Annotated in this window: 52 protein-coding genes and 1 pseudogene (2 of these 53 only partly in view); 41 read left to right on the top strand and 12 right to left on the bottom strand. The window is 42.6% G+C overall.

What is annotated here, in order from left to right; translation table 11 throughout:
• The 3 genes from MKZ09_RS22595 to MKZ09_RS22585 form a co-directional block, all read left to right on the top strand.
• Positions 1 to 688: the 3' portion of a HAMP domain-containing sensor histidine kinase gene (locus MKZ09_RS22595; RefSeq protein ID WP_076201408.1), read on the top strand. The gene continues 587 nt to the left of window position 1, outside the view; the window shows 688 of its 1,275 coding nt (coding positions 588–1,275); the start codon falls outside the window, past its left edge; it ends in the stop codon at positions 686 to 688.
• A 158-nt stretch (positions 689 to 846) separates the two neighbouring features.
• The gene (locus tag MKZ09_RS22590; protein WP_076134289.1) at positions 847 to 1,620 is read left to right on the top strand and encodes an ABC transporter ATP-binding protein; all 774 of its coding nucleotides are present in this window, start codon (positions 847 to 849) and stop codon (positions 1,618 to 1,620) included.
• A 2-nt stretch (positions 1,621 to 1,622) separates the two neighbouring features.
• Entirely contained in the window at positions 1,623 to 3,965 is a 2,343-nt protein-coding gene (locus tag MKZ09_RS22585) for an ABC transporter permease (protein WP_076201410.1), read from the top strand.
• Positions 3,966 to 4,026: 61 nt separating this feature from the next.
• Here the strand turns inward: MKZ09_RS22585 and MKZ09_RS22580 are convergent, their stop codons facing one another.
• A complete protein-coding gene (locus tag MKZ09_RS22580; protein WP_076201412.1) occupies positions 4,027 to 4,455 on the bottom strand; it encodes a VOC family protein in 429 nt (142 codons plus the stop codon).
• 407 nt (positions 4,456 to 4,862) lie between these two features.
• On the opposite strand from MKZ09_RS22580, the gene MKZ09_RS22575 reads away from it, so the two are divergent.
• Positions 4,863 to 7,556 (top strand): glycoside hydrolase family 6 protein, encoded by a 2,694-nt coding sequence (locus MKZ09_RS22575; RefSeq protein WP_076134292.1) that lies wholly within the window; start codon positions 4,863 to 4,865, stop codon positions 7,554 to 7,556.
• A 58-nt stretch (positions 7,557 to 7,614) separates the two neighbouring features.
• Here the strand turns inward: MKZ09_RS22575 and MKZ09_RS22570 are convergent, their stop codons facing one another.
• On the bottom strand, positions 7,615 to 8,010 hold the full coding sequence (locus MKZ09_RS22570) for a DUF2871 domain-containing protein (RefSeq protein WP_076129897.1): 396 nt from the start codon (positions 8,008 to 8,010) through the stop codon (positions 7,615 to 7,617).
• Positions 8,011 to 8,196: 186 nt separating this feature from the next.
• Between MKZ09_RS22570 and MKZ09_RS22565 the strand changes: the two genes are divergently transcribed.
• The 13 genes from MKZ09_RS22565 (at position 8,197) to MKZ09_RS22505 (ending at position 22,433) form a co-directional block, all read left to right on the top strand.
• Positions 8,197 to 8,751 carry a GNAT family N-acetyltransferase gene (locus MKZ09_RS22565; protein WP_076134293.1) on the top strand — a complete coding sequence of 185 codons (555 nt, stop codon included), beginning with the start codon at positions 8,197 to 8,199 and terminating at the stop codon, positions 8,749 to 8,751.
• 146 nt (positions 8,752 to 8,897) lie between these two features.
• Positions 8,898 to 9,560, top strand: coding sequence for an MgtC/SapB family protein (locus MKZ09_RS22560; RefSeq protein WP_094903188.1), 663 nt, complete (start codon positions 8,898 to 8,900; stop codon positions 9,558 to 9,560).
• Positions 9,561 to 10,026: 466 nt separating this feature from the next.
• Entirely contained in the window at positions 10,027 to 11,184 is a 1,158-nt protein-coding gene (locus MKZ09_RS22555) for an ROK family transcriptional regulator (RefSeq protein WP_076201414.1), read from the top strand.
• Between the two features lie 28 nt (positions 11,185 to 11,212).
• Entirely contained in the window at positions 11,213 to 12,217 is a 1,005-nt protein-coding gene (locus MKZ09_RS22550; protein ID WP_036689028.1) for an asparaginase, read from the top strand.
• Positions 12,218 to 12,306: 89 nt separating this feature from the next.
• On the top strand, positions 12,307 to 13,911 hold the full coding sequence (locus tag MKZ09_RS22545; RefSeq protein WP_036689025.1) for a glutathione ABC transporter substrate-binding protein: 1,605 nt from the start codon (positions 12,307 to 12,309) through the stop codon (positions 13,909 to 13,911).
• Between the two features lie 112 nt (positions 13,912 to 14,023).
• Positions 14,024 to 14,947 (top strand): ABC transporter permease subunit, encoded by a 924-nt coding sequence (locus MKZ09_RS22540; RefSeq protein WP_036689023.1) that lies wholly within the window; start codon positions 14,024 to 14,026, stop codon positions 14,945 to 14,947.
• 147 nt (positions 14,948 to 15,094) lie between these two features.
• A complete protein-coding gene (locus tag MKZ09_RS22535) occupies positions 15,095 to 15,925 on the top strand; it encodes an ABC transporter permease (RefSeq protein ID WP_370510566.1) in 831 nt (276 codons plus the stop codon).
• 13 nt (positions 15,926 to 15,938) lie between these two features.
• Positions 15,939 to 16,940 (top strand): ABC transporter ATP-binding protein, encoded by a 1,002-nt coding sequence (locus MKZ09_RS22530; RefSeq protein WP_076129893.1) that lies wholly within the window; start codon positions 15,939 to 15,941, stop codon positions 16,938 to 16,940.
• Positions 16,937 to 17,929 (top strand): ABC transporter ATP-binding protein, encoded by a 993-nt coding sequence (locus tag MKZ09_RS22525; protein ID WP_111504797.1) that lies wholly within the window; start codon positions 16,937 to 16,939, stop codon positions 17,927 to 17,929. Before MKZ09_RS22530 ends, MKZ09_RS22525 begins: the two co-directional genes overlap by 4 nt.
• Before the next feature lie 41 nt (positions 17,930 to 17,970).
• Positions 17,971 to 19,410 (top strand): leucyl aminopeptidase family protein, encoded by a 1,440-nt coding sequence (locus MKZ09_RS22520; RefSeq protein WP_076134299.1) that lies wholly within the window; start codon positions 17,971 to 17,973, stop codon positions 19,408 to 19,410.
• Between the two features lie 24 nt (positions 19,411 to 19,434).
• Positions 19,435 to 20,127 carry a copper homeostasis protein CutC gene (locus MKZ09_RS22515; RefSeq protein WP_076134300.1) on the top strand — a complete coding sequence of 231 codons (693 nt, stop codon included), beginning with the start codon at positions 19,435 to 19,437 and terminating at the stop codon, positions 20,125 to 20,127.
• A gap of 28 nt (positions 20,128 to 20,155) precedes the next feature.
• A complete protein-coding gene (locus tag MKZ09_RS22510; RefSeq protein WP_076201416.1) occupies positions 20,156 to 21,106 on the top strand; it encodes an ROK family protein in 951 nt (316 codons plus the stop codon).
• 49 nt (positions 21,107 to 21,155) lie between these two features.
• Complete coding sequence (locus MKZ09_RS22505; RefSeq protein WP_076201823.1) at positions 21,156 to 22,433, top strand: alpha-L-fucosidase; 1,278 nt, start codon at positions 21,156 to 21,158, stop codon at positions 22,431 to 22,433.
• A 392-nt stretch (positions 22,434 to 22,825) separates the two neighbouring features.
• Here the strand turns inward: MKZ09_RS22505 and MKZ09_RS22500 are convergent, their stop codons facing one another.
• Together MKZ09_RS22500 and MKZ09_RS22495 are read right to left on the bottom strand one after the other, a co-directional pair.
• Complete coding sequence (locus MKZ09_RS22500) at positions 22,826 to 23,821, bottom strand: HAAS signaling domain-containing protein (RefSeq protein ID WP_076201418.1); 996 nt, start codon at positions 23,819 to 23,821, stop codon at positions 22,826 to 22,828.
• Positions 23,808 to 24,155, bottom strand: coding sequence for a PadR family transcriptional regulator (locus MKZ09_RS22495; RefSeq protein WP_076201420.1), 348 nt, complete (start codon positions 24,153 to 24,155; stop codon positions 23,808 to 23,810). Before MKZ09_RS22495 ends, MKZ09_RS22500 begins: the two co-directional genes overlap by 14 nt.
• 336 nt (positions 24,156 to 24,491) lie before the next feature.
• Between MKZ09_RS22495 and MKZ09_RS22490 the strand changes: the two are divergent.
• From MKZ09_RS22490 to MKZ09_RS22455, 8 genes and pseudogenes are all read left to right on the top strand, one after another.
• Positions 24,492 to 24,629: pseudogene (locus MKZ09_RS22490) on the top strand (phosphotransferase family protein); the annotation flags it as partial.
• A 75-nt stretch (positions 24,630 to 24,704) separates the two neighbouring features.
• A complete protein-coding gene (locus MKZ09_RS22485) occupies positions 24,705 to 25,400 on the top strand; it encodes a response regulator transcription factor (RefSeq protein WP_076134303.1) in 696 nt (231 codons plus the stop codon).
• Between the two features lies 1 nt (position 25,401).
• Positions 25,402 to 26,742 carry a sensor histidine kinase gene (locus MKZ09_RS22480; RefSeq protein ID WP_076134304.1) on the top strand — a complete coding sequence of 447 codons (1,341 nt, stop codon included), beginning with the start codon at positions 25,402 to 25,404 and terminating at the stop codon, positions 26,740 to 26,742.
• Between the two features lie 98 nt (positions 26,743 to 26,840).
• Positions 26,841 to 27,554 (top strand): CPBP family intramembrane glutamic endopeptidase, encoded by a 714-nt coding sequence (locus MKZ09_RS22475; RefSeq protein ID WP_076134305.1) that lies wholly within the window; start codon positions 26,841 to 26,843, stop codon positions 27,552 to 27,554.
• Between the two features lie 80 nt (positions 27,555 to 27,634).
• Positions 27,635 to 28,102: a MarR family winged helix-turn-helix transcriptional regulator gene (locus tag MKZ09_RS22470; RefSeq protein WP_076134306.1), complete on the top strand. Its 468-nt coding sequence runs from the start codon at positions 27,635 to 27,637 to the stop codon at positions 28,100 to 28,102.
• Positions 28,103 to 28,190: 88 nt separating this feature from the next.
• Positions 28,191 to 29,162, top strand: coding sequence for a ring-cleaving dioxygenase (locus MKZ09_RS22465; protein ID WP_076134307.1), 972 nt, complete (start codon positions 28,191 to 28,193; stop codon positions 29,160 to 29,162).
• A gap of 26 nt (positions 29,163 to 29,188) precedes the next feature.
• Positions 29,189 to 30,250, top strand: coding sequence for an LLM class flavin-dependent oxidoreductase (locus MKZ09_RS22460; RefSeq protein WP_217696585.1), 1,062 nt, complete (start codon positions 29,189 to 29,191; stop codon positions 30,248 to 30,250).
• A gap of 90 nt (positions 30,251 to 30,340) precedes the next feature.
• Positions 30,341 to 31,435: a winged helix DNA-binding domain-containing protein gene (locus MKZ09_RS22455; protein ID WP_076201422.1), complete on the top strand. Its 1,095-nt coding sequence runs from the start codon at positions 30,341 to 30,343 to the stop codon at positions 31,433 to 31,435.
• A 432-nt stretch (positions 31,436 to 31,867) separates the two neighbouring features.
• On the opposite strand, the gene baiCD is transcribed toward MKZ09_RS22455, so the two are convergent.
• Complete coding sequence (gene baiCD, locus MKZ09_RS22450; RefSeq protein WP_076201424.1) at positions 31,868 to 33,793, bottom strand: bile acid Fe-S flavoenzyme BaiCD; 1,926 nt, start codon at positions 33,791 to 33,793, stop codon at positions 31,868 to 31,870.
• A gap of 181 nt (positions 33,794 to 33,974) precedes the next feature.
• Between baiCD and MKZ09_RS22445 the strand changes: the two genes are divergently transcribed.
• Both MKZ09_RS22445 and MKZ09_RS22440 read left to right on the top strand, forming a co-directional pair.
• Complete coding sequence (locus MKZ09_RS22445; RefSeq protein WP_036688994.1) at positions 33,975 to 34,496, top strand: PadR family transcriptional regulator; 522 nt, start codon at positions 33,975 to 33,977, stop codon at positions 34,494 to 34,496.
• 84 nt (positions 34,497 to 34,580) lie between these two features.
• A complete protein-coding gene (locus MKZ09_RS22440) occupies positions 34,581 to 34,997 on the top strand; it encodes a hypothetical protein (protein WP_076201426.1) in 417 nt (138 codons plus the stop codon).
• A 109-nt stretch (positions 34,998 to 35,106) separates the two neighbouring features.
• Here MKZ09_RS22440 and MKZ09_RS22435 read toward each other — a convergent pair whose 3' ends face one another.
• Together MKZ09_RS22435 and MKZ09_RS22430 are read right to left on the bottom strand one after the other, a co-directional pair.
• Entirely contained in the window at positions 35,107 to 36,375 is a 1,269-nt protein-coding gene (locus MKZ09_RS22435; protein WP_076201428.1) for an alkaline phosphatase, read from the bottom strand.
• Between the two features lie 128 nt (positions 36,376 to 36,503).
• Positions 36,504 to 37,112, bottom strand: coding sequence for a methyltransferase family protein (locus tag MKZ09_RS22430; protein ID WP_076201430.1), 609 nt, complete (start codon positions 37,110 to 37,112; stop codon positions 36,504 to 36,506).
• Between the two features lie 107 nt (positions 37,113 to 37,219).
• On the opposite strand from MKZ09_RS22430, the gene MKZ09_RS22425 reads away from it, so the two are divergent.
• On the top strand, positions 37,220 to 37,750 hold the full coding sequence (locus MKZ09_RS22425; protein ID WP_076201432.1) for a hypothetical protein: 531 nt from the start codon (positions 37,220 to 37,222) through the stop codon (positions 37,748 to 37,750).
• 53 nt (positions 37,751 to 37,803) lie between these two features.
• Here MKZ09_RS22425 and MKZ09_RS22420 read toward each other — a convergent pair whose 3' ends face one another.
• Complete coding sequence (locus MKZ09_RS22420) at positions 37,804 to 38,268, bottom strand: MepB family protein (protein ID WP_081394153.1); 465 nt, start codon at positions 38,266 to 38,268, stop codon at positions 37,804 to 37,806.
• A gap of 283 nt (positions 38,269 to 38,551) precedes the next feature.
• Between MKZ09_RS22420 and MKZ09_RS22415 the strand changes: the two genes are divergently transcribed.
• The 9 genes from MKZ09_RS22415 (at position 38,552) to MKZ09_RS22375 (ending at position 49,092) form a co-directional block, all read left to right on the top strand.
• On the top strand, positions 38,552 to 38,743 hold the full coding sequence (locus MKZ09_RS22415) for a cysteine-rich CWC family protein (RefSeq protein ID WP_076134462.1): 192 nt from the start codon (positions 38,552 to 38,554) through the stop codon (positions 38,741 to 38,743).
• 85 nt (positions 38,744 to 38,828) lie between these two features.
• Entirely contained in the window at positions 38,829 to 39,398 is a 570-nt protein-coding gene (locus MKZ09_RS22410) for a 5' nucleotidase, NT5C type (protein ID WP_076201434.1), read from the top strand.
• Between the two features lie 218 nt (positions 39,399 to 39,616).
• Positions 39,617 to 41,317: a molecular chaperone HscC gene (locus MKZ09_RS22405; RefSeq protein ID WP_076201437.1), complete on the top strand. Its 1,701-nt coding sequence runs from the start codon at positions 39,617 to 39,619 to the stop codon at positions 41,315 to 41,317.
• Positions 41,314 to 42,798, top strand: coding sequence for a J domain-containing protein (locus MKZ09_RS22400; protein ID WP_076201438.1), 1,485 nt, complete (start codon positions 41,314 to 41,316; stop codon positions 42,796 to 42,798). The genes MKZ09_RS22405 and MKZ09_RS22400 overlap by 4 nt, the downstream gene beginning before the upstream one ends.
• 16 nt (positions 42,799 to 42,814) lie before the next feature.
• The gene (locus MKZ09_RS22395) at positions 42,815 to 43,492 is read left to right on the top strand and encodes a DUF1266 domain-containing protein (RefSeq protein ID WP_076201439.1); all 678 of its coding nucleotides are present in this window, start codon (positions 42,815 to 42,817) and stop codon (positions 43,490 to 43,492) included.
• 533 nt (positions 43,493 to 44,025) lie between these two features.
• Positions 44,026 to 44,649, top strand: coding sequence for a TetR/AcrR family transcriptional regulator (locus MKZ09_RS22390; RefSeq protein ID WP_076201440.1), 624 nt, complete (start codon positions 44,026 to 44,028; stop codon positions 44,647 to 44,649).
• 42 nt (positions 44,650 to 44,691) lie between these two features.
• Positions 44,692 to 45,939 (top strand): MFS transporter, encoded by a 1,248-nt coding sequence (locus MKZ09_RS22385; protein ID WP_179089503.1) that lies wholly within the window; start codon positions 44,692 to 44,694, stop codon positions 45,937 to 45,939.
• A 34-nt stretch (positions 45,940 to 45,973) separates the two neighbouring features.
• Positions 45,974 to 48,313 (top strand): ABC transporter permease, encoded by a 2,340-nt coding sequence (locus MKZ09_RS22380; protein WP_076201442.1) that lies wholly within the window; start codon positions 45,974 to 45,976, stop codon positions 48,311 to 48,313.
• A gap of 14 nt (positions 48,314 to 48,327) precedes the next feature.
• Positions 48,328 to 49,092, top strand: coding sequence for an ABC transporter ATP-binding protein (locus tag MKZ09_RS22375; protein ID WP_076134333.1), 765 nt, complete (start codon positions 48,328 to 48,330; stop codon positions 49,090 to 49,092).
• A gap of 237 nt (positions 49,093 to 49,329) precedes the next feature.
• Here MKZ09_RS22375 and MKZ09_RS22370 read toward each other — a convergent pair whose 3' ends face one another.
• Positions 49,330 to 51,192, bottom strand: a complete 1,863-nt coding sequence (locus MKZ09_RS22370; RefSeq protein WP_179089504.1) for a rhamnogalacturonan lyase — start codon at positions 51,190 to 51,192, stop codon at positions 49,330 to 49,332.
• Positions 51,193 to 51,348: 156 nt separating this feature from the next.
• On the opposite strand from MKZ09_RS22370, the gene MKZ09_RS22365 reads away from it, so the two are divergent.
• On the top strand, positions 51,349 to 52,392 hold the full coding sequence (locus MKZ09_RS22365) for a phosphotransferase (protein WP_076201443.1): 1,044 nt from the start codon (positions 51,349 to 51,351) through the stop codon (positions 52,390 to 52,392).
• Positions 52,393 to 52,533: 141 nt separating this feature from the next.
• A complete protein-coding gene (locus MKZ09_RS22360; RefSeq protein WP_076201444.1) occupies positions 52,534 to 53,283 on the top strand; it encodes a hypothetical protein in 750 nt (249 codons plus the stop codon).
• Between the two features lie 19 nt (positions 53,284 to 53,302).
• Here the strand turns inward: MKZ09_RS22360 and MKZ09_RS22355 are convergent, their stop codons facing one another.
• Positions 53,303 to 54,568 (bottom strand): MFS transporter, encoded by a 1,266-nt coding sequence (locus MKZ09_RS22355; protein WP_076134336.1) that lies wholly within the window; start codon positions 54,566 to 54,568, stop codon positions 53,303 to 53,305.
• A 48-nt stretch (positions 54,569 to 54,616) separates the two neighbouring features.
• Positions 54,617 to 55,528 (bottom strand): LacI family DNA-binding transcriptional regulator, encoded by a 912-nt coding sequence (locus tag MKZ09_RS22350; protein WP_076201445.1) that lies wholly within the window; start codon positions 55,526 to 55,528, stop codon positions 54,617 to 54,619.
• Between the two features lie 374 nt (positions 55,529 to 55,902).
• Here MKZ09_RS22350 and MKZ09_RS22345 point away from each other — a divergent pair, with 374 nt between their 5' ends.
• Both MKZ09_RS22345 and MKZ09_RS22340 read left to right on the top strand, forming a co-directional pair.
• Entirely contained in the window at positions 55,903 to 56,454 is a 552-nt protein-coding gene (locus MKZ09_RS22345; protein WP_076201447.1) for a polymer-forming cytoskeletal protein, read from the top strand.
• Between the two features lie 615 nt (positions 56,455 to 57,069).
• The gene (locus MKZ09_RS22340; RefSeq protein ID WP_036688955.1) at positions 57,070 to 57,315 is read left to right on the top strand and encodes a hypothetical protein; all 246 of its coding nucleotides are present in this window, start codon (positions 57,070 to 57,072) and stop codon (positions 57,313 to 57,315) included.
• A 62-nt stretch (positions 57,316 to 57,377) separates the two neighbouring features.
• Here MKZ09_RS22340 and MKZ09_RS22335 read toward each other — a convergent pair whose 3' ends face one another.
• Positions 57,378 to 57,671 carry the final stretch of a histidine phosphatase family protein gene (locus MKZ09_RS22335; RefSeq protein ID WP_076201449.1) on the bottom strand. The gene runs 330 nt beyond the window's last position, so only the last 294 of its 624 coding nucleotides appear in the window; its start codon lies beyond the right edge, outside the window; the stop codon is at positions 57,378 to 57,380.

Below are 57,671 nucleotides of genomic sequence, written 5' to 3'. Positions count from 1 at the left end.
TGCAGCGGCTAGACACAGCGAATATTTGGCGAATAGAAGTAAAAAGGAACTGGTTGCTAGTCTCAGTCATGACATTAAAACACCAGTTGCTTCTTTAAAGGCGATCACGGAACTGATGTTATTAAGCGCAAGGGATGAGAAGACTAGCAGACAGCTTAACACTTTGTACTCCAAAGCAGATCAGATTGATCGTCTGGTGACCGATATGTTCCATTCGACCTTGGAGGAACTAAATGAACTTAAAGTCAGCTTAACGGAGGAGCAAAGCCACCTGCTGATCCAAATTATAAATAATGTAAATTTCTATGAACGGATTTCAGCAGCCTCTGTGCCTGACTGTATCATTACGGTGGATCCCTTGCGGCTGCAGCAGGTGATCGATAATGTTGTGAATAATTCCTACAAATATGCCTACACAGACACACCCATAGATATTAAGTTCGAGATCACGGATCATTATCTGGAGGTAGATATTCTGGACTATGGCCCCGGGGTTCCTGAAGAGGAGCTGCCTTTAGTATTCAATAAATTTTTTCGGGGCGGTCTGGCCGTGAGCCAGAATGGTGCGGGTCTAGGCCTGTACATTTCCCGTTATATGATGCAAAAAATGCAAGGCGACATTCTGTGCTCCAATCGGGAGGACGGATTTACAGTCAAACTGCTAATTCCTTTAGCAGGACAGAATTAAGAATTAGCTAAGGATTGCACAAAGACATGTTAAGAACATTTAACGTACGATAAGGTTGCAATTACGAATGAGCTTGTGATTGCAGCCATTATATTTTGCGTGGAGCTATGATTTTTTTAGCGCAATTAATGAGCATGAATGTAAATGGAGTGTTCAACATGAGCGAAGTGAATAATAAAGTGCTGATGCAGACTAATAAGCTTGGAAAAACCTTCTCCCATGGAGGAACTCAGCAGCATGTTTTGAAAAATCTGGATCTGACCTTATATCATGGTGATTTTACGATTATCATGGGCAGCTCTGGTTCTGGTAAATCAACACTGCTGTATGCCATTTCGGGTATGGATAAGCCAACGCTTGGAGAGGTTCTATTTGAAGGTCAGGATATCACAGCCATGAGTAATGATCAGCTTGCGATATTCCGGCGGAAGAATTGTGGGTTTGTGTTTCAGCAGATTCATCTGCTGGATACGATGAGTGTCCTCGACAATGTATTATCAAGTGCTTTTCTTGTACAAAAGGATAGAGCAGGGGCTGTAAAAAAAGCCAAAAAGCTACTCTCAGATGTAGGTCTGGATGACTCTGTCTGGGGCAAGTTTCCGGCGCAAATCTCAGGTGGCGAAGCTCAGCGGGCGGGTATTATCCGGGCATTGATCAACAGTCCAAAAGCGGTTTTCGCCGATGAGCCGACGGGTGCGTTAAATAGTTCAGCAGGAATAGGTGTACTGCGCGTCCTTACTGAGGTGAATAGGCAAGGGCAAAGTATAATTATGGTTACTCATGATCTTAAAACCGCGTTGCGTGGAAATCGGATATTGTATTTGCAGGATGGAGTCATCGTGGGAGATTTGCGTCTTACCCCTTATAGCGAAGATAACGGACCTGAACGGCAGCAGCAATTACAGTCCTTTCTAACCGAATTGGGGTGGTAGGGATGAGTAGCTTAATAGGAAAATTAGCTTGGTCTAATATTCGTAAAAGAAAAAGTGCCACGGTTACGCTCTTCATTCTTATCATGATAGCTGTGCTGCTGCTGAACATTGGCCTTACGGTCAGTTTGAAGCTCAATTCCTTCCAGCAAGAAAAAATGACTGAATTAAGGACTCCAGAATTAAGTGCATTTTTCCCGAAAGATGATTATCTAGAAGGATATGAGGAGCTTGTGGATAGTTATTCATATACAGATTCCTGGGAGAATGAAGCAGCAATTCTGTTAGCAGACGCTAAAATGAAGTACGGACAAACGGACACTACGGTAGCTTTTATAATTCTTAACATGGATACACCACGGACCAAGGGACTGTTCAAGACAACGACTCCGCTAGGATCTAAGGATGCGAATATGATCTATCTGCCTTATTTGTTCCATGTTGGATCGGGGTATAACCTGTGGGATACTTTTACTTTTGTATACGATAATAACTCATTTTCTTATACCATAGGTGGCTTTATTGAGGAGCCATTGTTAGGGACGTTAACTAATGGAGCTTTAAAAGTTTTTTTGACTGATGAAGGTTATAAACAGTTGGAGGAACGTCTTGGAACTGAAGCTCAATACAGCTTTCTATCAGCAGATTTAACCGATCCTTCAAAGGGTGTAAAGCTGGAACAAATGCTTAGTGAGCGGATTTTTGCCTCAGGAAGTACGGATCAATTTCAAGTCATGCGGGCAGAGGTTGGTCTCGAAGGGAACCGTGTTTTTGTTAATCTTTTAGCAGCCATTCTAATTGTGTTTGCACTGATTATGGTTCTAATCTCGCTGATTGTCATCAGGTTTCAAATATTGGGGCATATTGAAGACAATTTAACGAACATCGGTATTTTAAAAGCTAACGGTTATACTTCATGGCAGATTAAAAATGCGCTTCTGCTACAGTTCACCTCAGTTTCCATCATTGCAGCTATACCGGGAGGCGGGTTATCTGGGCTGGTTATGCCGTTGGTAGGGAATATGATTTCGTCTTCAATCGGACTTCTGTGGCCAATATCCTTTGAAGGGGTCAGTGCAGTGCTTAGTTTGGTTATTGTCTCTGGACTAGTGCTACTTGTTACCTATCTGTCGAGCCGGCGAATTCGGAACATTACTCCGATTACAGCTCTGCAGAGCGGAATCCTCACTCACAATTTCAAGCGGAACCCAATTCCACTCGAAACATCCCGAATGAATCTGCAATTCAGCTTAAGCCTTAAAGCTCTAGCAAGGCAGGCGAAACAAAATATGATGATCGTATTGATCGTTGCCGGATTAACCTTTTCTAGTATTTTTTGCTCTATATTGAATTTTAACTTTAAGGGAGATACCTCCGCCGTTATAGAACTGTTAGGTATAGAACATAGCGATTTTATGTTGTTACCTAAGAGCGGAGATCTCCAGCAGGGGATGTTTGCAGACTTAGAAGCCATGCCAGAGGTCAAAAAATTGACCGTATTGGATAGTATGGTCGCTTCGATTAAAGATACCAGCTTTATGCTCAGGGTATCTGACGATTATACCAAGCTGGAGACACAAACCATATACAAAGGGCGAGAGCCTATTTATGATAATGAAATTGCCATTTCCGGTGTTATTGCAAAATTGGAAAATACAGAAATAGGCGACGAGGTCCCGATTACGTTTAATGGTGTGACGGAGAATTATTTGGTCACTGGTTTAAGCCAGCAGATTAGCCAACTTGGAATGGTGGCAAGCATGACCGGCGATGGAATGAGAAGACTTCAACCGGAGTACACCGCTCAATCCATAAATGTGTATCTGAAAGAGGGAGAAAGTTCCAATTCCTTTACGAAGGATCTGGAAACACGCTTCCCTAAGCAATGGAACATTACTAATGTTCGAGAAACGTTTGATAATACGCTCAGTACATTCACTGCCGCAGTATCTTCTATGACTGCAGTCATTACTGTGGTGACGATTATAGTAGTCAGTCTGATTTTGTATTTAGTGATTAAGACTTTGATTCTGAAGCGGAAGCGTGAGTTCGGCATTCTTAAAGGAATGGGTTATACCACTTTTAATCTGATGACGCAGATTACCTTTAGTCTTTTTCCGGTGATTGTGGTGGGAGTAGCTTTGGGGAGCATAGGGGGGTATTTTTTCTCAGACTCAGCTTTTGTACTATTGCTCTCGAGTTTAGGGATTTATAATGTCCAACTGGCGGTTAGTTTGCCTCAAGTATTGCTATTGTGTGCAGCCATTCTAGTAGTCGCTTATGCGGTGTCTATGCTTGTTGCCCGGCGAATTCGGAAGGTTAGTGTGTACGATCTGATTATGGACTAATTTAAGCGGAAAACAAAAAAACAACGAGCAGGAGGTTAGTTACTCCATGCCCGTTGTTTTTTTACATATTCATTCGTCCGTCATCATAATTGAATTGCCAGTCGATGCCGAATTTATCTTTTAGACTACCATAACAAGAGCTCCAGAAGGTTTCTTGCAGTTCCATAACTATTTTACCGCCCTCTTGAAGCTTATCGAAATATTTCTTTATGTTATCTAAATCCTTACTAACTACGGAAAGACTAATATTGTTTCCTTCGATAAAAGGCATGCCTGGAAAAACATCAGAAAACATTACATTACTGCCTTCAATATTCAAACGGGTGTGCATAACCAAATCTTTAGCTTCCTCAGGAAGAGTGAAATTGGGATCGGGTGGTGTTTCACCAAAGGTCATGATTTGTGGACGTTCAGTGCCAAACACCTCTGCGTAAAACTCTGCTGCGTCACGACAATTCCCATTAAAATTAAGATAAACATCGATAGACATTTTTTTCACTCCTTAAAGGTTTGTTAGCATTACCTCGAAAATACTTAAAATTCAAAATACCTTGTTACTTCCACATTGTATCATTTACCAGTTTATAAACAAATATTCTTATAGTCTCATTATTAAACTTTTATTTCTTCTACTATCTTCTAATTAAAAATAGGATATGGTAGTATTCAAGAAAAGGGATAATTTTCTATAAATTAAATAAAATTATATTTATGTTAAATAATTAGGATATTTAGGCTCTTGTTAGATCTTTAACACGGAGAGGAGGTGATGGTGAGTGCGGGTAAGGCATAGAGGAGGTGACCATTCTTTAAAGGAGTGAATACTGCAATTGTAGCATCGCGTGGCTCTTAATAAATTATTTACGAATTTATTTAATTGTCGAAAGGAGAATAATAATGACAAAAGCACTAAGGAAGCAAATCTTGTTATTGCTTACGATCATGGCTTTAGTTATCACCGGATATGCTCCTTCTACCACGTATGCCAGTGAGGCACATGTTGACAATCCGTTTGTAGGAGCTACAGCATATGTTAATCCTGATTATGCCGCACTGATTGATACCTCTATTGCTCAGGTTACCGATAGTACTTTAGTTTCTAAGATGGAGACGATTAAAAAATATCCGACAGCCGTATGGCTGGATCGAATTGCTGCAATTTATGGCGGGACAGAAAACGGAGGCAGAAAAAGTCTTGAGGAAACATTAGATTCCGTTCTCGCGCAAAAGCAACCAAACACGCCGATTACAGCCACATTCGTAATTTATGATATGCCTGGGCGGGATTGCCACGCTTTGGCCTCCAATGGCGAGCTGCCACTGACAGCAGCGGGTTTGACCACCTACAAATCAGATTATGTTGACGTAATCGCCAGTATTTTTGCAAAGCCCAAATATAGTGACATTCGAATAGTGACTATCGTAGAGCCGGATTCGCTTCCTAATCTAGTTACCAATCTCAGCACACCACAGTGTGCTCAAGCTAACTCCACGAATATTTACCGTGATGCTACACGTTACACTTTAAATGCTCTCCATGCCATTCCAAATGTGTATACTTACATGGATATTGGTCACTCCGGCTGGCTCGGATGGGATACTAACCGTGGCCCCGCTATCGACCTCTTTACTTCGGTTGTGTCAGGCACTACAGCTGGACTTGCTAGTGTCGATGGATTCATTACGAATACAGCCAATACCACTCCACTAGTAGAACCTAATCTTCCAGATCCGAATCTTACGATAGGCAGCCAGCAGCTTCGTTCTGCAAGTTATTATGAATGGAATCCGTATTTTGATGAAGCTGATTTCACAGCAGCTTTGTATTCAGGTTTTGTAGCAAAAGGTTGGCCGTCCACGATCGGCTTCCTTATTGATACTTCCCGTAACGGGTGGGGAGGACCTAATCGTCCGACTAGTGCAAGCGGAACAACCGTTAACGCTTATGCGGATTCCGGTCGGATTGATAAACGTCTCCATCGCGGCAATTGGTGTAATGCCAGCGGTGCCGGAATTGGAGAAGTTCCACAAGCAGCACCCGCAGGTTATGCAGCCTCACATTTGGATGCATTCGTCTGGGTGAAACCACCGGGAGAATCTGACGGCTCCAGCAGTGCTATTCCAAATAATGAAGGCAAGGGCTTTGACAGAATGTGTGATCCTACTTATACCAGCTCAAGCGGCACACTGACCGGTGCATTACCTAATGCGCCTGTATCAGGCCACTGGTTCCATGATCAATTTGTTCAGCTGGTACAAAATGCTTACCCTGTAATTCCTCTGAGTAACGGAGGGGGCACTGTAGTTCCAGCGGCACCTACTAACTTGGTAGCAACAGCGGGAGATGCAAAAGTAAGCCTGAGCTGGACGGCATCCAGCAGTGCGACTAGTTACACTGTGAAACGAGCGACGACAAGCGGAGGGCCGTACACCACTGTAGCAACCGGGCTAACGGCAACAAGCTACACCAACACCGCCCTAACGAACGGAACAACCTATCATTATGTTGTAAGCGCAACCAATAGTGCGGGAGAGAGTATGAATTCGGGACAAGCGAGTGCGACCCCAGCGGCGGTGGCGACAGTTCCAGTGGCACCAACCAACTTGGTAGCGACTGCAGGAGATGCGAAAGTAAGCCTGAGCTGGAGCGCATCCAGTGGTGCGACTAGCTACACTGTGAAAAGTGCAACCACAAGCGGAGGGCCGTACACCACTGTAGCGACAGGGCTAACGGCAACGAGCTACACCAACACGGGCTTAACGAACGGAACAGCCTATTACTATGTTGTAAGCGCAACCAATAGTGTAGGAGAGAGTGTGAATTCGGGACAAGCAAGTGCGACCCCAGCAGCGGTGGCAACTGTTCCGGTGGCACCAACTAACTTGGTAGCGACAGCAGGAGATGCGAAAGTAAGCCTGAGCTGGAGCGCATCCAGTGGTGCGACTAGTTACACTGTGAAAAGTGCAACCACAAGCGGAGGGCCGTATACCACTGTAGCGACAGGGCTAACGGCAACGAGCTACACCAACACAGGCTTAACGAACGGAACAGCCTATTACTACGTTGTAAGCGCAACCAACAGTGTAGGAGAAAGTGTGAATTCGGCACAAGCAAGTGCTATTCCACAAGCTCCAGCAGCAACTAGTCTGACGTTGCAGTATCGGGCGGGAGATACTAATGCGACAGACAATCAGATCAAACCTTATTTTAATATTAAAAATAACGGCACAACCGCAGTGAACTTAAGCGATCTTAAAATCCGTTATTATTTCACTAAAGATAGTAATCAGACGTTAAACAGCGCAATTGACTGGGCACAAGTTGGCAACAATAATATTCAAGTAGCCTTTGCAGACTACACAGGCACGAATGCAGACACTTACGTTGAGCTTTCGTTTACTTCTGCAGCTGGTGCTATTCCAGCTGGAGGCCAGTCCGGAGATATTCAGCTCAGAATATATAAATCCGATTGGACTAATTTTAACGAAGCCAATGACTACTCCTTTGATGCTACTAAAACTGCTTATACTAACTGGGATAAAGTGACGCTTTATCAAAGTGATGCTCTCGTATGGGGGATTGCTCCGTAACGGAGAGCAGGGGATATTTAAAAGAGCCGCTGGAGTGATCCTGGCGGCTCTTTCTGTATTATTTAATTCGTTTACCGAGTAGCACAAGCAGCCAGATGATTCCAGCCCCAACAATGGCGTGACCAAGACCCGCAATATGGGGCAGGAAGCTAATATCACTGCCGTTAATTTGCAGCATTCCACGTGTAGCCATTGCACCAATCGTGATTAAAAGACCAATGTTATAGACAATGTACCATGCACCAAAGGATTTAGCTTCATGGATATTAAATAACTTGTCTAAGATCATAGCAATAATAAAGAAAAAGAATCCTAAGACTAGAATGTGAGTGTGAAGTGCAACTAATATAGTATCTCCTGTGAAATCATTCATTTTAGTAATCTCGCGATAGGCCACTCCGGCTATCAAACCAAGAATTGCATAGAAAAAAGACGTGTAATACAATTTTTTCATCAGAATATCTCCTTTGTAGTTATCGTTATGATTGAAGTGTATCAAGCGATTAAGAACGCAATATGAACAAATGATTACAAGGTGAAAAAAATCACTAGTTTATAAAATACATTATATCCTAAAGGAAGTTTCACTTTCCACGACGAACTGTACTACTAGAGAAATGAGAGGAGACTTAAGTAAAATATGAACGATAACGTTGAAGAATTTCCTGTGCTCGAAACAGACCGCTTTATTTTGAGAAGAATTACAATGGATGATGCTAAAGAAATATATGATTATTTTTCAAAAGATGAAGTGACCCAGTATTATGATCTGGATAGCTTTACCGATATACAGCAAGCGATCAACCTTATCGAAAGATGGGATGAACGTTTCAAAGGCAAACAAAGCATTCGCTGGGGAATAGCCAGGCGTGAGGATAATATAATGATTGGTTCATGTGGATATCATAACTGGGCGCACAGAAATTTCAAAGCAGAGATTGGGTATGAATTATCTCCACTTTATTGGCGGCAGGGTGTGATGACGGAAGTTCTGACAGCTATTCTTGCGTATGGTTTTGAGCATATGAAGCTCCATCGAATTGAGGCGTTTTATGATCCGGCTAATATTGCCTCCAAGAAGTCGCTTTTGAAAGCGGGCTTTAAGTATGAGGGGTTGTTACGCGAATCTTTTTTTGAAAAAGGTAGATTTGTAGATGCGGAGATTTGCTCTTTGTTAGCTTCCGATACGAACTAAGAAGTGTAAAATTAATAAAAGCAAGTTAACCATAATGCGAGAGGACGTATTATGGTTTTTTGTTTGTGATACAATAAATAGATTATCGAATTTATCCTACGTGGTACTAATCCAACATACATATCATGATGAAAGAAGGTGAAGGTATGGAGTTTGAGTATTTGCTTCGTGTAATTGGCGCGGGAATTTGTGGCGTATTAGTTGGATATGAACGCAAAAGCCGGATGAAAGAAGCTGGAGTTAGAACACATTTTGTTGTAGCCTTAGGTGCCGCACTCATGATGGTCATCTCCAAATATGGGTTTCAGGACCAAGCGGATTGGCCAAATCTTTCTCTTGATCCCGCTCGGATAGCTGCTCAGGTAGTAAGCGGAGTAGGTTTTTTGGGAGCAGGAATGATTTTCATGCAAAGACACACAGTCAAAGGGCTCACTACTGCTGCAGGGATTTGGGCAACAGCCGGAGTGGGCATGGCTATAGGGTCTGGTCTTTATATTCTTGGTGTAGGAGCAACGATAATCATTTTACTTGGGCAAAAGATCTTACACAGTCGTAATAGCTGGCTGGCCGCACCAAAAACCCAACAGCTCGTTATAAGTCTAGCTAACACAGAAGGCGCTATGGGCCGAATTCAAGAGTTGCTTAAAGAACACAAAATCGCAGTTCTAAGTTTTCATGCTGAAAATAACAGTGTAGAATCCGAATTAAACGTAGAAATCGTTGTAAGATTGCCTGAATCATTTAATCCAGTGCAATTGCTATCGATGATCCAAGAGGACGCAGCGGTTAAGACCGTTGAGTTTCAATGATTTTTTAACACCCTCGTTGTAACGAACTCACTTCGCATCAAAAGTTACCTCCTTTTTGAGAGCGTCCTTTTGATGCGAGTGTTACCTTCAATTTACCATCGATTCACACACCTCACATTAATCCAAACAAAATACTTCTTTCAGTCTTTCTATCCCCATTAATAGGTTCAAGATTCAAATTAAATGCTAATTCATGAGTCTGTGTGTTATGTCTGTGTTACATATTTAGTGGTTTTTGTGTCGGTTATCTTTCGTTAACCGCTTACATTTATTTTTAAATAAAAAATATGTCATTTATATTGACACATAATCCATGAGCCTTTATTATTAATCCCATCACTGGAGAAACTAAATTAAAATTTAAATCAAAGAATACATTATCAGCGCTTTATTTGCAAATATTTTCTTGTTTTTGTGGTTTATTAATCCAATTAATGCACTGGAGAAAATAATTAGGAGAATGCCCGTGAAAAAGCACGATCAGGATTTTATGAAGCGACAAAATCGTTTAACGGTTTTCGAAATTATAAAAAATCAACAACCGATTTCTCGCGCTTCTATTGCTAAACAGACTGGTATGAGTCCTACGACTGTAAGTCGAATTGTCGGAGAGTTGACGGAGGAAGGATATTTACTCGATTCAGAGCAGGTATCATCAGGATTAGGTCGGAAATCAACGTTAATAGGTATGATGGACGCTTCTGTATTATCGGTTGGCGTAGAACTGGATCGCAGTCTTATGTCTATTGGAATTGTGGACTTACAAGGACAGCTTATCTGCAGTAGTCAATTTCCCCGTACACCAGACGAAAGCCCGGATCGAACGCTGGAACGGATTTATGAAGCCATTGAACAATTGTTCCAGCAGCATGTGATTGACAGAACACGCATCGTGGGTATTGGCGTTGGACTTCCCGGCATTGTGAATAACGAAGAAGGAATTGTTGTCTTCTCTGTTCAGCTAGGATGGAAAAATGTTCCGTTAGCCAAACGCTTGAAAGAGCTGACGGGTTTTGAAATCGCTGTGGACAATGAGCTGAAAGTAAGGGCTCTTGCTGAACATCTTAAAGGAGCCGCAGTCGGCTCCAGCCGTACGGCATTATTGGGTTTCGGGCAAGGCGTGGGTTCTGCGATGATTCTCGAGGGAGAGATTTATCGAGGAGTGATGAACAGTGCGGGTGAAATTGGGCATACGACAGTGGATCCTAACGGAATGATGTGTGAGTGCGGCAAAGCGGGCTGTTTACAGACCTATATAAATATCAGTTCTTTATTATCTGAGGCTAATCGGATTCGCCCGATCCGTACGATTGAGGAGTTATTCGCAGCAAAACATGCAGGAGAACAATGGGCGATTCACTTGATCGACCGTGCACTCATGTATATGGCGATCACCATTAATAATGTCGTATGCATGTATAACCCCGACAGCGTGATTTTAAGTGGAGAACTCGTGGACAAATTCCCGGATATATACGAAGAAGTTGAGCAGTTGTATCTCTCGCGCTTTACATGGGAGCCGCTTCGGGGTTCCTTTACGATTCATCGCTCGTTGCTGAATGAGAAGGGTGTAATTATCGGATCGGGACTTTTATCGCAGAATCGATTTTTCGCCTTAGATTAAATTAACTACTGCTGGGGAGGTTGTACAGATGGGATTTACAACATTGGTAGAAGAATATCGTGGAGGCCTGCTGGAGAATGTGCATTATGGTGCAGTAAGTGTAGTTGATGAGAAGGGCAGCATTTTGTACAAAGCAGGTGATCCGGAGCATATGACTTATCTTCGCTCTGCTGCTAAGCCATTCCAAGCTTTGCCGGTAATGAAACGCCGGATCGATGAAGTATATGGTTTGACAAGTAAAGAAGCCTCGCTGTTTACCGCTTCACACCGGGGTGAAGCCTTCCATATTGAAGCGCTTGAAGCTCTTTTTCAGAAAATGGGATTAAAAGAAGAGTCACTTCATTGCTGCTCTACATACCCGCTGAATGAAGAAGCCAAAGCAGAACGTCACCGGGCAAATGAGCCAACTCGTAAAATCTTTCATAACTGCTCAGGCAAACATGCAGGTTTAATGGGCCTTAGCAAATATATGGGTTGGGATATAGACACTTATTACGATCCTAACCATCCTGTACAACAGGAGATTCTTGAGATGATGGCTTATATCGCTGAAGTTCCCAAAGCGTCCATCCCGCAAGGTATTGATGGCTGTGGACTTCCTATCTTCGCACTTCCGCTTCATAAAATCGCTTATTCCTATCTAAAGCTAGCGTGTCCCGATTTGATTGAGGATACGGATATACGTAAGGCAGCCGCTGCCATTGCAAAACTTATGAACGATAACCCAGTTATGATTGCTGACACGAAATTTGTATGCTCAGAGCTCCTGAAGGATGATAATCTGACGGCTAAAGGTGGAGCAAAAGGGGTATACGGTATCGGACTCCGTAAGGAACGAATGGGCATATCACTGAAAGTATCCGACGGATCAGAACAAGTCTGGCCATGTATTATCGCATCGATTCTAGAACGTATTGGTTACAGCAATCAAGACACAATTGATCGCCTATATGCACTCGTGCCCAACACGATTGTTAATGACGGCGGTACTGTGGTCGGCGAACGCCGTGCTGTATTTCAATGGGAGATCTAGAGCATAAGGTCAAGAATAATCTTCAAGTTTGGTGATTAATCGGACTAGAAGCTTTTCTAATACATCGTTTGAATAGGGGAGTGTAAAAAATGAAAGCAAAAGGAAAAGTATGGTCAATGTTCATGCTGCTGCTTATTACAGTAGTAGTGACTGCAGGGTGCGGCAACAAAGCGAGCAACGAGGGACAAAAAGGCAATACTGCTGGTGGAACTGAAACTAGCACCCCAACTACAAAGAATGATAAAGACATTGTAATTGCCATCAATTCTAACTTTATTACGCTGGACCCTCATAACGCAAGCGATACGCATTCAATCAGCGCTGCCAGAACGATGTACGAAGGTCTGATGGGTTTTGATGAGAATATGAACGTGGTTCCTGTTCTTGCCGCAAGCCATTCCATAAGTGAAGACGGGTTGGTCTACACGTTCACGCTGCAAGAGAATGTTAAATTCCAAGACGGTACTGACTTTAATGCTGAAGCGGTTAAAGTAAACATCGCCCGTATTCAAGATGAGAAGAACAATCTGAGACTGCGCAAAAGCTTCGCAAAGGTAGCGAAAGTGGAGACTCCTGATGCTAAAACTGTGGTTATTACACTCAGCGAGCCGTACAACGCATTTTTAAATAAAGTAGCTATGGCACCTATTATTAGTCCGAAAGCTTTAGAAGAAAATGGCGCCGATATTTCGAAAAATCCTGTAGGAACGGGACCATTTAAGTTCAAAGAATGGGTGCAAGGCGACCGCTTGGTTGTCGTTAAGAACCCTGATTACTGGCAAGCGGGGTTGCCAAAAGTGGATAGTGTGACCTTTAGACCTGTACCAGAGAATGGATCACGGATAGCCATGCTAAAAACCGGCGAGGCGGATTTCATTTATCCGATGCCAACGGAGCAAGTATCTGAGGTTGAAGGTCTTGAAGGAATTACTGTAGATACCATCGATTCGACAATCGTCCGTTATGTAACGTTGAATACGATGAAAAAACCTTTCGATGATGTGAAGGTTCGTCAAGCCATTAACTATGCTATCAATAAAGAAGCTTATATCAAAGTTGTGAAATCGGGTCTTGGTGCTAAGCTTGATTCCACGATGTCTTCCAAAACACAATACTATTCCCCGCAAACAGGTTATGACTATGACATTGAAAAAGCTAAACAATTGCTTGCTGAAGCAGGATATCCTGATGGATTCGAAACCGAAATTTGGGGTGAAAATGAATCCGAAACTATGAAGGGTATGCAATTTATTCAGCAACAGCTAGCACTTGTAGGGATTAAGGTAGACGTGAAATCCATGGAAGGCGGCACATTGTCCGACCAAATTAACTCTGCTAAGACGCCAGAAGAAGCAAAAATTCAAATGTGGTATGTCAGCTGGTCTCCGTCTTCAGGTGATGCAGATGGTGCAACCAGAGGGTTGTTCAGTAGTGAAATGTTCCCGCCTGCTGGCTCAAATACAGCCTATTACAAAAATGAAAATGTAGACAAATGGATCGCTGAGGCGAATAAATCAGTTGATCCAGAAGCGGCTAAATCCATCTATGGCAATATTCAAAAAACAATTTGGGAAGATGCTCCATGGGCATTCATGGGCGTCGACCAAATCATCTCAGGCAAAAGATCGTATCTGGAAGGAGTTAAGGTCTTCCCGGACGGTTCCATTAACGTCCTGAATGCAGAAGTGAAATAATGCCAAATAAACGTTAGATTTAATATCCCAAGAAATGAACGAGGCCGCTTCTGTAATATGGTAGGAAGCGGCCTCACTAAATCATTTGTCGATACTGAAGGGGGCTTATGAGTTGGGTAGATATGCTTTACAAAGACTCCTCGGGGTTATTCCGCTGTTGTTCATTGTATCGGTGCTTGTCTTTTTGTTTATTCACTTAATCCCAGGCGATCCAGCCCGACTTATTGCCGGTAAAGATGCCACGCTTGAAGAGATTCGTGGAATTCAGGAGCAGCTGGGTCTCAATCTGCCTTTGTGGAAGCAATATATAAACTACATGGGTGATCTGCTAAGTGGGAATCTGGGCAATTCGATCCGTTCAGGGATCCCGGTTACTGACATGCTGGAAAGCAGAGTAATGCCTACGTTGTGGCTGACTTTTCTTAGTATGGCCTGGGCTCTAATTATTGGTCTTCTAATTGGCGTGGTTTCAGCCGTTTATCGCAATCGGTGGCCGGATCATTTAGGGACGTTGACAGCCATTTCAGGGATGTCTATTCCTGGATTTTGGTTAGGCTTGGTACTCATTCAAATTTTCTCGGTAGAGCTTGGTTGGTTTCCAACGGGTGGTGTTGATTCCTGGAAGTCCTATATTCTTCCTTCCATTACACTCGGGATGGGGATTATGTCTATGTTGGCCCGTTATTCTAGGTCATCTATGCTGGAGACCCTTCGGGAGGATTATATCCGTACAGGACGTGCAAAAGGCTTACGCGAGTATGTTGTTATCGGCAGGCATGCGCTGCGCAACTCTTTGATTCAGGTGGTTACCGTAGCTGGACTTCAGTTTGGGTTCCTGCTCGGCGGCTCTGTAATGGTTGAGACGGTATTCAGTATTCCGGGTCTTGGCAGGCTGCTAGTAGACTCCATTTTGTTCCGGGATTATACAGTCATTCAAGCCTTACTGCTTCTATTTGCTACACAATTTATTCTTATCAATCTATTGGTAGATTTATTGTATGGCGTACTTAATCCGAAAATAAGGTTTTCTCAGTAGCTAATGCGACTAAGAAGCAGAATTTCAATAGATTTATAGGGTGAATTTAGGATCAGGAGGGATATCATGAGTGACAATTCGGCGGTGATGGGAGCAAAATCTCCATTACCCGGAGAGGTACTGGCCCCGGAGAAAACAAAAGGCCGTATGGGTGTTTTTTTACGTAAGTTCAGTAAACAAAAGATGCCCCTTGTGGCCGCATTTTTTATTATATTGCTATTCCTAATTGCAATTTTCGGGCCATTTCTGACCCCGTATAATCCTGATGAACCAAACTACGATGCTCTTATGGCAGGTCCTTCTGCTGCACATTGGGCCGGGACAGACGAATATGGCCGTGATATTCTAAGCCGTTTGATTGATGGTACTCGCTTAACCTTAGCGGTCAGTCTCAGTTCTGTCTTCATCGCAGGCGTACTGGGAACTATCCTAGGTCTGTTAAGTGGATATTATGGCGGTTGGCTAGATCGGATTATTATGCGTGGCAGTGATGTACTATTTTCATTTCCTGACTTGCTGCTTGCCATTGGAATCGTCGCCATCCTCGGTCCGGGTCTATCCAACGTTGTTATCGCAGTTGCAGTCTTTGGGACTCCGTCGTTCGCCCGGATTATTCGGAGCGTAACGCTGTCTGCGAAAGAAACATTGTTTGTGGAAGCGGCTCGTTCCATGGGAGCGAAGCATCGCCGGATTATTTGGCGTCATATTTTTCCTGAGACCGTGCCCAGTATTATCGTTAATCTATCCATGAAGATTGGCGGAGCGATCTTGGCCGCTGCATCACTAAGCTTTCTTGGAATGGGTGCAAAAACAACGGAGCCCGATTGGGGCGCAATGTTAAGTATGGGACGTGATTATTTAAGCATTGCTCCACATATCGTGTATTTTCCGGGGATAGCCATCTTTTTAACAGTACTTGCATTTAACCTGGTCGGGGACGGACTGCGTGATGCTCTTGATCCCAAAATGAAAAACTAAGGAGGGACAAGACATGACTCAACATTTGCTGGATGTACAAGGGCTGAAAACGGAGTTTAAACGCGGCGATGGAAGTATTACTGCGGTTGCGGGGGTAGACTTTGCTATTAAAAAAGGTGAAGTGCTAGGCCTGGTTGGTGAATCTGGTTGTGGTAAAAGTGTAACCTCATTATCGATCATGCGGTTGCTTAAAGATACGCCGGGCAGAATTTCTGAAGGTTCTGTGCGTTTTGAAGGAAAGGATTTGACGAAGATTTCTGAGAAGGAGATGCGCCAAATCCGGGGAAATGATCTGGCAATGATTTTTCAGGAGCCGATGACCTCTCTTAATCCAGTGCTGCGGATTGGGCTGCAATTAACAGAGCCGATTAGACTGCATTTGGGTTATGGACGCAAGAAGGCTCGTGAGCATGCGATTCATATGTTGCGGCTTGTAGGTATCCCTCGCGCAGAGGAATTAATCGATGAATATCCGCATCAACTATCCGGCGGGATGAGACAGCGGGTTATGATTGCAATGGCCATGTCTTGTCATCCAAAGCTGTTGATTGCCGATGAACCCACGACCGCACTCGATGTAACGATTCAAGCGCAAATTCTTGATCTGATGAAGCAGTTGAAAGATGAACAGGATATGGGAATGCTGCTCATTACCCATGATCTTGGAGTAGTTGCCGAATTATGTGACCGGGTAGTTGTTATGTATGCAGGTCGTGTGGTGGAAGAAGCCTCTGTTCAAGAGCTGTTTGCCAGACCGCAACATCCGTATACCAAGGGATTGATTCAATCGGTACCTAAGCTGCGCCAGAATGTACATCGCTTGGAGTCTATAAAGGGGAATGTGCCAGACCTTTCACAAATGCCTGCCGGCTGTAAGTTTGCGCCACGCTGCGAATTTGCCATGGAGCGTTGTCTGTCGCAAGAACCTGAGCTACTTCCGATTGAGGGGCTAGAGCGCAAAAGCCGTTGTTGGCTTACACAGCAGGAGGACACGGAAGGAGCGGGATGTTTATGAAAGAGACTCCATTAATTGAGGTTAAGGGTTTGAAGAAGTTGTTTTCTGTGAAGAAGGGCTTCTTCGGAACGACTAAATATTTACACGCCGTTGATGGGATTTCATTCGCCATTCGTAAGGGAGAAACGTTCAGCCTTGTAGGTGAAAGTGGCTGTGGGAAATCGACTACGGGCAGGCTAGTGACTCGCTTACTGGAACCCAATCATGGAGAAGTGTGGTTTAAGGGACAAGATATTAGCCATATCTCAGACAACCAAATGCGGCCTCTGCGCAAAGATATGCAGATGGTGTTTCAAGACCCTTATGCTTCACTTAACCCCCGCATGAAGGTGAAGGATCTTGTCGCCGAACCCCTGCTTATTCATACAAAGCTGTCCTCTAAAGAACGGGATAAGCTAGCTTGCGAACTGCTAGAGACCGTTGGATTGAACAGTTTCCACGCCGAGCGATTCGCGTTTGAGTTCAGCGGTGGACAGCGGCAACGGATTGGGATTGCCCGGGCTCTGTCAGTTCGCCCAAGTCTAATTGTGGCGGATGAACCCGTGTCAGCGCTGGATGTATCGATTCAGTCCCAAGTGTTGAATCTGTTACAGGACTTGCAGGAGGAATATGGCCTGACGTATTTATTCATCTCTCATGATCTCAGTGTGGTCGAGCATATTAGTGATCGAATTGGGGTTATGTATCTGGGTTCTCTTGTGGAGACGGCTGATAAGGATACATTGTATGACCGTCCCTTGCATCCTTACACTCAAGCGCTGCTATCTTCAGTTCCCGTACCCGATCCAAGCTTGAAGAAGGAACGCATTATTCTAAAAGGTGATCTTCCAAGTCCCGTTGATCCGCCGACAGGCTGTCGTTTTCATACAAGATGCCCTTCCTGTATGGAAATCTGTAAGCAGCATGTGCCTGTATTCCGGGAAGTTGAACCAGGTCATGAGCTCGCTTGTCATTTGTTTGATGAAGAAATGTTGAAACTAGAACGATAATTTAAAATGTGAGTACACTTTACGGAAAAGAAGGGACAGCTATGAATATCTTGTTCGATTCCGCTAATGGGGCGGATACGCTTATCTACTTAGCCTATGAAGAGGAGCCTTTTCCTCTTCGGCTGGGAGAAGCTCACAAACAGAGTGGCAGTGTGACATGGTTATATGCTCGCTCTGAAGAAGAGTCCGATGTGATAGCTATTGGAATGGGAAAACGCCGGGCTCTTACGCTTGAGAAAGTTCGCCGAGCAGCGGGATCTGCCGCCCGTACAGCCCTAAGAGAAGGACGAAATTCAGCTTCATTTGTGCGTAGGACAGCAGAAAGTAATATTTCCGCTGCGGATGAGCTGCAAGCCTGGATTGAAGGCTGGCTTCTCGGATTATATCGTTTTCAAACCTATCGTGGCGTTACTAAAATAGACATTTCAGTTGATTTGCTGCTCCATACAGCCGATTGGCCTGAACTGACTAAGCTTGAACTGGAAGTTGTACTAAGTACTGGCCGCATGCGCGCTGAAGGAGCAGTGGTTGCTCGCGATCTGGTGAATGAAGTGCCCGGGACTCTAAATCCGGATCGGTTCACAGAATGGATGGTCGAATATTTCGAGCGTGATAACGCAGCAGTGAAAGTTCATGTCTACCGGGGGCAGGAGCTGGTTGACCTACAGATGAATGGGTTGCTGGCGGTTGGAGCAGGCAGTAAACACTCCCCAGCCCTCGTTGAAATTCGCTATGAGAGTAACCCTGAATTGCCAATGCTGGCATTGGTGGGTAAAGGTGTTACCTTCGATTTGGGTGGGATGAATGTTAAGACTGCAAGTGATATCAGCGATGCACGTATGGACATGGGTGGCGCAGCAGCTGTTATTGGGGCGCTGGATATTTTAGTACGGAATCAAGCTCATGTAAATGTTACCGCGTTGATCCCAGTTGTTGATAACGTACCAGATGCTGAGGCAATGCTGCCATCGTCTGTTATACGCTATCCTAATGGGCTGACGGTTCAGGTTGCAAATACGGATGGCGAGGGGCGGCTTATTATCGCGGATGCTCTTATTCATGCAGCAAATATCGGGGCAACCAAGGTCATTGATATTGCAACACTTACTGGAAATGTTGGCGCAGCGTTAGGATTAGGTATCGCCGGCATATGGGGTGATGGAGAGATGACGCAGAGCCTCGTCGAAATCGGTGAGCGCAATGGAGAAAGACTGTGGCCCATGCCACTTATGGATGAATACGAAGTCGATCTTCGAAGCCATTACGCTGATCTACGCAACGTTAGTACTTCACCTTTTGCCGGTGCGATTACAGCAGCGCTTTTTATACGGCGGTTTGTAGCGGAATCGCTGAGCTGGGTTCATATTGATATGGCTGGGACGGTTCAGTACAAACAGGATGTGGGGTATGCAGAAGCTGGAGCAACGGGTTATGGTGCTCGACTGCTCGCTGATTATGTCATGAAACAGGCACAACAATAACAACCGGAAGAGTGGAGGAAAGATATGAGATTGGAAGTCATCGCTACTTGTATGGACGATGCTCTTACAGCCGAAGCGAATGGGGCTGACCGCCTGGAGCTCATTACTGCGATTACGGAAGGCGGATTAACACCAGGGATAGGGTTGGTGCAACAAGTTGTCAAGTCGGTTAACATTCCTGCGTTTGTTATGGTTCGCCCGCACAGCCGTTCTTTTTGCTATTCAAAGTATGACATTTTGACCATGGCAGCAGAGATAAAGCAAATTGCAGCCAGCGGGGCGGCGGGGATTGTGCTTGGTACATTAACCCCGGAAGGGGCTATCGACGAGCGAGCACTTGAAACATTATTGCCGTTGACCGAGGGATTGCAAGTAACCTTCCACCGTGCTTTTGATGAGTTGAAGGATCAAATAGAAGGTTATCGAACGCTTTGTAAGTATCCGCAAATTACGCGCGTACTCACTTCTGCCGGGCCAGGTCCGGCTCCTGAAGCTATTCCTGCTATGCGTAAGCTAGTCGAGGAATCAAGAGGTAAATCGGTAAGAATACTGGCTGGAAGCGGTCTGAAGCTGGAAAGTATTACTTCATTTATACATCAGACCGGAGTAACAGAAGTGCATTTTGGGTCGGCTGTTCGTTATGATAAAGACGCTTTGTCGCCAATCGATCCAGCAGCCTTACGGGCGTTAGCGGACAGTATTCATTCTAACGGCTAATAATAGATAGTGAAAAGGTGAATGGGTTATGCAGAAGGTTGAGGGCTACGTAGTTGGAATCGATTTAGGAGGCACAAAAATTGCCGCAGCATTGTTCGATTCAAAGGGGACCGTGTTGAAACGGGAATTGATGGAAACGGCTGGAGCACGTACCGCTAAAGAAGTAGTGCAGCGAATGATCGATATGATCCGCTCCGTATCCGAAGGGCGACCACTCACAGGAGTGGGTCTGGCTTCTCCCGGAGCTGTAAATAGCCAGGACGGAATCGTTATTCACGGCACCAATCTTCCGGAGTGGGATAATGTTCCACTGAAGCACTGGATGGAGTTGGAGCTAGGTGTTGAAGTAAAGGTAGTGAATGATGCGAACGCTGCCGCTTGGGGCGAGTATGTCCGAGGTGCTGGCAAAGGTGCGGACAACATGGTTTATGTTACCTTTAGCACTGGAATTGGAGCAGGTATCGTCATTGACGGCAAGCTGCTTCTTGGCAAAAATTCATTTGCTGGTGAACTAGGTCATAATATTATTGACCCGAACGGAACGGAATGCAGCTGTGGAAGATTCGGCTGCTGGGAAGTTTTCGCTTCGGGCACAGCGATTCGGGATATGGCGCTGCGAAGTATGGAGAGCAGACCGTCGATGATTACGGAATTGGCTAATATAAATGGAGAAAAAATTACTTCGCGGCACGTATTTGAAGCCATGGCACTTAACGATCCCGTGGCCATCGAGGTTATTGACCGGAGCATTCATTATATGGCACTAGGCCTAGCCAATGCAGTGCATACGTTCAATCCTGATCGGATCGTGATCGGTGGAGGCGTGAGTAAGGCTGGAGATTTGTTATTCCCTGCACTGGTGGAGAAGACGGAGCTATTTGTCATGGATCCTTATAAGGGCACTTTTACAATTGAACCTGCCGCTCTCAAAGACGATGTAGGCCTGATTGGAGCAGCAGCATTATTTCATACCGCTTAGGTGGAGTGAAAGATTGATCACAGCTTTCATTAACGGAGGAGTTGGAGAGATGGGTACAAGAGAAGAAAGAACGAAATGGTTCTTACAGGATAGGTTCGGGATGTTTATCCATTGGGGATTATATTCAATTCCTGCTAGAGGGGAATGGATTCGCGGTAACGAGCGGATGAGTAGAGAGCATTACATGACGTATTTCGATGAATTTGACGCCTCTCGATATGACCCGAAGAAATGGGCAAGTGCAGCAAAAGCTGCGGGTCAGAAATATGCTGTGCTTACGACCAAACATCATGACGGGTTCTGTCTGTTCGATAGTAAGCTGACTGATTTCAAAGCGATTAATACGCCTGCTGGGCGTGATCTTGTGCGGGAATATGTAGACGCTTTCCGGGCTGAAGGTATTGCAGTAGGTCTATATTACTCTATCATAGACTGGCACCATGAGGATTATCCCGGATATGGAGATAAGGCACATCCTGATCGGGATAACGAAGCGGCCAAAGATAAGCCGATTGATTTCGATAGATACTTGAAGTATATGCATGGGCAAGTAAAGGAACTGCTCACCAATTACGGTAAAATCGACATTATGTGGTTTGACTTCTCCTACGATAATATGACAGGGGAGAAGTGGAAGGCAACGGAACTTATCCGGATGATTCGTTCCATACAACCTGATATTATTATCGATAATCGATTAGGTGGCAATATTCGTGCGGCAGAACCTGAGGAGTATGCTGGTGATTTCTTCTCCCCCGAGCAGATCATTCCGCCTGGCGGCATTGTTGACGTAAACGGCCAATCCATCCCTTGGGAAGCCTGCATTACCCTGAATGACAACTGGGGTTATCATTCCGAGGATAAGAATTATAAATCGACCAAGCAAGTCATCCGTACGATGGTCGAATGTATCAGTAAGAATGGTAACCTGCTCCTCAATGTTGGACCCGATGCTAAAGGCGAAATGACACGGGAATCACTGGTTATCCTTGACGAAGTTGGGGAGTGGATGCGCCTTAATGGAGATAGTATTTATGGATGCGGGAAGTCTTCGCTGCCTAAACCAGAGTGGGGACGGTATACGCAAAAGGGCAATAAATTGTATGCGCATGTCTACGACCGTGGAATTGGCCCGATCTATTTCCAAGGCTTGAAAGGGAAGATTAAAAAGGCTAGATTACTACGTGATGGTACCGAGCTAAAGGTGGAGGCACCGTGGATGGCTGAGGAATATTCAGATGTTGACGGTGGAGCGTTTATTACATTAAAAGGCGCGATATTACCTGATGAGATGGATACAGTTATCGAGCTTGAACTATTTAATTAAATCAGAAGGAGTTGTCCCATATGCCCTGAATGGCTGCTGAGACAACTCCTTTTTTACATATGCTTGCTAATATTTGCACATACGAAACACCTATCGGACACAGATGACTCTAAACCCAGAAATATCGCACTTTTGGGTTGCCAACGGACCTCATAGCCACTATTGCCTTGAAACACCCCCGATATGGAGCTGATTCTAGGGAATAACGTCATTGGAGTCCGAAGCCCTGCCTCAAGGGGAGAGAATGTGCAAATAACGTCATCTGGGTCCGTAACTCTTAGAGGGTGACAATACTGTTGAAGCTGTTGAAGCTGTTGAAGCATTTGAAGCAGGCATTCAACGAGTCAGGCGGCAATTCTCCAAATAACAGGAGAATTGCCGCTCTGCGAATACTAGAGGCGAGCCTTGCGGAAGCCTTCATATATATTGAGGACCGCAACTAAAATCAAGATTGCTATTCCTCCACCTACTAGTCCCGTTTCAAATTGGTTAGCTGTAGTGGTTAATAAATTAGACATGTAGTTAATGAATTCTTGGTTAAATACATTCGGATTTATAAGGATAACAGCGAATACAATAAGTACAATGAGCTCGAGGACCGTATTACATAATGCTAATTCTCTAGTCCATTGTCTCTTGATTAATTTATATATAGTTAATGCGACTTCTAATCCGATCACAATAAGAATAATAGGCCAATAATCAAGTAACACATGCTGATTAAAAGCTGGGGCTACGAAGTTAAGTGCGCCTTCACCGCCTCTATAGACTCTGATCAGGTGTTCAGCATTAAAATAAACAGTAGCCCAAATGGCAGTCCACAGTAAACTTCCGAACACTTCGAAGCTTGTAATTGCTTTTTTCTTATGGACAAGCGCGATATCCTTCAAATCATCAGGGGTCCATTTCCTTAATTTTGTAGTAAGCGGATGCCCTTCCTTTCCTTTATCCGCCCGTTCGATAATAGCGAACACAACAGTTATCCAAAAAAAGACTTGGATTCCTACTTCAAGGAAGGTGCCAATTCCTGTACTTATAACTGCAGTAACCATATCCGCAACTGTTTTATCGCCGCTATAGCCAATCAAGTAATCAGCAACCAGAGCGATTAAAGAAACAACTACAGCGATGGGTATAATCATTTTTAATAACGTAACATATAAATCGAAATAGCGTGGGCCGATGAGATACATGGGCTGATCGCGGTACTCACTAGCTAAAATAGCTGGATTGCCCAATTTTGTAAGGACTGCTTTTACCTCTTTTTCGTCATAATCATCCGGTAACATATCCTCGATGGTTGATCGTAATTCGAGAGCGATATCCTCCCGATTTTGTTCCGGTAACCTCCGAGTCACTTCATGAATGTAAATCTCAATTAGATTCATGGTCATCCTCCCCTTGTAATAGGCCGTAGAGTTCTTTCGAATTCTTAAGCCATTCTTCCTTTAGCTGTAAAAAAATTTCTACGCCATAGTCACTTAGAACATAATACTTACGGGGTCTGCTCTCGGATGTGTCCCAGCTGCTAGTCACTAATTCCTGTTTCTCTAATCGGCGAAGTAATGGATATAGGGTGCTTTGATCGATGGTGATGCTGGATTCCTCCAACAATTGAACAAGCGAATATCCATACTGGGGTGTTCGTAATTGACTTAAAACGGCTAGCGTTAACGTACCTCTTCTAAGCTCTGTGATTAAAGAATTTAATAAAGTACTCATTCACCCACCTCATTATTTAAAATATAAGGATTTATAATCTCTTATAAATTGTTCTTATATTTTTGGTTTAAACGCTTGCTGCCCTTAAGAGGACGTTGAAGCCGCTTATGCTTACTATGTGTCATACAGTATTCGATCTATACTATGCATCATACACTATTGTTGTTCCAACATCAATTGAATAAAATAATCTTCTGAGAAATAAATAAGAAAATTTTTCTATTTTGTGAAGCAGTTTGATTAAAAGGAGGTTGTGAAATGATTCCATTTTTTAGTGACATCCCGAATGCTTCTACATGGGAGGTAGTTGAACCGGTACATAAAGGCTGGTCAAAGGATAGATTTGATTATGGTGATCCTTGGGAGGAATTTAATCGCATTTCTTGGTGAGCATTAACGAGTCCAGAGTTCGCATCGGGCCGAATCCATGGGTATTTTAATTATGATGTTCCAGATCTTTTCTTTAGGCTTTTATACCGAAGTGGTATTTGGCAAGTTATACTGAGTGAAAAGACTCAGCTATTTGAGATTAGTTAGGGGGATTGAGCGATGAATATACTAATTGCTGAAGATGAAACTGATATAAGAAAACTCGTGAAAATACATTTAGAAGATCGATCCTTTCGAGTATTCGAAGCCAAGGATGGCATTGAGGCTTTAGAGGTTGTTAATCATCATGAAATAAATCTTGCCATTCTGGATATTGTAATGCCCAAGCTTGATGGACTTAATCTGTTGCGACAGATAAGAGAGAAAAGCCATATTCCGGTTATCTTGTTAACTGCCCGCGGTGAAGAAATTGATAAGGTTGTTGGTTTAGGTCTTGGAGCGGACGATTATATGGTGAAGCCATTTAGTGCTTCGGAGCTTATGGCTAGGGTTGAGGCGCAGCTGAGACGAAGAAATGTATACGATCTTAGCCAATCGATAACTGAAGAAACGATCCAACATAGAGAATTGAAGCTGAATTTAAAGGAATGTATGTTGTACATAAATGAAAGTCCGGTACTTCTAAATGCCAAGGAATATAAGGTGTTACAATGTCTGATGCAGAGTCCTAATCAAATTTTTACGCCCAAAAAGTTATATGCAGCAGCGTGGGAAGAAGATTTCTATAGTGATAATAATACGATAATGGTTACCATCAGCCGTCTAAGGAATAAGATCGAACGGGACCCACACCATCCCGAATATATCGTCACAGTGCGTGGACTAGGTTACAAATTCTACAACCCAGGTAAATAAGATGAGAAAACAAAATATATCCTATCAATTGTTAAAAAACTATATCGCGATCTTTCTTATAACAACGGTTATAACGATATTGGTGATTATTGCTTTGTTTTGCATGAACAGGCTGGGATCTAAGGACATTATTTATAATCAGTTAACGGCTGCTAAGCTTATGCAAAATGACTATCAAAGAATTGACACTAGTGTTATTAATGATGTCGGGGGCAGTTTACAGGTTGTGAATTCCAATTACGAAGTCATACACTCCATTGGCAACAATCCATTTACGTCCCAGCAGATTAGTGTCAAAGAATTTACGGATTTTCTAATGAATACTGCCGCTAACAAAGATATGATCACTGTTGAATATAATGAGCAGGAACATTTTTGGCTGATCGTATCTTTACCTATACAAGTGAAGATGACAGGCAGTTTCCATTGGAATTCAGATTCACCTATGCAGGATCATACCCTTCAAATGCTTGGGTTTATTGGGTTAGGTTATTTGTTGATTCTGATTCTAAGCACGATGATTTATGCGAAAATTACGGCGTTTAGTTTCATTAAACCCTTAGACCAGTTGTCCGCTGCTGTTGAAAAAGTTAAGAATGGGGACTATTCAGCTAGAGTGCAGGTAGGCGGGAATCGGGAGTTTAGTCAACTGGAGCAGGCTTTTAATCATATGGCAGAAGTGATTCAGATCCAGACCTCGTTAAAAGAACAGAGTGAAAACAATCGTAAAAATCTAATATTGGATATATCCCATGATTTAAAAAATCCATTAACAAGTATTATGGGTTACGCAGAGCTTGAACTAAAAGAACAGATGAGCGGTCGGATAGAACATTTGGAATTTGCCAAAATAATATACGAAAATAGTATCCGTGCCAATGTGTTGATTCAGGATTTGTTTGAATTATCCAGAATGGAAAGTCCGGAATTCCGCTTGCATGTTACAACGGATGATTTCTCAGAATACTTGAGAGAAGAAATGATACATATGTTGCCCGAGCTTGAGGCTGCGGGTCTGATCCCTGATTTTGTAATCGAGCCAGAAGAAATAATTCTACAGTTTGATAAAAAAAGAATGAATCGAGTATTCTCAAACCTGCTTTATAATGCCATCGCTTATCAGGAGCAAGGTTCTACGTTTCAAGTTGTGCTGGAAAAGGTGAATGATGGAGCCAAGCTTACTTTTATTAATTACGGCCAATCATCAGCCTTAAACCCGGCAGGTTCTGGATTAGGGCTACTCATTGTTCAAAAAATAATAGCTGCTCATGGAGGGACTGTTCAGCTGAATACGCAAGATAACCGGTTTGAAATTATGATTGGGCTGAACCGGCAAATTTAAGGTCTATGTAAGATTACATTAAGTCTTATGAAATTTCCCAATGCTAAAATGGTTGATATTCAGTCTATTAACAATTTTACATGGGGGATTAGATTATAATGATTGATGAAAAATTAAGTAAAAGGCAATTGATCTTCGGCGTTATATTAGCAGTAATGTACTTTTTAGGATTGTTCTCCATTCTCTTGATCAGGCCGGTTATGGAGATTCTTAACCATGTTTTTATTTGGCGGCCAGAACAACAAAATCGAATGGCCTTACTGTTGAATGGTCTGATCTACATAGGAGTGATTATAGGTTTTAGGGGGTTCTATAAACAAGCTATCCATGATTTCAGACAATACTGGGTCCGTAATATGTTATGGATGGTTTGGGGACTTTGTTTGATTATTATCATCGGAAGTATGTTGATTCCTACACTAATTTCCATCTTTCATCCTATTGCAAAGTCTGTGAATGAGGTGAATTTACGGACTATGTTGTCCTCGTATCCATTTATTTTTACAGTGAATGTGGTCTGGATTGGCCCCTTGATTGAAGAATTAGTATATCGGGTTACCATCTATAGCACGATCCGCAGGAAGAGTCGTCTTCTGGCTTATCTGATATCTTCCTTTTTATTTGGCTTCCAGCATGTCTATAGAGCTGTGGTTTTTCAGGGGAACTATAACGAAATCTGGAATATCTTCTCCTATATGACTGCTGGATTAATCTTTGCCTACCTATATGAGAAAAGAAAAAATATATTAGTGCCAATAGGTGCACACATGTTTAGTAATGGTTTGTCTGTGCTTCTCTATTTCTTAAGTTAATACGAAACTTGACTCCACATCAGATTACTAGTAAACTGATAATCAAATAGATCCAATTCCAAAACAATGGATGTGGCATAATGCGAAACAATGGATTCACTGAAGACAACAAATTAAGCTTATTGATCTGGTTGCGGCTGGTAAGAGTTTATGACAATAGTAACGATCTTTCCAATGAGTTCTTGAAGAAGTTTGATTTAACGGTTAGCCAGTTTGATGCGTTAGTACAGATACTATTACATCAGCCTGTGACACAGATGGAAATTGCCGAGCATTTAACCATTACTAAAGGCGGAGTATCACATATGCTTGGCAGATTAGAAAAGGAAGGATGGATTGAACGCAAGCAGGATTGGAAGGTGAAGTATATTTCTTTAACTGAAAAGGGCCAAGCGCTTATCGAGAAGGTTCTTCCTTTGCAATCGGATTTCCAAGCTTCGTTATTCGATCCACTGACGGACGACGAGAAGAAAGTATTTTACAGCATGCTTAAGAAGATTCACCGCCATAGCCAGAATGAGAATCGAATTCCCCGAGGAGTTCAGTAGTATTGTAAAAGCTTTATTGTGAATAAAGCTTCCTTTTTTCAACATCAGTTTACTAGTAAACCATAATCATATTAGGAGGAAATTTAAAATGAGCCAACCACAAATAACCGGACAACATCATGTATCAATGATTACTAAAGACGCTAAACAAAACCTATGGTTTTATACAGAAGTACTGGGACTAAGACTTGTCAAAAAAACCGTAAATCAGGACGATCCAACCATGTACCATTTATTCTATGGCAACCCTAATGGCGCTCCAGGCACCGAGGTATCTTTTTTTGAAATGCCAAATGCAGGGCAGACCCGGAAAGGAACGAACAGTATTTCTGCAATCTCTCTTCTTGTTCCTAGTGATGAGGCTTTAGCATATTGGGCTAGTAGATTAGATACGTTTGAAGTCGCTCACGAAGCTATCGTAAGTATAGAGGAGCGCAATTCGCTTACTTTTCAGGATAGTGATGAATTAACGGTTCATCTGGTGTCCGCAGAAAAAGATAATGTGACTCAGCTGGTAGAACCTTGGATTACTGATGATATTCCACCACAATATGCCATTGTTGGATTAGGTCCCGTTGAATTGACTGTCCGTGAAACTAGCCGTACAAAGGCTGTTTTGGAGGATATTTTAGGCTATACACAAGTTCGTAGAGTGCCATCCATGAGTGACCCGAAGGTTATGGTGGATATTTATGAAACAGCTAAAGGCGGCTTGTACACTGAACTTCACCTCAAAGAAGTTAATGATCAAGACCGGGAAAGACCGGGAAGAGGGAGTATCCATCATGTGGCTATAAGAGTGAAGGATCTGGAAGAATTAACCGCATGGGCTGCTAAAATCACAGCTGCAGGGTTCAAGAACACAGGGGTCATTGATCGTTATTACTTCCATTCCTTGTATTTCCGTGATCCGAACCATATTCTTTTCGAGCTTGCTACAGATGGTCCAGGGTTTGAGATTGATGAATCTTTTGACACATTGGGCGAGAATTTGACCTTGCCTTCTTTTCTGGAAGAACGCCGGGAAGAGATTGCATCGAAACTTCATCCTATCCAATAATACAGCGAAGAAAGTAGGACATCATCATGATGGAACAATATAGAATCGACGAGAATAAGGGTTTAGAAATAGGTTTATACACATTAGGTGATCATGTTGCAGATGCCTTAACAGGTAAACCAATCAGTGAACGACAACGGATTCAAGAGATCATTGCTGCCGCCAAATTAGCAGAGGATGCTGGATTAGATGTGTTTGGAGTGGGGGAGAGTCATCAAGCGAAATTTATTACTTCAGCAGCATCGGTCGTACTTGGAGCTATAGCAAACGCAACGGAACGAATCAAACTCATCAGTTCAGCGACTGTATTGAGCACAGCGGATCCTGTACGTGTACATGAAGAATTTTCGACATTGGATTTGTTATCCGGAGGCAGAGCAGAGATTGTTGCTGGACGTGGATCACGATTAGGAGCTTATGAACTGTTCGGATATGACGTGAGGGATTATGAAGAATTGTTCGAAGAGAAGATTGAATTGCTTATGAAAATAAATAACGAAAAAAGAATTACCTGGGAAGGGCAATTCCGTCCTGCTCTGAATGATATGGAGATTTTTCCGAAGCCCCTGAATGGTAAACTGCCCATCTGGCGAGCGGTTGGTGGACCTCCGGCAAGTGCAGTTAAGGCAGGAAGAATGGGCATCCCGATGATGCTGGCTGTTCTAGGTGGACCTGCTTCAGCGTTCAAGACCTCTGTGAATATGTATCGTCAGGTTGCCGCACAATCAGGTTTTAATCCGGCTGAGCTGCCGGTGGGTACAACCACCCTTTTATATATCGATAAAGATTCACAGCAAGCGTTCCGTAACTATTACCCTTATTTAAATCACATGATGAAAGAGCTTCGTGGATCAGCGTACCCTAAAGACCAATTTGCTGAAGCCATGAGTGTGAGAAATGCGCTGCTCGTAGGCAGCCCACAACAGGTTATTGAAAAAATCCTTTATCAACATGAGCTGTACGGACACAATCGTTTTCTGGCTCAGATTGATATTGGCGGTTTACCTTATGCTCAGGTTGAGCAAATCATTGATTTGTTGGGATCGGTAGTCGCACCAGCCGTAAGACGGGCCACAGCTAAGAAATAAGAAAAACTATGAGATTGGAAGAAATTATATTAAAATTATTCCAATAAGGTTAGACGATGGTTTGAGAAGGTTCACTTAAGGAGGCAAAGTGTGACGAATAAAATGATAGCTGCGCAACGTTTATATAACCAGAAGATCGTTGATTCCAAGCTAATCAAGCCCGAACAGGTCGTTAAAGAATTAGGGGCATTACAGGCGCAGGATTACATGCAGGCGATGTGGGCGATCGGGTTACGTACTCCATCTTCGAATTTAGCTGATATAGAGCGTGCTATCGCTGATCGTAAGATGATTCTGAATTGGACGCTGCGAGGTACGCTTCATTTTGTCCCACCGGAAGATGTAAAGTGGATGCATCAGCTATCTGTACCGCGTTTAGCGGGACAAACAAAGCGACGGAATGCAGAGCTTGGGCTAGATGATCAGACACTAGAACGTTGTAGACATATTATAGTTAATGCTTTACAAGGTGGAAAGCAGCTAGATCGTGCACTTCTACTTCAGCTTATAGAAGAAGAAGGTATTCACACAGGGAACCAGCGTGGTTATCATATGTTGTGGAATGTTGCGTACCAAGGGTTGATTTGTTTCGGACCGATGAATGGTAAGCAGCAAACGATTGTTTTGTTAGAGGAATGGGTGCCACAGTTTCGAGAACTTTCTTACGATGAATCATTGTATGAGCTCGCTCGGAGATATTTCACTGGACATGGTTTAGCAACTGTTCAAGATTTTGCTTGGTGGGCAGGCATAACCCTTACAGATGCCAGACGAGGGCTGGAAGCGGCCAAAAGTCAACTGCAATCAGAGGTTATTGATGGCAGTGAGTATTGGATGTCTGCTGATCGGCTAGAGCCAACTGCTGAGGACTCGGGCGTTCATCTGCTTCCGGGTTTTGATGAGTACATTCTGGGTTATAAAGACCGAAGTGCCGTTCTAGAGCCCGACGTTGCTCCTTTGATAGTTCCGGGGAATAATGGTGTTTTTCTTCCAACGATTGTTGTGGAGGGTCAGGTTGTGGGTACATGGAAAAGAACCCTAAAGATCAAGGGGATTGAGATTATGATCCATCCTTTTGCCGAGCTGGGCGATACGGAAAAGTTGGTACTTAAAGAAGCTGAGCGATATGCCGCATTTATTGGGCTGCCGATACTCAAAATGAATGTGAGTGGTTCATTGAGATGAGTATTTCACTATTCTCACCAATCTCATCATTCTCATCATTCTCGACATTCTCACCATTTTCATCTTTCTTACCATACTTTTGTGCGCATCTTTCTCGCTAACGGACACCGTTGCACTTATTAGCACCTAAATGCTGATTTGCTGAGCTTTTCGGACTCCAATGCAGTTATTCCCGTCGCAGCACCTCTTTTGACCCCTATTTTTGCGGAATAGCGGCATCTGGGTCCGATAGATTCGTAAAAAGCCTATTTTTAACTCAATAGTGTCTCCTGAGTCCGAACGACAGAACGGCATAATGGGTGAATGGTGAATGGTGAATGGTTGAATGGTTACCGATTACCAAATAACCGCTCACGAATGCACTCTGAGTAAAAAATAACCCGGCAGGGCGGACCTGCCGGGTTATTTTCATGAAGCATATAGTTAGCTTAATTAGATTCGTCTAGCTAATTCAGCGCCTTCCCAAATCGCATTCAGCGCTCTACGCGCTTGCACCGCATCGCCAATTACATGATAAGGGATGGAGCTTTCCTCCAAGAAGTCCTGAAGGGGTTGTTTGTAAAGGGCGCGTGAACCTACAGCAATTACTACATAATCAGCAGGTAGGCTGTGACGTTCGCCGTCTTTTTCGACAATTACGCTATCCCCTTGAATCGCCATACATTTGCTGTTGGTCATTAATTCAACGCCATGTCCATATAGACTTTCCATGACGCAGATTTTACGCAGAAGCCCTAGATCATTAGCAACATCGGCTTGCATTTCAACTACAGTAATTTGATGTCCGCGCTCTACAAGCAGTTCTGCGACCTCAAGCCCCACTAAACCACCGCCGATAATAACGACTCTTCCTTCTGGATGAACCGTTCCCCATAACACATCATGTGAATTGACCACATGTGAACTGTCGACGCCTTCCACAGGCGGAATAATAGGAGAAGATCCGATTGCAAGAATGACCTCATCTGGCGCAATTTCTTGGATTAATTCAGGTGTAACCTCTGTATTCATTCGAATGTCTACACCTTCACGTTTAGCGGTTTCTCCCATATTCAGAGCGGCTGCAGCCATTTCCTCTTTACGTGGTGCGGCACCGGCAATATAAAGCTGTCCGCCCAGAATGTCATTTTTTTCGCATAATATTGGATGATGCCCACGTCGTTTCAGGGTGACAGCTGCTTCTAATCCGCCAGGGCCACCACCAGCAATAAGTACTTTTTTGGGGATACTCGTTTGCTGCAATTCATATTCACTTTCACGGCCGGTTGCAGGATTAAACACACAGCTGATAAATGGAACATTAGGATTCACGAATCCATCGAAGCAGCCTTGGTCGCAACCCACACATTTAACGATCGTGTCTGCACGTCCGGCTAAAGCTTTATTGCAGAATTCCGGATCTGCCAGCTGCGCACGCCCAATGGCTACAAAATCAGCCAAACCCTCCGCAATAATCCGGTCTGCAATTGCTGGATCATTAATACGGCCTACGGCAATAACAGGGATGTTAACCACAGATTTAATTTGTGCTGCGTTATCTACATTGAAGCCTACAGGTAAATCGATCGGCGGTACTTCATATTTAATTGCAGCGCCAGCAGGGACCCCACGAGATACATTAATAGCATCAATTCCAGCTTCTTCAGCGAGCTTTGAGAAGAGCTTCATATCTTCCAGTGTAAGTCCGCCCGGTAGATCCTCAATCGCAGAGATTCTCATCAAGATAGGGAACCCAGGTCCAACCGCTTTCCGGATAGCCCGGATACAAGCCAGCGGGAAGCGGCAGCGATTCTCCCAAGAACCGCCGTACTCATCCTGACGAAAATTCATTGCAGGACTTAGAAATTGTTGGGGCAAATAACCATGGCCGGCATGGAATTCCACACTGTCAAATCCGGCTTTCTTCGCACGTAATGCTGTATCTGCGTAAGCTTGAACCATCTCGCCGACTTCATGATGCGCTAGTTCACGTGGTATATGAGTCACGCCTTCAAACGGAACAGGTGAAGAGGAGACCTGAATTAGGTTGGGAGTTACTTTACCTCCATGCCATAACTGTAGACAGCTTTTGCCTCCTGCCTCTCGAATAGCTAATGCTAATTGAGCCATACCTGGAATGAATTTATCATCATAAAGGGCAGGAGCATCATCGGAGGCCGCCGTTGGGTGAATAGTTGTTACTTCTACAGTATTTAAGCCGTTGCCGCCTTTAGCTCGTGCTACATGGTAATCAATCAGACGATCACTGACGTATCCACCCGGCGCATTCATTTTCGTGCCCATCGCTGGTAAAATGACCCGGTTCTTAAGCTCCATATTTCCGATTGTGCCCTTGCTAAATAAATGTGTGAATTCCATATGATAACTTCCTCTCTACATATAGGTTGAAAATAAATAGGTTATTTTAACCTATATTAGCGAAAGGATAGGGTGAAAGTATGTGCAAAAAATCACGAGTGATTTGGCAGGAATGTAGTAATTGAGGTAATATAAGAAAATGATGAACCGGATACGTATTCCGGAAGCCCGGAGGATGATTATGGATATTGAAGTTTTGATTCTGGCCCAATTAATGAAAGGGGCCAAACATGGTTATGAAATTAAAAAAAACATTATTTTTGTAATGGGCAATGATAAAATCGTAAACAATAACTCGCTTTATCCAAAGCTGAAATTATTTGAAAAGCGAAAATGGGTAATCAAAAAAACGGAAATTCAGGAACGCCGGCCTAAACGTTATGTATATTCTATAACTACTGAGGGTGAGGAGCGGTTTAACACCTGCTTAACGGAATTTACGCTGGAGACGATTCGAATTGATAATGAATGGTCTATTCGTCTTGCTTATTATGAGCTTTTGGATCAGGAGACACGTAGAAGATTGCTTGATTACAGAGAGACTTATATGAACGAAAAGCTGGACCATTTACAGCAGTTATCCAAAGTAGTTGGCAATAGTGAGGATATGGATTACTCTGAGGAGCTCTATTTTTACACCCGAAGTATGGTTTTACGAGAGATCGAGTTAATTAAGGAGCTGTCACGTAAATTAGAAGCATAAGGAAACAGTTTAGCACCCTATGAACCAATCTTTTTTTAAAATATGAGGAGGTACAATAGAATATAAGATTGGAGAGACAAGCTTATGACTGTGAAAAAATGGTTAGCTATATCCTTAATGTTCTTAGTCTTATTATCAGGTTGTAAAGGAAATAGCTCCGATGTTTCAAGTGATACAAAAGTAGCAAACGATAATGAGTATAATTTGTTGATTACCAATAACAGTCCGTTATTTTTGAAAAGCGTAGTTGTAACAGTTGAAGAAGAAAAAGAAAAAGATAACAATCAAAAAAATGCTTTAATTGATGCTAATATCAACCATGGAGAGGTCGCGAAGTTCAGGATTGAAAATGGAAAGCAGTTATTTAAGATTACTCTTAATCCTCAAAAAAACTACTCAGTAAGTAAAGTATTTAGCGACAAATTTAAAAAAGACGAAGTTGTTGAGTATCAAGTGAAAATTGATCAAAACGAAGTAACTATTGAAAAAAAGGATAATTAATAACTCAATACCGGTGACGTCATTCCCCAAGGTAATCAGAAGTGAGGATGACCCCTGTTTAATACAGAGATCATCCTCCTTAATCTGGCTAGTCTTTTATTGTTCGCCTTTATTTTTTGGCTTTAAAACCTGATGCTTGCATAAGCTTGGTGAATACTTCGGTGTTTTCGTAGATTCCAGTAAATAATTGTGCATTTTTGCCCATAGCTGTGATTGGAATATCAACCGCAGTATGGCCTGAGGTCGTCCAGTCCACTACAAAATTGTGTTTGGAATTGGCGATGGCGAATGGACCGTCTTCTTTGGATATGCCGTCACCGGACTCATCATCTGCGTCAACTGCTTCAATAGAAAATCCGCCGGTCTCATGGTCGGCAAGAACTAGAACCAGTGTATCTGGATTCTTTTTGGCGAAGTCTTTGGCTACTTGCACGGATTTGTCCAGTTCTTGACCTGATTTAATCGTCATTTTAGCGTTGTTTTGGTGTGCAAATTCGTCAGTGCCTTCTTCTTCCACCATAAGGAAAAATCCCTTTTTATTTGTTGCTAGCGTATCTATAGCTTTCTTAGTCATCTCGGGCAGCGATACCACCGGATTATAAATATCTCCTTCACCCTCAGGCTTTTGCTGGAACATTTCCTCGTTTGCGAATATTCCAAGCAGCTTGCCGTCTTTTGCTTTTTGCATATCCGCTTTGTTCGTTACATAGGTGTAGCCCAATTGTTTAGCTTTATCAACAAGGTTTCCTTGCGTTCCTTTGCTTTTTTCTGAAGGATCTTCAGCGGGTTCATCTGGGAATTTGCCGGGATTGCCTGCAGGGTACCAGAAATCCTCACCCCCACCGAGCAGAACATCAACCTTGCTCTTAGTCAGAAGCTGAAGAGCGATATCACTTTGCTTTGAGCGGTCTTCAACGTGAGCACCAAATGCGGCGCCAGTCGCGTCTGTAATCTGACTAGTAGTAACGACACCAGTTGATTTCCCGGCATCTTTAGCATATTCCATAATAGTCTTAACACTTTTTTTATCGGCATCCATTCCGATAGCGCCATTATAAGTCTTCACACCGCTGGCATAAGCAGAAGCAGAAGCAGCCGAATCTGTAACAGGGACAGTAGAGCTTGTATGAATTAATCCAACGTATGGCATGGAATCCATTGCTAGATTTCCTTTTTCACCTACGGTGGCAAGCCGGATGGCATCACGCTGAGCAGCACCCATTCCGTCTCCAATAAACAGAATTACATTTCTTGTGTTCGAAGATGCTGCGTCTGCTTGATTAGGTGCATTTGTAGTGACTATGCTGGATACAAAAAGAGCAGTTGTCGCTGTTGCTACAATTGCTGTTCTGACGCCATACTTTTTCGGTGATTTCATAATTTCCCTCCTAATGTATGTTTACAGTCTCATATTATAGTAGTTACATTAAGAGAATGTTTTCTTGTCTTGTAAAAAATGTAAAATGATATAGCGAATATAAATTATCGGAGCTGTGATAAAAGATTTTAAAATAAAAAATATCTAGGTGTATTATTGGCATATTGGATATATTCGTCTCCGAATACGGACTTTAAATGTTGCTCTTCTTGAAGAATTAGTAAATGAATCGCGGCAATGTTAAGAATGAATATTAGGAGTGTTAACAGATTGGGGTACATCAGATACAATCCCAAAAACATGAGATCAAACCCGACAAATGCAGCGTTTCTAATATATTTATAAATACCGTGTGTAATGAGTTTGGTTACAGTAGTCTTATCAATCCCAACTCTCCATGAAGTGCGCATAGCAATCATAGCTTGAATGAAAATGGAACATCCGAGGGCAGCTACACCAACACCGCTAAAGTGAATTACAGGAATATCAAACGTTTTGCCTACAAGTGTAACCATAAAGGACTCTGCTACGGAAAAAACAAACCATGCTGCGCCCCATAAAAAAGTAGAGGTTTTTACCAATAGCTCGGTATAATGGATCTTAGATAGTTTAGCGCCTTTAGCCAGAACGTTTCCTTTAATATGGTTTTTCTTGTAAAGTATAAGGAGCTTTAATAGATAAGAAACTAGGAAGATGCAGAAAAGAAGTAGAGATAGGATATTTTTAAGATCGCTCATTATAATTTCCTCCTTACCAATACATATGAATGATTGCTCATATGTTTGTTTATATCTTATTTCCTAATATTGTACATGTCAACTAATTATTGATTTAGGGGGATATCGTGAAAACAAATGTATACAAAAAACGGTGGCTTTGGGTGTTGGTTATCGTGGTTATTGCACTTGCAGGTACTGTAATCGGTATGCTAGTTAGGCAAACTGGGCTTGCAACCTTTACTTCCAATGCTTATGGAGTCTCTTTGAAGTATCCAACGGAATGGGTCGTCGATTCAGCAGATGATGAGAAGGGTCAGGGGGAGGATGGTTTTTTTCATTTATCAGCTATGTCTGGAGAGGGACAATCAATAGATGAAGTAGCTGAAATCATTGCCTCCCATCAGCTGAAGCCTTATGGCTCCAATCCGCAAATCACTGAACTGACATTAGAGGGGTTAAAAGAGGAAGAGAAGGCAAAATTGATTATGCCTTCTGCTGACCAAGGGGAGGAATGGAATCATCAAGCGGCGCTTATAATTAAATATCCCGAAGCGGTGAAAATAGGAGATGATGTATACTATTATTTTATTTTGCAGGGCGATAAGGAACATGTGGAGGAGATAGGTCAGACCGTAAGATTTACAGGTAAACCGTAAAGTGCTTGCGCACGAAGGTAGTCTACGGGTTTATATACAGGGATATCCAAGAACTATTCCGACTGCCATGTTTGCATTTTTTGAGCTTGGCGATTCGTGGGATTGTCCCAAGGCGGGTAGACTCGAAAAGCTCTTTTTCCACCTTCGCCTTTATCAGATAGAATATCTTGTTCTCCTAGGACAGCTTTTGGAAAAATAAATTGGCCAAAGTGATTTCCATTTCGTGTACTTATAACGAAGAGATCAGCAGGATCTGAGATGTCATAGGGTTGGATGGGATGATCTCCAATTCGCTCCCATAGTGTCACAAATTGCCCGACTTTAGTGGGTGTGATTTTAGCCACCCGGAATCTAATGGCCAGCGCATTTAAGGTAAAGCTATATGCTCCGTATTCAGCATTTTGGGGTTCAAGAATAGGTTCGGAGCAATCAAACCTGCAAGGATTATATACTTCTTCCATGGTAGCAAGTAAGTCACTATGTAGGGTATCTAAAAAGCTCATCTTCTTATCATTCATCTGTTATTCTCCCATTTGAGTTCGTAATGTTCACTATCTTAATGCAAGTGAACCGAGTTCACAAGTGTAGGAATAATAGAGAAATTGAACTTATGCTAAACTTGGAATCTTCAGAAGTGGTTATGGCGGAAACCTATTCGGGGAGTTGTTTGTTTTACTTACTGACGTTTTGTCATTAGTTGGATTTATTTTATTGATATGGTTTTCCGTTGTATTAATAATAAAAAACTTAAATTATAAAGAAAAATAGTTTGTGATTTTTGGGGGAGTAGAAATTTTGGATATGATGAACATACTGGTTGAAGAACGCCATTGTCCTTTATGTAAAGAATTCAATCGTTGTGGAGCTGAAAGCGGTGACTGTTGGTGTTTCCATACAGAAATTCCACTCGAATTGCAGGAACAGATCCCGGAAGAACTGAGAGGGAAAGCTTGTATCTGCCAAAAATGCGTAGAAGCATTTAATAAACATTAACGGGGATTTTAATTAACTCTCGACGAAAAACATAATTTCATTGTATATAATTAAAGTGTAATCTAAAAAAATAATGGAGGCGCAGATGAGGAAGCCAATAATTGCAGTAGATATGGATGATACAATTTGCCATCTAGTGAAGCGAGCCATATACCATAATAATAATGATTTTCCCACGCATCTGCTGCGGTATGAGGAAATGCTTGATTGGAATACGGATCATTTACGTCATCCGGATTGTACACAAGAGATTTTCTATGGGCGGCCCGGTCTGTATGAAGAGCTTGAACTGTTTGACGAACATGTCGTAGGAGAAATGGAGAAACTGCATTACGCTTATGATGTAATTATTGTTACGGCAGCCCAACCCCAGTCGGTGGTGGAAAAATGGAACTGGCTGCAGAAGCATATGCCGTTTATTCCGATTGAAAATTTCTTTACCTGTAAGCGAAAAAATCTTATTAACTACGATCTATTGATCGATGACGGGGTGCATAACCTGGTTCCGGCATTGCAGGAGGGAAGAAAAGTGCTTTGTATTCCGCATCCATGGAATTTGCGGGCCCGTGAACAATATGCTTTTCCATTATTGACCTCATGGGAAGGTGCAAAAGAGAAGATAGATCAGATGTTAGGACGTCCAAAGAGCGAATGAGACTGTTTTTTATAGATGATGTACAGAAAAATATCCTCCACCAAAAAATGAAGGTATCCCATTAGCCAGTGTGGCTTTTGAGATACCTTTTTTATATCTTTTGCAGAAGCGCAATTTCATTATTATGCTCTGGATGTAAATATGTTGAATTAGTGACATTTCGATTCTTGGACTCTTTTCTTTGTATATTATTGTATATAAAAGGAGTGGAGATAGTAGTGAGAACAATCGGAATTGATTTAGGAACGACCTATAGTCTTGCTGCTTATTGGGACGGCACTCAGGCTGTAATTATTCCCAATGTACTCGGGGAGCATGTAACACCCTCGATTGTAAGTGTAGATGCAGGGGGAGAAGTATTAGTTGGAAGAATCGCACAGGAACGACTGATTACACATCCACAGTTAACCGCCTCGACTTTTAAGCGCTTTATGGGATCAGCAAAGAAATACACGCTAGGTACGATGACTTTTACTCCTGAAGAGTTATCTTCTTTCATTCTGCGGTCCCTGAAAGAGGATGCGGAAAATCATCTAGGTGAGTCGGTAACGAATGCTATAATCAGTGTTCCGGCTTATTTCAATGATGTTCAGCGGAAAGCAACTAAGAAAGCGGCTGAGCTGGCTGGTTTACAAGTAGAGCGGCTTATTAGTGAACCTACGGCGGCAGCACTCGCTTATGGCCTGCATCAGAATCAGGAGACTTCATTTCTTGTTTTTGATTTGGGTGGAGGAACCTTTGATGTGTCAATCCTGGAGCTTTTCGAAGGGGTAATGGATGTTAAGTCGATTGCCGGAGATAACTATCTTGGCGGGGAAGATTTCACAGAGATACTAGTGGCCTATTTTATCCAAAAGAATAAGCTGGACGCGGAATCGTTAACACCAATAACGAGGTCGATGTTGTATAAGCAGGCAGAGCAGAGTAAACGAATTCTTGGTACAGAGTCTGCTGCGACTATGCGGATAGTTATTAAAGAGGAAGAATACGTGCTGACTATAGATCGCTTAGAGCTTGAGCAATTGGTGCAACCGTTACTAATACGTCTAAGGCAGCCGATAGAAAGAGCATTGCGGGATGCTTCTTTGCAGCCTTCCGATCTGGATGGGATTGTGATGATTGGGGGTGCGACTAAAATGCCTCTGATTAAGCAAATTATCAGCCGTATGTTCGGGAAAATGCCTTATGCGAATATCAGCCCAGACGAGACCGTCGCACTGGGAGCTGCGGTTCAGGTAGCTCTGAAGCAGCGTGATCAAGCGCTGGATGAAATGATTTTGACGGACGTTTGCCCCTATACATTAGGAACCAGTGTTTTGCGTAGAGGGTCAAGCGGACAAACGTCATCTGGACATTACTTTCCGATCATTGAACGTAACACTCCGATTCCTGTTAGCCGGGTAGAACGTCTATATACAGCCGCAGATAATCAAAAAATTATAAGTGTGGATGTATATCAGGGGGAGAGTCCTCGCGTCGAAAATAATCTTTTCCTGGGAGAAATGGAGTTTCAGATTCCGCAAGCACCTCGGGGAGAAGAAAGTATAGATGTAAGATATACATATGATGTGAATGGGATTCTTGAGGTGGAGGTTACAACCGTTTCAACAGGTCAGAAGCATCAGATGATCATTGAACAAAATGCTGGTGCAATGACGAAAAAGCAAATTGAAGCTCGTTTACTGGAACTGCGGAGTATCAAAATTCATCCGCGTGAGCGTACCGAGAACAGGCTTCTGCTTGCTAGAGGTGAGCGTTTATATGAAGAGGTGCTTGGGGACCAACGGAAATTTATCGCACAGTGTCTGAAAGTATTCGAAGATGCTTTATATACTCAGAACGAGAAAGTGATTGAAAAAGCGGCACAAGCTTTCAATGAGCAATTGGCGGAAATTAAAGGGTGGTCATACTTCACATGACAATCTGGAGTATGTTGGAGATTGAACCCACAGATGAACTAGCGATCATCAAAAAGGCCTATGCCAAAAAACTGAAATCGCATCACCCCGAAGATGACCCTGAAGGATACCAGCAGCTTAGAGAAGCTTATGATACAGCTGTGAAATGGGCCCGCTCCGGGCAGCGTATAGCAAGCACTGTCCCTTCATTTGTAGGTGAGGATAAGAAAGAAATAGCGGAAGCAATATCAAAAGAAATAGAAGAAATGGTGATACAAGCAGAAAAAGTAATACGAGTAGATGAAGCTGAGGAGGAAGAAAGGGAGGAAGTAGAACAAGAAGTTGCGGAGGAAGACACCGAGGAAGAAGTAGAAGGGGCTACTTCTATACCGCATGAGAACGAGTGGGCGCTGTTTCGCCCTCTTCCTATTCAACTTGATGCTGATCTTCAAGAACAGCCAGCAGCTATTTTTGACAGACAAATTAGGGAACTGTATGCGGACTTCTCGTGCCGGATTCAACAAGCTTCGTGGCATTCACTTTTGAATGAAGATTTCATGTGGAGTATAGAGCATCGCGATCGGCTAAGGGATAAGCTTATGTTGTTCCTTGATCAGCATCGGAATTTGCCTCATGCCGTATGGGAGGCTTTGGATTCATTTTTTCATTTTTGTGAGGACAAGGAAATATTTCTTCAACGTTATGATAATCAGTTAGTCGAGTACATACTAGGGCAGGTCGACGGAAGTTTGGAGATGCGTTATGAGTGTTTCCTTTTGCAGGCGTCTCTGGAGTTTGACATAGAACACTATCTAAATCTGAGGCGATCCGCTCAATTCATGCTGATGGAGGATAAACATACTGAAGCTGGCCAACTGCTCGACGAAGCAAATAAGCTGTTTCAGAATGATCCGGATCTGCAATTATTGCGAGCTAAGTATTGTCTGGATACTGCTGATTATATGGAAGCGCTGGTGTGTTTGGACCAAGTAGCCGCTATGTGGCCTAACGAAAGAGACGGTTACTTATTAAGAGGGCGGCTTCTCTACTATTTGCAGCGTTATGAGGAAGCGAGGAGGGATTGTGAATATTTGTTGCAAGAGGATGCTGGAAATAGAGATGTGCAATGTTTAATTCTGGAATGTAAGATTGCATGTTCTCAAATCGAGGAAGCTCTTACACAAACGGAGACTAATGAGTCTAAAAAGGACGAGTTCATTCATTTTCGTTACCTTGCGAATAAGTACATGTTGAAGAACAAAAAACTGTATCCACAACGTTTTCGTATCTCTTCGCTCGTAACCATTGGAAAGAACATTATAGGACCTATATTATTCTATCTATTGGTTTTCCTGAAATTAAGCTGGTTCTATATTTTGGTATATACCATATGTTATTTTTCAGTATCTGAGCTTCCCCCGCTTGTCAATGCGGTGTTCATTCTTATTTTTCTATGGAAAATCAGGAAGATTTGCAAAACAGCATACCTATTCTCGAACTAATATCAGGAGGCTCTACATGCTGAAGGAATACAATGTTAAGCAAAGAAAACGATTGGAAATGTATTTCCGCTGTCTCTCCTCTACCTGCATACGTGGTCTCTTAGGGAGATACTATGTGGTTTATGAGTTTGATTTCAGTAATGTCTTCTTCAAAAGAGGATTAATCAAAAATGCTTGTGAAAGATGGAATATCGAGGATGCTAACTCCTTTCATCGCCAGATTCGTTGGCTTTTAGAAGATGGCAACCGTGCAGAATATAGATCTTTACATGCTCGTTTAGCCACACTTTCCGAAACCTCACGCAGTAAATATCTTGAGGCACATAAAGATCATGAGGATTTTGTTAATCTGAAGGTTGTTGCACAAGGTATACATCAGTTGCCTTCTGGTGACATTTCTGCTTTTGGGTTAGCTTGGGTAATTTATCTGAGCCGGATTGGTTATGTTGAGGATTATTTGAAGAAGGAAGAAGCCTGGGAATACAAAATAGAAGCCGCAAGGCAGCTACAAGAACGTTATAGCAGTTGGGCGGATTATTATATAGCCTATTCCTTGGGCAGCAAATTTTCATTAGTACATTCCGGCGGATTAGATAATCTATTTGAGACGGGATTGCAGAAGCTCATGCGAAATAGCAGTATTCTATACAGGGAAGCCATTTGGGGGCAAAATCTGCAGCCGGAAGCCACTTAGTCCGAACTTAGGTAATTAATACCTATTGAATACCTATTGAATACCTATCCCGTGTTGCTTAAGGACCCAAAGGACGCTATTTGCAAATTTATAGCTCTTTGAGCCGGTTTTCGGACTCCAGTGCAGCTATTCCTTGAGGAAGGGGTCTTTTGTGGTGTTTTTCATGTCAATAGTGGCTATGCGGTCCGTTAGGATTCCAAATGGGGGATAATGCAGCATATAAGGTCAGCTGTGTCCGATAGGCTATGTCGTAAGTGTAAATGTGATATAAGCAAACGAAGTTTAGTGTTACAACACGAGCAAAGGTTTCGCTCAACGGATCAGATCAAAGAGCAAGCTAAAGTAAGACGCAGCAGGAAGACCAAACAGTAAAACCCAATAGTATATCCAAAAAAGAGGGAGTTCCAGCTGCCATAACGTAGCTGTTGGAATTCTCTCTTTTTTATGCAGCCGGATTAATCTTGACAGGATCTAATATTTGTATATAATTGGAATAGACCGACGGTCGGTCAATGGAATGGAGGACGTTGCAGATGAGAATTTCCAAAGAAGCGGAAGAACGTAGAAATGAAATATTGGATACAGCAGAAATGCTGTTTTTTACGAAAGGGTATACCAAAACGACAGTGAATGATGTCTTGCAGGCTATAGGTATTGCGAAGGGAACCTTCTACTATTATTTTAAATCGAAGGAAGAGGTCATGGATGCTGTTGTGCTGCGATTTATTGATGCTGGTGTAGCAGCTGCTAAGCAAATTACTGCAGATCCTAAGCTGACCGTTCATGAAAAGCTGCTGCAAATCATTATGGCGCAAAAGCCGGATACGGACCGAAAAAGCCAAATGATTGAGCAATTCCATCAGGCTGATAATGCACAGCTGCACCAGAAAAGCTTGGTGCAAACCATTTTGCGGCTAACTCCTGTTTTGACGGAGGTCATTGAGCAGGGTATAGAGGAGGGACTGTTTCAAAATCCGTATCCCCGGGAGACGATGGAATTTCTATTGATCACCTCTCAATTTCTTTTTGATGAAGGGATATTCAAGTGGCAGCCTGAGGAAATCATCCAGAAGATAAGAGCTTTTATCTATACGATGGAAATTACGCTGGGGGCGGAGAAGGGCAGCTTCGACTATGTGTTTCAAATGTTTGAGTAGGGGAGAGGGAATATTCTGAACAACAAATCCTTCGGAAATTTTATGATCATTTGGATGGGGGAGTGGATATCCAGTATTGGCAGCGGGTTGACGGCTTTCACCTTAGGGGTTTATGTGTTCCAGATGACGCAGACTGCCTCTAGCGTGGCACTTTTAACCTTATGTGCTTTTCTCCCTTCCATTGTGCTCAGTCCTTTTGGCGGCGTGTTAGCGGATCGGTTTGATCGGCGATTGATGATGATCGCAGGGGATTTGTTATCTGCTTTTGGACTTGTATATGTTCTCATCATCATGCTGCTGGGTGAACCTCATTTATGGCAGATTTGTCTGGGTGTGACGTTTAGTTCGATTTTTGTATCCTTGCTTGAACCTGCCTACAAGGCTACCATTACAGATTTATTAACAGAGGAGCAATTTGCCAAGGCCAGTGGTTTAGTTCAGCTTGCTGCGTCCTCAAAATATCTTCTTTCTCCTATTCTTGCCGGGATTTTGCTTAGCTTTATGGATATAAAAACTATCCTGCTTATAGATATCTCAACCTTTCTAGTTACAGTTCTTGCAGTGATGGCTGTTCGCAGGACTCTACAGACTGAACACAGAGTCCCGACGAATCAGTCGTTTGTAAAAGATTTGAAGGAGGGCTGGGATGCTCTTATATACACGAAAGGTGTACTGCAGCTTACGATCATTTTGTCTGTCGTTACTTTTTATGTGGGTTTTCTCCAAACCTTATATACGCCTATGCTTCTACCCTTTACGGATACGAAAACTCTAGGCACGGTTTTGTCTGTAAGTGCTATAGGGATGTTGCTCGGCAGTCTGATTATTGGAGTTTTTAGCATCGATCGTAAATATATCAAAGTATTAGCGCTCGGCCTAGGATTCGCCGGACTGTTTTTTTCTTTGGTGGGTCTGACCACGAATGTTGCTTTTATTACAGCTGCTGGCTTTTTATTTTTTGCAACGTTGCCTTTTGTTAATACCAGTGCTGACGTTATGATTCGCAACCATATCCCAAATGACACACAGGGGCGGGCATGGGGGATCATTGGCATTTTATCACAACTTGGTTATGTGGCTGCGTATGCTTTTGCTGGCATATTGGCTGATCAAGTGTTTAATCCTCTTTTACGAGAGGGAGGTCTGCTTGCTTCATCAGTAGGTAAGGTGATAGGCACAGGGGAAGGACGGGGAATCGGCCTATTATTTATCATCTCTGGTTTGCTCATCATTATTATGGCATTTGTGATCCCCCGAATGAAATCAATCCGTAACCTTGAACGTGGATAATTGAATTCTGTATTAGAGAGGAGAAGGCCCGTCAATGCTGCTACGAATTGTAAAAAGAGACCTTCAACGTAATAAAATCATTACCTTCGGATTATTTGTGTTTATCATGTTATCGGCTTTGCTTGTTGCTTCAGCGTCGCAAGTGATTATGGAATTGTTGGGGTCCTTGAATCAGCTATTGATTAAATCCAAAGCCCCTCATTTCGTGCAGATGCACACAGGACAAATCGACAGCTTAGCCATCGAGAGCTTTACAGCCGCTAATCCACTGGTGAAAGATCAACAAACCGTAGAGATGCTTAACTTGGATGGATCTAACGTTTATCTAGGCAGTAACCAAGGCTCGGAAGCAAATAGTGTGATGGATATCGGCTTTGTAGAGCAGAATCCTTCGTTTGATTTGCTGCTGAATTTAGAGAACAAGGTGATTGAGGTATCGGCAGGAGAAATCGCTGTCCCCATTTATTATATGAAGCAAAAGAATTTGAAAATCGGCGATGTAGTTAGCATTCTAGGTGAACAGTTTGATAAAAAGTTTGTGATTACTGATTTTGTAAGGGATGTCCAAATGAATCCAGCCATGGTCAGCTCCAAACGATTTGTCGTAAATACTGCTGACTTCATAGCGCTGAAACAGAAGCTGGGTGAACCTGAATACCTGATTGAATTTCAGCTTACGGATCTATCCAAGCTCAATGATTTCCGCAATGAGTATCAATCCTCAAATCTGCCCAATAAAGGCCCCTCCATTGACTATCCCTTATTTAAAACGCTGAATGCACTAACGGACGGGATTATCGCAGTTGTTATTATTTTGGTAAGTGTTCTGCTGATGCTGATTGCTATTTTATGCCTCAGATTTACGATGATCGCTACCTTGGAGGAGGATTACAGAGAGATAGGTGTCATGAAAGCAATTGGGATCACGCAGCAAGACATTCGCAGCATTTATTTAGCAAAATATATCGTGATGGCAGCCGTAGCCTCTGTATGTGGATATTTACTGTCTTTAGGTGTGGTTCGTTTGTTTACAGCCAATGTTACTTTGTATTTGGGCGTTGCTCCTGCCAGTATCCTTCAATATTTTGTTCCTGTCCTGGCGGTAGGTTTGATCTTTGGAGTTGTTGTATTCTTTTGCCGGATGATTCTTAGACGCTTTAATCGCATCACGGTCGTAGAAGCTTTACGGTCAGGTACGAGGGGTGAAGCAAGGATTAACACAAGCAGATTTTCACTTAGCAAGCGTAAATTTGTTAACGTGAATGCTTTTCTCGGGGTAAAAGATGTTTACGGGCGCTTCACCATGTACGGATTATTGTTCTTCGTATTTGTGATCAGTTTGTTTATCGTTCTAGTGCCAGTGAATATATTGAATACCCTTCAGTCTCCCCGGTTTGTTTCTTATATGGGCGTCGGTCAGAGCGATATTCGCATTGATTTGCAGCAATCGAACCAAATAGAGAAGCGTTTTAATGAGATGATAACCAAGCTTGAAAATGACCCGGACATCTCTAAATTTTCTCCACTGATTACTTCTAGATTTAAGGTATTAGGTAGTGATGGTGTATGGGAATCGCTAAATGTTGAAACCGGTGACTTTACTATTTTTCCGCTCTCGTATGTTCATGGAGGAACTCCTAGCAGTGCAAGTGAGATCGCTCTGTCTGACCTGAACGCCAAGGAACTGAATAAAAAGGTGGGGGATATTGTTCATTTAGAGGTTGCTGGGGAGGCAAAAAAATTGACCGTTAGCGGGATCTATCAGGATATAACTAATGGTGGCCGAACCGCAAAAGCACAATTGCCATATGATCCGAAGACGGTTCTCTGGTATGTAGTAGCTTTGGATGTGAACCCGGAAATTTCCGTCCAGACAAAAATGGATCAGTACACCAAATTATTTTATCCAGCAAAAATCACTCATCTGCAAAGCTATTTAGCTCAGACATTAGGAAATACAATTCGCCAATTGAAGCTGGTTACAGGCTTATCCATCGTTATCGCATTTTCGATTTCGGTATTGATTACCTCTTTATTTCTGAAAATGCTGCTTGCCAAGGATTCCTCGCAAACCGCTATTTTGAGAAGTGTTGGCTTTACGTTAGGAGATATTCGTAGGCAATACCTGGTAAGGATGCTGATAATATCAGGGCTGGGCGTCATTCTTGGTACTTTTGCAGCTAACACTCTCGGGCAAAAAATTGCTCAAATGTTAGGCTCTTTTATGGGGGCTTCTAAGATACAGTTTGTAGTCAATCCGGCGGTAGCCTATCTTATCCTTCCTCTACTTTTCATGCTGATTGTAGCGTTCACCACCGTAACAAGCACGATCTCAATGAGAAAATCCAGTTTAGCCAAACTAATTGCCGAATGATAGGAGGTGGCAGAATGTTCATATTAGAGACGAAGGGGTTAAAAAAAAGTTATTCAACAGGGCAAGGAACTCCGCAGTCGATATTAAAGGATGTTCAGCTTCAGGTGTCACAGGGGGAATTCATAGCTGTCATGGGACCTTCTGGTTCAGGAAAATCAACATTGCTGTATACGATCAGCGGGATGGATAAGTTGACAGAGGGAAGTGTTGTTTTTAAAGGGCAGGAGATCAGCGGAGTTTCAGAGAACGAATTAGCCGGTCTGCGCTTAAAGCATATGGGCTTTATTTTTCAGCAAATGCATCTGTTAAAAAACTTGAATATCCGCGACAATATCATCCTGTCTGCTTATCGGGCGAGAACCAGCAGCCGTAGAACTATCAATAAAAGAGCAGCTGAGTTAATGAACAAAACAGGAATATCTGCGCTGGCTGAACGTGATATTACACAGGTGTCAGGAGGACAATTACAAAGAGCAGCAATCTGCAGAGCACTCATTAATCAGCCAGATATATTATTTGGCGATGAGCCAACCGGGGCGCTTAACTCAAAAGCAGCTAGTGAAATCATGGACATATTAGCAGATATTAATCAATCAGGAACAACGCTTATAATCGCCACACATGATGCTAAAGTCGCTGCTCAAGCTGAGCGTGTCTTGTATATGCTAGATGGCAGCATTGCAGCTGAGCAACGGCTTGGAAAATATAATCGCGTAGATGGTGAATTGAAAAGGCGTGAGGAGAAGCTTGCGGCCTGGCTATTAAAGCTGGGATTCTGATTGGGGGATCTAGCGCTGTACGAATGTTAAACAATGTTTTGCAGTTTAATATCTGCCCAGCACTAAAACCTATCCTATATGCAATAATAACCACTCAATGCGAAGGCATTAAACAATTAAAAATCTATTAACGCACCTCAATCATTGCTGATATAAACCGATCAAAAAAGCAATTGCTCCGGCACATCCGGATAACAGCAATTGCTTTTTTGTTCACTTACTAATTCTTAAGAAAGCTTACGGCACTACGTAGATATTGGGTTTAGACACAGTGGCCATACCGTTACCTAGGAAAAATCCTGTGTGCGGAGGTTGATTGTAAGCTGTATTCTGCCAGGCAATGCTTAACCGATATACTGGATCATGCATTAAGGTATATATTTTATTAGTGGTGATGTTCGTAGTTGTATAGATTCGTAGAGCCGAGTTATCGGACTTTCTCCAGATTGCCTCTTCGCGCCAGTCTCCAAGCAGGTCGGCCTGTAGGCTTGGCGTTGCTTTGGTACTATTGTTGGATGCTACGCTCGCTCCGGTTAATAAATTGGTAACGGAGTTGCTTGCAGGGTTCCATTTATCAATCTTGACACCATCCAGCAGTTCGCGGGACAAGTCGCCATCCCACCAGATCCCAAAATTCACAGAAGGCATTGAGCTGCTTATTTTGGTGCCTGTAATGGAGTATAGGCCAACGCCGTGAGCCCATACCTCTTCCCCGGGATAATTGGGATCAATATCGGCAGCCATCCCCCGGCCGGTATCTTTTCCCGTGTATACACCCCATAAGACCGTCCCGTTTGCGGCATCCCATACCGCAGCGCCATAGGGAGAACTAGTATTTTCCATGACTTTAAAAACTTCGAGACCGGGGCGGTTCGGATTTAAATCGCCTACATGCAGCGCGTCTCCATGACCCAGCCCTGTATTGTATAAGGTCGCACCGTTATTATCAATGGTTAAGGCACCATAAATGATCTCATCCTTACCATCGTTATCCACATCGGCTACACTTAAGCTATGATTACCTTGACCGGCGGTTCCAGCATTGGTGGAGCTATTGCTATCAAAGGTCCATTTACGAGTTAAAGCACTGCCATTCCAGTCAAAGGCTACAACGACTGTGCGTGTATAATAACCACGTGCCATAATGATGCTTGGATGTACTCCATCCAGATAGGCTACTCCTGCTAAAAAGCGGTCTACTCGATTGCCGTAATTGTCACCCCAACTGGATACCGTTCCTCTGGCAGGAACATAATCAATTGTGGTTAAGGCTTTCCCCGTTTGTCCGGAAAATACACTCAGATATTCAGGTCCGGTCAGGATATATCCACTGGAATTGCGATAATCTGCACTTGCGTTTCCAAGGGTTACGCCAACTCCGTCAACCGTACCGTCTGCTGTTTTGCAGACTACTTCGGCTTTACCATCACCATTGAAATCATAGACTAGAAATTGAGTATAATGTGCGCCAGCCCGAATATTTTTACCCAGATCAATTCGCCATAGCCGAGTTCCATTCAGCTTATAAGCATCCAGATAGACGTTGCCTGTATAGCCACTTTGCGAGTTGTCTTTAGAATTGGAAGGATCCCACTTCAACACGATTTCATATTCCCCGTCACCGTCTAAGTCGCCCACGCTGGCATCATTGGCACTATAGGTATAACTTACGCCATCTGGCGTAGTGCCGTCAGCCGGAATTTGAATTGGAACGTCCAAATAATTGTTGGCCCATACATTTGCTGCTGGGGAATCAGATTTCTCAATACCGCCAATGATTGCTCGAATTGTATAGCTAGACGAAGTTGTGCCGGCGTTATCCTGATAATTTGTGCTGTCCGTGATTGGGGTAACGTTTACTTTTGTGCCATTGCGGTATAAATTAAAAGAAACCGACAGTTCTTCTGTTCCGAGTAGCCGCCAGCTCACAAATACACCGCTGGATACCTTGACTGCTACTAGTCCCCGATTTAGCTTTTCCGCTTGCCGGGCAGCTGCTGCCGAAACAGAGGAAAGAGAGCCAAAAGCTGCCGTCCCTAACGTAAAGACTAAAAACCAAATGATTACAAGATATCCTGACTGATGTAACCGCTTACTCATTAACGAAGCCTCCTTTTCATTTTTGGTTCACGAGGGTTACACAGGATGTCATAGTGAACAGTACATAATATTTCATAAAGACAAAAATATGTTTTAAATTTACTTGAACCATTTTAAATGAGTACGACTTTACTCACACAGAAAGGAATACATAAAATGGAAAATATAAGCTATAATTTAAAATTCGCTACACTTTGTGCCAAATATAATCTGGGTCTGTTGATGAATGAACCTGAACCGATAACAGGTGGACTCTTGCACAGAATGTATCGCCTGCAAACGGATAAAGCGCAATACGCAGTAAAGGCCTTAAATCCTCAAATTATGCAACGAGATACAGCCATGTCTAATTATATTTTTTCTGAAAGGGTTGCAAATCTGGCTTATCAAAAGGGGATCCATGCTGTTCCGGCAATCGTATCTAATGGCAATAGTATGCACGAGGTTGAGGGGCAATTTTATTTATTGTTTCCATGGGTTCAGGGGAAGGCATTACCTTTAGGTGAAATAGATTTAGATTGTTGTAAAAAGATTGGGGCAATTCTTGCGCAGCTCCACATCATCGATTTCTCACAGGGAATGGATGATCATCACTTTGAAACGCTTATAGCGTCTAATGCTGCAGTTGCCAATTGGAAAGAGCTTGCACTCAAAGGAGAGCAGCAGGGTGCAGACTGGTCAAGCTTGCTAGCAGATCACCTGCATAAGATACAGAATTGGGAGTCATTGATTCATTCTTCAGCGAGTCTATTGACGAATCATTATGTTATCAGTCATCGGGATTTAGACCCCAAAAATGTCTTGTGGGATGAGCAGAAAGTTCCAATAATAATCGATTGGGAAGCAGCAGGACCTATTCATCCGACAGTAGAGCTGATAGATGTAGCTTTATATTGGTCAGGTTCTGAATCGGGAGATTTAAGCAAAAAGGCATTCTCAAATTTGATTAACAGCTATCTGGAGCATGGCGGAGAGGTTTATGCGGATTGGCAGGTTGTGCTCAACTATGGCTTTTTGGGAAAATTAGAATGGTTAGCTTACAATATCAGACGTTCGCTAGGACTGGAGAGCTCGGATGACGCAGAACGGGAGCTGGGTACTTGTGAGGTAATCCGTACGATTAATGCATTACAGAACTATGCAGATTTTATTCCACAATGTTTATTATGGTTGGGAGATTTAGAGGAAGGTAGTGCCTAAGCTATTAAAAGAGGAAGAGAACTTATTTATGAATGTTGTTAACGCTACGATGGCAGCTATAAATGGATGAGTATGTTCCGATGGACCGGAAGGGGAGCACGTCAAAAATTTAAACTGACTGTAAGTTGAAAAGGAGGACTTATGAAAAAGTTTATAGTTATATCTGGCGTCTCGCTATTTTTGCTGGCGATTTCTTTTAGCCCATTGTTCAACTATATACGTGAGTATATAATTTCTGATCAAATTAATCAGCGTTATGAGATAAAGCATGCTGAAAAAGAATATAACCCAATAAACGTACAAGAGATAACGCTTGATGATAAGAATATTAAAATCAAAGAAGAAAAAACAGGCAGGAAAGCGGATTTGACCCTATGGGATGAAGAGGAGAAGGTCCTGCCTGGTGATATTGTCAAAGTTCAGTTCTTATTAAATGATCAAAAAATCTCCACCGCTGATGAAATATGGCTATCCAATCGGGACAGAGGCCGGTATTTTTCGTGGATAGATATTCTCACAGTAAAGGACCGAAAGACTGGTGAGGAACAAATAAACATAGTCCAAAGACTGACCGATGATAGTCAACCCATGGAAACAAGAAAATGGAAAATCATCACGATTGCCCAAGACGGAGAAGTAGACGAAGAGGTTCTCAGCTATGCTCAAAGAAGCAACAATCATTTAGGTGTCAGGCTAATCGAGTTCTCCGGTACCTCCCTTATGGGTATGGGCTATTATTCAGATGTTACTAAGGCCTACCCTAGTATTTTCTTCCCACTCCTATTTCCGTTTCTAACTGGTATAGCGGGTCTCCTGTTATTGATCTTTCTGATTGTTCTTTTACTGTTTGAGCTTCATTTTAGACGTGTTATTAGAAAAAGAGGGCGATAAAGACTGGGTACGTTCTGAATTACTTGTAGTTTCGAATTATCTTTAATTTAGTGCTAGTTGATAAGGCAAACAGCAGCAGTAAGACTCCGATTGAACCCATGACAGGACCAGGGCTGAAGAAATCAGACAAGGACGAGACAGCAGTAAGACCAATGGATGGGGCTACACTCATGATAGAACCTAATACACCGAACACCCTACCTTGGAGGTCTTCTGAAACTTCCAGTCTAAGGATTGTATTAATCAGCAACGTGCAGAATGAGAACATGAAGCCAATTACAAGAATGATAGGAATGGCAATCGCAGCGGAAGTGACGAATGATAACAGAAGGTATAGGGGACCGAGACATAGCAGTCCAGTCATAATAAGAAATCCTCTATTCTTCAGTTTGGAGCCGAGCAGCAAGATCAGACCGGATCCGATCATATAACCAAGTGGAATACAGGCTTCAATAAGTCCAAACTGAAAGGGAGTAGAATCCCACACTTTGACGGCCATAACCTGGGTCAACATCAGGGAGGGGACAAAAAATAAGGTTAAGGTAGGAAGCATAATCATAACGGCGCGTGCAAAAGGGTACCTCCAAATATAGCGAATTCCATCGATCAAATCCTGTGTGAATTTCCGTTCTTTCTTGGGCACGTTATTTAATTGAGTTGGCAAAGGAAGGGAGCGGACTGCTAGAACGAGCAGAAAGGAGATCAAGAACGTAGCTCCATCAAATAAAATAGCGTCGGCTGCTCCAAAACTCGCTACGAAAATACCACCAGCGGAATAACCAATAGTCCGGCAGATGTTTTCAGACAAGTTCAACAATCCTACCGCTTTTTGTAGATGTTCTTTACCAACAACAGTAGTGATAGAAGCTTGGTATGCCGGGGACTGGAATAAAGCTGAAACGGTCGTAAGACCCGTCAGTATAGCGACGACAATGAACGAAGTAGAGGGCAGGGAAATGGCTAAAGCTAGTGTCACTACAAGTCCGCAACTTATCAGATCTGTGATCAGCATGAGGGTTCGACGATTGATCCTATCCGCAAAAGTTCCCCCAATCGATCCTAGCAAAGAACTAAGCAATAAATTGATTATCGTGATGATGGCAATCATTTTGGCGCTGCCGGTCGTTTGCAGTACCCATAAACTTAAAGCAATACTATGAAAAGTGTTGCCAAATAAGGAAATGGAGTACGAACTGAGTAGCAGCAGGAATCTCCGATTTCCCCAAAGAGAGGGATAAACTTGAACAGCAGGGGGAACTTGTTTCACTAATACAGGACCAGGCATAAGTTATGCTCCTTTCAACTTAAACGCTTAAGTGAATAGCCAAAAAAATTATTCTACAAAATAGCAATTATTTTCTTGTGCGGAGTAGTCAGAATGATGCAATAATTTGTCCATGAGTTCAAATGCAGTAGCCGCTTTATCCCCAGTAAAAATGAATTTATGAACGTCATCGCCTAATATTTCCGGACAATTGCAGGTGCAAAGCACAGAGAGTTGTTCGAACCTCCCGTTTACTTCAACGTAACTTCCAATAAACTCATTAATGACAATGGCCTCTTTATAGCCCCCTCCCTGTAAGAATGTATTTAATTCCTCCAAATTGACAACGGTAAATATCGCTTCTTCAGGTAATGGAATACTGTCCTGAATAAAGCGGGTGAGGAAACAGTTATTGAAGCTCTCCATAATTAAACATACCTGTGAAAGGTCCTGTGGTTTTACCTTTTGCAGAACTGCTCGATAGTTGAAAAGGACCTGCTTAAAGAGTTTATCTTCAATCATGCTGTCGATCAGAATCAAAGGAATTCCTTCTACAAAATGTTTGGAGATCGAATAAAAGGCTTCCTCGCGCACATCGATCAGAAATACAGCCTCCAGCTTTCTTTCTACGATAATATCCAAAGAAGGCTGGTCAACATCAAGTGAATAGAGCAGCGTATGGTAACCAGCATTTGTTAACCGCTTTTCCAAGGCATGTATAAATGAGAACTGGGCATGGAGCTTCCAGTGTGGTGTATGGGCTGATGTGTTAACAAGCACACCGACCAATCCTGTTTTCTGATTCGCAAGTGAACGTGCTGCCAGATTCGGTATGTAATGCAGTTCCTCGGCAAGCTGAAGAATCTGCTGGCGTGTTTTCTCAGGAATGGTTTGGTTGCCGACACGATTCAGAACATAGCTCACTGTTGCGACGGAGACATTGGCACGAAGTGCGATGTCCTTCATGGTTGTCTTTTTCACCAGTAAATAGCTCCCTTATCCTTGTGATATTTTCTAAAGATTAACATTCTGATTCTAAAGCGTCAATGGGGGTGAGTGAGCGTTTAGATGACCCTGTTAAGTTTCTATAAATGGAAGAATTGCGGAAGGGTTGAAGAAAGAGGGCTTAACTCAGCTGGGACCTTTCTTAAAATTTGGGTAAATAAGTATTAAGATCTATGAACTTAAAACGGGCAGCGAGATGAGGTGTTACTTATGGATACGATTCCGGATGGAGATGAGTAATCTTTGTGAAACCGCTTCAGATAACGACACAATATTGTGAAAATTTTCACCTGTTTATTAAAAATTTTAATATATAATTAATTTATAATCAAAAACAAGGGGGATTTAAAATGAAGTTATTTAAAATGATGTTAGTAGCAGGCGTCTCGGTTGCAGTCTTATCTGGTTGTGGTGCGAATAATAATAATGCGACTAATTCGGCGGCTACTACGGCTCCAACTACAGAGCAAACGGATGCAGTTACTACAGCTTCAATCGTAAATCAAGCAGATACGTTTACCAAGGCTGTAAGTAAAGATGGAAATTGGATTATTGCCATTCTAAATGATGTGACCATTGCCCAAGATGTTGTTGTTGAAGGCGAATTCCATGATAAAGGGGCTGCAGACGGCGACATCTACCGTAAGATTGCTCTTTATGCCCAAGACGCTGATCACAAAGTTACTGCCAATTACACTCTCACTGTACCTAAGTTAACTGTACAAAGTGAAAATTTACGAGTTCAAGGCGGAACCATTAAAGGTGATGTTTATGTAGAAGCGAACGGATTTAACCTGCATGAAACCTCGACTATTGATGGAAATCTTTACTTCGCAAACGAAGATGTGAAAGCAACTGCAGGGATTGAAGGTAAAGTGACTGGGGCAACTGAAGTTAAATAAGTACGTGATGATTTCGATTAGGTAGAAGTAGAAGGACTAAATAGATAGAGTTATCTGGATAGGTTCAGGCAAAAGGAATCAGTATGAATGGGCTGACTCATAATGGGCTACACCCCATCTAGTTACCATATGAGAGCCGGCGGAAGCTTTGAAGTAACAAGTGATGGAGTATTGAAGTGTATAGTAGATGGTTTTAACTGTATTTTGTGCAACTAAAATGCTCAAAATGCTCGGCCAATGAAAATAGATGTATTTAATACATCTATTTTCTTGATTTAATACTCTACAGGGTATTTCTCTAGTTTTTAATTGTATAGAATACACTTAAAGTTCGAATCAGCCCTTGTAGAGATGGAATAAGTGTATAGAATGCAGTTATCTTACAGATTTCATCAAGATAGTGCGTTACATCGGAGTGAGTATCCAAAAGCTACGAATGATTGAGCTTAGCTCATAACCTACTCAAGCAAACCACCACAGACCCAAAACACCAGGCAGTGAACCTCCAACGGAGAATCGCTGCCTGGTTGTTTTTTTGTGGAAGAATATATGAACTGTTGTTGATTTTCTTCATATTGACTTATACTATTACTACCACTACTAGGAGGAACACATATGTCTAAGGAGTATTCGCGCACATATATTGAGAGCGTAAAGCTTGAAATGTTAAATAGGTTGGGATTAAAGCAGGTGTTCTTCAAGGAGCAAATAGGGGATAGCCTAATTTTTGAAGCTGTGGGTTTTGATAAAGGGGCAAAACATCGCTTTTGCGTTAGACCAAAGACGAAAACGATTGATGAATTCATATCAGGCAAATGGATGAAGGTCCGCAGTTTTATAATCAAAAGTGTGGATATTTAGTGTTGAACCCTATAAAGGTAGCCCCGTTAATCGGAGTTACCTTTTTATTTTTTGACCCATAGTCATTGATAATGTGAAGTATCACCATACAGATCGATGGTTGTTTTGGTTTCAGTTAGGGTTACTTTACATAATGCTGTAGAGAGAATATCCGGTAACTCCCCAATTTCCTGCAATGATTTATTGAGAAAATAAGCCATAATGACTTTTAAAGTCATCCGATGCGTGATGATGAGCACTTCAAGCCCTACGTTATCGTTTATGATGCACTCCATTGTCGGCACTACTCTTTGTTCAAGCTGCTTGTAAGTTTCACCTGAGGTTAGAGGAATATATAGATCGGGTCTGGTGAAAAA

It is taken from the genome of Paenibacillus sp. FSL R5-0908 (assembly GCF_038006245.1).
GTDB lineage: Bacteria > Bacillota > Bacilli > Paenibacillales > Paenibacillaceae > Paenibacillus_AQ > Paenibacillus_AQ odorifer.
This window is presented reverse-complemented; position numbering and strand designations above follow the sequence as displayed.

Coding starts and splice junctions, on each gene's coding strand:
- MKZ09_RS22590 (WP_076134289.1), top strand. CDS start 847: ATGAGCGAAGTGAATAATAAAGTGCTGATGCAGACTAATAAGCTTGGA.
- MKZ09_RS22585 (WP_076201410.1), top strand. CDS start 1,623: ATGAGTAGCTTAATAGGAAAATTAGCTTGGTCTAATATTCGTAAAAGA.
- MKZ09_RS22580 (WP_076201412.1), bottom strand. CDS start 4,455: ATGTCTATCGATGTTTATCTTAATTTTAATGGGAATTGTCGTGACGCA.
- MKZ09_RS22575 (WP_076134292.1), top strand. CDS start 4,863: ATGACAAAAGCACTAAGGAAGCAAATCTTGTTATTGCTTACGATCATG.
- MKZ09_RS22570 (WP_076129897.1), bottom strand. CDS start 8,010: ATGAAAAAATTGTATTACACGTCTTTTTTCTATGCAATTCTTGGTTTG.
- MKZ09_RS22565 (WP_076134293.1), top strand. CDS start 8,197: ATGAACGATAACGTTGAAGAATTTCCTGTGCTCGAAACAGACCGCTTT.
- MKZ09_RS22560 (WP_094903188.1), top strand. CDS start 8,898: ATGGAGTTTGAGTATTTGCTTCGTGTAATTGGCGCGGGAATTTGTGGC.
- MKZ09_RS22550 (WP_036689028.1), top strand. CDS start 11,213: ATGGGATTTACAACATTGGTAGAAGAATATCGTGGAGGCCTGCTGGAG.
- MKZ09_RS22545 (WP_036689025.1), top strand. CDS start 12,307: ATGAAAGCAAAAGGAAAAGTATGGTCAATGTTCATGCTGCTGCTTATT.
- MKZ09_RS22535 (WP_370510566.1), top strand. CDS start 15,095: ATGGGTGTTTTTTTACGTAAGTTCAGTAAACAAAAGATGCCCCTTGTG.
- MKZ09_RS22530 (WP_076129893.1), top strand. CDS start 15,939: ATGACTCAACATTTGCTGGATGTACAAGGGCTGAAAACGGAGTTTAAA.
- MKZ09_RS22525 (WP_111504797.1), top strand. CDS start 16,937: ATGAAAGAGACTCCATTAATTGAGGTTAAGGGTTTGAAGAAGTTGTTT.
- MKZ09_RS22520 (WP_076134299.1), top strand. CDS start 17,971: ATGAATATCTTGTTCGATTCCGCTAATGGGGCGGATACGCTTATCTAC.
- MKZ09_RS22515 (WP_076134300.1), top strand. CDS start 19,435: ATGAGATTGGAAGTCATCGCTACTTGTATGGACGATGCTCTTACAGCC.
- MKZ09_RS22510 (WP_076201416.1), top strand. CDS start 20,156: ATGCAGAAGGTTGAGGGCTACGTAGTTGGAATCGATTTAGGAGGCACA.
- MKZ09_RS22505 (WP_076201823.1), top strand. CDS start 21,156: ATGGGTACAAGAGAAGAAAGAACGAAATGGTTCTTACAGGATAGGTTC.
- MKZ09_RS22500 (WP_076201418.1), bottom strand. CDS start 23,821: ATGAATCTAATTGAGATTTACATTCATGAAGTGACTCGGAGGTTACCG.
- MKZ09_RS22495 (WP_076201420.1), bottom strand. CDS start 24,155: ATGAGTACTTTATTAAATTCTTTAATCACAGAGCTTAGAAGAGGTACG.
- MKZ09_RS22485 (WP_076134303.1), top strand. CDS start 24,705: ATGAATATACTAATTGCTGAAGATGAAACTGATATAAGAAAACTCGTG.
- MKZ09_RS22480 (WP_076134304.1), top strand. CDS start 25,402: ATGAGAAAACAAAATATATCCTATCAATTGTTAAAAAACTATATCGCG.
- MKZ09_RS22475 (WP_076134305.1), top strand. CDS start 26,841: ATGATTGATGAAAAATTAAGTAAAAGGCAATTGATCTTCGGCGTTATA.
- MKZ09_RS22470 (WP_076134306.1), top strand. CDS start 27,635: ATGCGAAACAATGGATTCACTGAAGACAACAAATTAAGCTTATTGATC.
- MKZ09_RS22465 (WP_076134307.1), top strand. CDS start 28,191: ATGAGCCAACCACAAATAACCGGACAACATCATGTATCAATGATTACT.
- MKZ09_RS22460 (WP_217696585.1), top strand. CDS start 29,189: ATGATGGAACAATATAGAATCGACGAGAATAAGGGTTTAGAAATAGGT.
- baiCD (WP_076201424.1), bottom strand. CDS start 33,793: ATGGAATTCACACATTTATTTAGCAAGGGCACAATCGGAAATATGGAG.
- MKZ09_RS22445 (WP_036688994.1), top strand. CDS start 33,975: ATGGATATTGAAGTTTTGATTCTGGCCCAATTAATGAAAGGGGCCAAA.
- MKZ09_RS22440 (WP_076201426.1), top strand. CDS start 34,581: ATGACTGTGAAAAAATGGTTAGCTATATCCTTAATGTTCTTAGTCTTA.
- MKZ09_RS22435 (WP_076201428.1), bottom strand. CDS start 36,375: ATGAAATCACCGAAAAAGTATGGCGTCAGAACAGCAATTGTAGCAACA.
- MKZ09_RS22430 (WP_076201430.1), bottom strand. CDS start 37,112: ATGAGCGATCTTAAAAATATCCTATCTCTACTTCTTTTCTGCATCTTC.
- MKZ09_RS22420 (WP_081394153.1), bottom strand. CDS start 38,268: ATGAATGATAAGAAGATGAGCTTTTTAGATACCCTACATAGTGACTTA.
- MKZ09_RS22415 (WP_076134462.1), top strand. CDS start 38,552: ATGATGAACATACTGGTTGAAGAACGCCATTGTCCTTTATGTAAAGAA.
- MKZ09_RS22410 (WP_076201434.1), top strand. CDS start 38,829: ATGAGGAAGCCAATAATTGCAGTAGATATGGATGATACAATTTGCCAT.
- MKZ09_RS22400 (WP_076201438.1), top strand. CDS start 41,314: ATGACAATCTGGAGTATGTTGGAGATTGAACCCACAGATGAACTAGCG.
- MKZ09_RS22395 (WP_076201439.1), top strand. CDS start 42,815: ATGCTGAAGGAATACAATGTTAAGCAAAGAAAACGATTGGAAATGTAT.
- MKZ09_RS22390 (WP_076201440.1), top strand. CDS start 44,026: ATGAGAATTTCCAAAGAAGCGGAAGAACGTAGAAATGAAATATTGGAT.
- MKZ09_RS22385 (WP_179089503.1), top strand. CDS start 44,692: ATGATCATTTGGATGGGGGAGTGGATATCCAGTATTGGCAGCGGGTTG.
- MKZ09_RS22380 (WP_076201442.1), top strand. CDS start 45,974: ATGCTGCTACGAATTGTAAAAAGAGACCTTCAACGTAATAAAATCATT.
- MKZ09_RS22375 (WP_076134333.1), top strand. CDS start 48,328: ATGTTCATATTAGAGACGAAGGGGTTAAAAAAAAGTTATTCAACAGGG.
- MKZ09_RS22370 (WP_179089504.1), bottom strand. CDS start 51,192: ATGAGTAAGCGGTTACATCAGTCAGGATATCTTGTAATCATTTGGTTT.
- MKZ09_RS22365 (WP_076201443.1), top strand. CDS start 51,349: ATGGAAAATATAAGCTATAATTTAAAATTCGCTACACTTTGTGCCAAA.
- MKZ09_RS22360 (WP_076201444.1), top strand. CDS start 52,534: ATGAAAAAGTTTATAGTTATATCTGGCGTCTCGCTATTTTTGCTGGCG.
- MKZ09_RS22355 (WP_076134336.1), bottom strand. CDS start 54,568: ATGCCTGGTCCTGTATTAGTGAAACAAGTTCCCCCTGCTGTTCAAGTT.
- MKZ09_RS22345 (WP_076201447.1), top strand. CDS start 55,903: ATGAAGTTATTTAAAATGATGTTAGTAGCAGGCGTCTCGGTTGCAGTC.
- MKZ09_RS22340 (WP_036688955.1), top strand. CDS start 57,070: ATGTCTAAGGAGTATTCGCGCACATATATTGAGAGCGTAAAGCTTGAA.